Raw genomic sequence first — 57,671 nt, forward strand, 5'->3', positions numbered from 1 at the left:
AGTGCGAGGTCCCCGGCACGGCGAAGGCGGTCCGCGTGCACAGCCCCGAGTACTACGAGGCGATGGCCCGCTCCCGCTACATCGTCGGCAACACGCACTTCCCGCGCTGGCTGGAGCGCCGCGAGGGCCAGCAGATCGTCCAGACCTGGCACGGCACCCCGCTGAAGCGGATCGGCTTCGACTTCGACAACGACCACTTCGCCAGCACGCAGTACCTGATGGACCTGGACCGCGAGCGCCACCAGTGGTCGATGCTGCTCTCCCCGAACCGGTTCAGCACGCCGATCATGCGCAGCGCCTTCCGGTTCGGCGGCGACGTGGACGGCGAACTCCTGGAGGCGGGCTACCCCCGCAACGACGTGCTGCTCGCCCCCGACCGCGCCGAGCGTGCCGCGAAGGTGCGCCGCGCCCTCGGCCTTCCCGAGGGCAAGAAGGTCGTCCTGTACGCGCCGACCTGGCGCGAGGACAAGCAGCGCCACCGCGGCGGTTTCCTGCTCGACCTGCGCGTCGACCTGGAGAAGGCGCGGCACGAACTGGGCGACGACCACGTCCTGCTGGTCCGCCCGCACGCGCACATCGTGGAGCCGGTGCCGGGCGCGGGCGACGGCTTCGTGTGGGACGTCGCGAGCTACCCCGACATCATGGACCTGCTCCTGATCGCCGACGTGCTGGTCACCGACTACTCCTCGGTGATGTTCGACTTCGCCGTGACGGGCCGTCCGATGCTGTTCTTCACGTACGACCTGGAGCACTACCGCGACCGGCTGCGCGGCTTCTACTTCGACTTCGAGAAGCGCGCGCCGGGACCGCTGGTGCCGACCTCCGACGAGCTGATCGCCGCGCTGCGCGACCTGGAGTCGGCGACCGGGCCGTACGCGAAGGCGTACGACGAGTTCCGCGCCGAGTTCTGCGACCTGGACGACGGGCGGGCCGCGAGCCGCGTGGTGGACCGGATGCTCGCCCACCGAGGGACGGCGACCGCATGAACACACAGGAGGGGAGCACCGCCGTGCCCGAGAAACAGAGCGAGGAACTGGGCGGGAAACAGAGCGAGGAAGTGAGCGACGCGACCGGCCCCGCGCTGAGCGTCATCGTCCACGGCCGCGACGTCCAGGGCCGCCTCGGCGCCGGCCTGGACGCCCTCGCCGCGCAGGCCTCCCCCGGCGTCGAGGTGGTCGTCGCCGCGGTGGGCGCCTCCGCGCGGGCCGCGGCCGAGGACCGGCCCGGCGTCACCGTCGTACCGCTGCCCGAGGGCACGAGCGACGCGGCGGCGCGGGCGGCGGGCGCAGAGCGGGCGGGCGGCCGGTGGCTGCACTTCGTGCACAGCAAGGACACCGTGCCGACGGGCGCGCCGCGCACGGTGGCGGACCGCGTGGCGGACCTCCCCGACGGCGTGGACGTCCTGCTGGTCGACCACGTCCGCTCGACGTGGCGGCACCAGGGGATGCCGAGCCCCGACGGCACATTCCTCGCCAAGCAGGGCCGCAAGGACCTGCCGCTCACGGACTGCCCCGACCTGCTGCGGGTCACGCCGCTGCTCGGCAACCGCGTGCTGCGGGCGGACTTCTGGCGGGCGCACGCCGGTCAACTGGCCGTGGCGGACGAGACGTTCGCCGCGTACGCCGCCCTGCTGCTCGCGGGCCGTATCGCCGCACTCGACCAAGTCGCCCTGAACGTCAACGAGTTGCGGGTGGAGAGCCTGCCCCCGGCCACCCCCGCAGACCGATTCGGGGTCATCGAGCGCTACGAGTCGCTGCTCGCCCTGGCCGCGGACCTGGGCCTCCCGGCGGCGCCCCGCACCGCGCTCTACGACGTGATGGTCGGCGACTGCCTGCGGGTCGTCGCCCGCGAGAAGCTGCCCGACCCCGTCCGCAGGGAGTTCTTCCACCGCGCCTCCAAGGCGGCCGTCGCATGGCGGCCCGAGGGATATCAGCGGCCGGGCGGCCTGGAGGGCGTACGGCGCCGCATCCTCGAAGAGGACGCGTACACGAAGTACCGCGCGTTCCAGACCGCCAACCAGCAGCGCCGCAAGCTCAGGTCGGCGGTCGTCTCGCGCAAGCACAAGGTGGGCGTGAAGGTCCGCGACCTGCGCTACCGCAGGGAACTGGAACGCCCCGTCGACCCCCACCTCGCGGTCTTCACGGCCTATTGGGACCGGGGCGTCGCCTGCAACCCGGCGGCCATCGCGGCGAAGCTCGCCGAACTCGCGCCGCACATCCACCCGGTGTGGGTCGTCTCGGCGGCGAACGCGCCGCTGCTGCCGCCCGGCACCGAGCACGTCGTGCCCGGCACGCGCCGCTACTGGGAGGTGATGGCCCGCGCCAAGTACCTGGTGAACAACGTCAACTTCCCCAACGCGGTCGTCAAGCGCCCCGACGCGATCCACCTCCAGACCCACCACGGCACCCCGCTCAAGCGCATGGGCCTGGACCAGCTCGACTACCCGGCGGCGGCCAAGGGCCTGAACTTCCACAGCCTGCTGGCGCGCGTCGACAAGTGGACCTACAGCGTCTCCGCGAACAGCCACTCCACGCAGATGTGGGAACGCGCGTATCCGTCACGCTACGAGTCCCTCGACTACGGCTATCCGCGCAACGACGTCTTCTACAGCGCGACGGCCGCCGACATCCGCGCGATCCGCGAGCGGCTCGGCATCGCGCCCGGCAGGCGGGCGATCCTCTACGCCCCGACCCACCGCGACTACGAGGCGGCCTGGACCCCGCGCCTGGACCTGGCGACGCTCGCCGACCGGCTCGGCGAGGACACGGTCCTGCTCGTGCGCGGCCACTACTTCTACGGCGGTACGGCCTCGCCGCTCGCGGGCCTGCGCAGGAGCGGCCGGATCATCGACGTCTCCTCCTACGACCCCGTGGAGGACCTCTCCCTCGCGGCGGACGCCCTGATCACGGACTACTCGTCGATCATGTTCGACTACGCCAACCTGGACCGCCCGATCGTCATCTACGCCGACGACTGGGAGACGTACGCCACGACGCGCGGCGTGTACTTCGACCTGATGACCGAGGCCCCGGGGCCCGTGGCACGCACGCAGGAGGAACTGACGGAGGTCCTCACCTCCGAGGCGTGGCGCGACAGCGCGTCGGCCAAGGCGCGCAAGGCGTTCCGCGAGCGCTTCTGCGAGTACGACGACGGGCGGGCCGCCGAGCGGGTCGTACGCCGCGTCTTCCTCGGCGAGAGCGAGGAGTCCCTGCCGCCGGTGACCCCGGTCGACGAGCGCACGCCGGCCCCGACGCCCGAGGAGGCGACGACCCGATGACGCGGATACCTGACGTGACGGTCACGGTGATCGTCTACAACGACGCGGAGCGGCTGCCGCGCGCGGTGGCGTCCCTGCGCCGCCAGACGCACGAGAACATCGAGATCGTCATCAGCGACGACCACTCCACGGACAACACCCCGGCGGTCGCACGCCAGTTGGCGGCGGAGGACGACCGCATCACGTACCTGCGCCTCCCGGAGAACAGCGGCGGATGCAGCGCGCCGCGCAACCGGGCGCTGGACATCGCGCGCGCCCCGTACCTGATGTTCCTGGACAGCGACGACGAACTCCCGGAGCGGGCGGTCGAGTTGCTGCTGGCGGCGCACCGCGAACGGGAAGTGGACTTCACGATGGGCGCGGTGGAGCGGATCCGCGTCGACACGGGCCGCACCTCGACGTGGATGCCGCACCTGGTGGCGGAGCGCCGCACGGTGGAGGGCATCGAGGCGGAACCGTCACTGTTCTTCGAACACCTCTCGACGAGCAAGATGTACCGCCGCGAGTTCCTGGACCGCAACGCCCTCCGCTTCCCGGAGGGCATCCACTACGAGGACCAGCTGTTCTCGGCGCAGGCGTACTGCCTGGCGAAGTCCTTCACGGTGATCCCGGACCCGGTCTACCGCTGGTACATAGCCCCCTACGAGGCGGCGGAGTCGGCGTCGATCTCGAACCAGCGCCACAAGCTGTCGAACGTACGGGACCGGATCCACGTCCAGCGTCTGATCGACGACTTCCTCGTCACCAGCGGTCACGCGGCCGTCCGGGAGGCCAAGGACTACAAGTTCCTGAAACACGACTTCCGGATGTACGCGGGTGATCTGCCCTTCCGTGACGAGGAGTGGCTGACGGGCTTCGCGGACATCGTGAACCCGTATCTGGCGGAACTGTCCCCCGGCGCGTACGCCCGCCTCCCCCGAGCCGAACGGGTGGTCCTCCAACTGGTCCGGGACAACCGCCTGCCGGAGGCACAGCTGGCGGCGCGGGGCCTGGGCCACGGGGTGGCGCCGCGCGAGACGTCGATGGACGCGGAGGGCCGTGTCTACTGGGGCGGGCGCCTCCCGGAAACGGAACGGTCCCGCGCCGAACTGGACCTCACCGACCAGGGCCTGGACTCCCGCCCGTTCCCGAGCGCGCAGTTCCGCCACGAGATCACCCGCGTCGAACGCGGCCCTGGCGCCACGGTCGACCTCACGATCCGCACGTACGACCCGGGCCTGCGCCTCCCTGTGGGCCCTCAGGTGGCCACCCTCCTCCTGGCCCCGGGCCACCGCCGCATGAAGACCCCGTTCCGCCTGGACCCGGTCCGCCCCGGCGTCTTCGAGGGCAGGGCCCACCTGGACCTGACCCTGGCCCCCCTCCCCCTCAACGGCTTCGAGGGCACCCGCCACCCGGTCCTCCAACTGACGTCGGGCCCCCTGCGCAACACGTCCCTGCTCCTGGCCCCGCTCGCCTTCCCGACCTTGAGGGCCCGGATCGACTACCGGGGCGGCGCACTCCCCCACGAGGTGACGGTAGAACCGGAGGGCCGCGCCTCGGGCCGCCTCCAGCTCCGCTGGACCCCGGTGGGCGTGACGTCAAAGGTCATACGCCCGCTGGCGCGCAGGGCGGGGGCGAAGGCGGGGGCGCGGGTGCGGAGGGCGGCGGGGTTGGTGGCGAGTGTGGTGCGGTGAGGACGGGGGCCCGCTCCCCCGACGGGCGCCACACGCATGGCGCCGCCTCTTCCCCACCCACCACCCCCCGCCCGCCCTGCCCAGCCGTCACACCCCCAGTCGCCGCCCACCCCGGTCAGCCAGGAGCAGTGCGAGCGGCCCGGCAGGGAGGAGGAACCGCCCTTCGGTGGCGGCGTCAAGCGCGTCGGTCATGGTCCACCAGGACAGCTTGAAGTCCCGCTCCGACGGCGTCAGTTCCTGCGGCCCCAAGGACAACCCCCGGGCCTCGAAGAGGTGCACGCGGGCAGTTGACCCCAGGGTGATGGCGTACGTGCCCAGAGGGCACAACTGGGCGGCGATGACCCCGGCCTCCTCACGCAGTTCCCGCCGCGCGCAATCCTCCGGGCTCTCCCTTTCCTCCCGCCTGCCGCCGGGCAGGAACAGGTACTGGCCGCCGTGACGAGGAAAGTCGGCGCTCAGCAGTGCAACCAGCCCTTCGTCGTCACGGGCCACCACCACCGCTGCGTCGCGGGCCGGCCCGCGTCCGGGAACGTCGTCGCTCATGGCGCGCGAGCATAGCGGCGGGCTTCACCGGACCCAGGCGGCGAAGGGCACGTTCATCACGACGGGATGCACGATCCCCCGTCCGTGATAGCCCTCTTCTCCATACGCGTCACCGTGATCGGCGCACAGGATGATCAGCCACCGGCGCTGGTCGGTCAGGCTGGTGATCAGGCGCGCAAGGTGTTCGTCGACGTACGCGAGCGCGGCCTTTTGGGAAGCCACGGTATCGGTGCTCTCGCCCAGGTAGTGGCCGTGGGGCACGTGGGTGGCGGACACGTTGAGGAACAGGAACAGGGGCCCGGTTCGCGTGGCCTCGATACTCAACGCCCGTTCAACTTGGTGACGGGTGGAGTCCGGCTCGGCCGAGCTGAACTCAGGCCGCCAGTGGTCCTCGTCAAACATGTCCGGCAGCACACCGCCGAGCGGGGTTTCGCGGGAGAAGTAGGTGACGCCGCCGACGCACGCAGTCCGGTAGCCGTACTGAGCAAGGCCGGTGAGGAGGTTTGGGGCATCGAACACGAAGGTCCGTGGCGGGACCACCTTGAACGCGGGCGGGCGGCATTCCCACAGGCGGGAAGGCTGTTCTGGTTGCGGAAGCTTGGGCAGAAAACCGGAGAAGAACGCCATGTGGGCCGGAAGAGTAAAGGTGCCGGGGGTCTGCCTGCGTTCCCAGCCGTCCCGGGGCAGGAGGGTGGCAAGGCGGGGTGTGAGGCTTTCGTCGTAGGCGGCACGAGCGACGTCGTAGCGCAGGGAGTCGAGAGTGATGAAAAGGATTCCGGTGCCCGAGCCGATGAGTTCCGCTGCGTCGATCACCGCTCGCCGCCCTCTGGCCTGTGGGACTCCACACGCCCCCTGGCCTTCTCGTTCACGGGGATAGGTACGCGGTCCTCGGCGATCATCCTGCGAATCTTCCCCAGTCCGGCTTCCTCCTCCAGCACTCGTCCCCACTGGTCGTACAGGAAGATACGGATGCTCACCACTCCGCCACGGCTGGTAGTGGTGACGAGGGCACCGGGCACCTGACCCAACTCCTTCATCGTGTGCAACAGCTCCCTCTCCTCGGCCGCATCGAGATCGACGACACGGCAGGCGTAATGCTGTGCGTTCACCGCGCCACGGCGCAGGCGGTGGTGGAAGGCCTCGCTGATGGCGTGTCCGTCGTGGGCGATCGCGATGCACTCCGCCTCGGTGGCGACCACCAGGCAGGCGCCGGTCCACCAGGCGACGCCCTGATGAATCTCACCCGGGAACCGGCCGCCGACGCCACCGTCCCGGATCCCGACAGCGGCATCGAAGGGGCTAGTCACGTGTGTGCTCCGTGTGGTCGAGGATCCAGTCGGCGAGTTCACCCGGTGTTTTGCCGTCGGTGTCCAGGACGACAGCGGTGGGGTCAGCGGCGGCCACCGAATCGAAGTTGTCCAGGAGGCGAGCGAGGCGGCCGGGCACGCTGAACAACTCGGCATCATCCGGCGTGAGCAGACTGCCGGTGGCCTTCGCCGTCATCCGGTCCCGCAGGGCCTGTTCGGAACAGCGGAGGTAGAAGGTGTGGTCCGGGGGCTCCAGGTAGGGGTGGAACGGCTCCAGAAGCCTTGCCACATCGGCTAACGGGACGCCGTGCACTGCGCTGTGGCAGCTGATCACTGAGGACACGTAGCGATCAGCTACGACGGGCCCGGCCGTCCGGAACCCGCGTACAGCGTCGGCGGCGTGCAGAACCCCGGACAGATAGAACGCGAACTGAGGCAGTGCGTTCAGGCGCTCGTTGACCTGCGAACTCCATGCCGAATGCGGATCGGAGAGAGTGTGCAGACTGGTGGCGCCCAGCCGCGCGGTCAGTACTTCGGCGAGTGTCGACTTGCCGATACCGGAAACTCCTTCGAGGACTACGAACATCTCCCGGATGCCGTCATAGGGGATCGGCTCGTAGGCGGACGGCAGGATCACAGCGTTCCTTCCGTGAAGGCGGTGGTGTGCCTGCCGATCGCCGCTGCCAGCCGGTCAGGGGCGGCCAGGAGCGGATTGAGGTCCAGGCGTAGGTCATCGCGGAGCAGGCAGGGCTGGAGTCCGCCTCCGTGGTCGATGCGCAGGGCCCAGAATCCCTCGACGCACTTGGCCCGCACGGGGCAGGTACCGCACTGGCCGACGTGGTGGCGGCCCAGGTTGCCGTGGATAACGTCGATCTCCACGCCCTCGACGCGGAAGACCCGCCGCCCCTGCCCGACACCCACGACCTCGGTGTGCTCGTCGCTGGTGAGCGTGCGCAGGTATGCGACGGTCTCGTCGGCCGGGACGGCGGAGGTGGCCCGCCCCTCATTGAAGGTGGTTCCGACCAGCTCGATGAACTGCACCGGCAAGCGCCGTTCCAGGGCGAAGTCGAGGACCGAGCGGACCTCATGTTCGTTCTCTTTGAGGAGCAGGCAGTTCAGTTCGACCCGCTCGAAAATTCCCCGGGCCGCTTCGATGCCGTCCAGCACGGCCGCGATGCCGAGGCGAGTACCGGCGATGGCATAGAGGGACTCGTCGGAGAAGTAGTGCAACGACACCTTGACCTTGTCCAGCGGAACGCGGCGGAGCCAGTCCCGGTTGGCGCGCACGCGCGTGCCGTTGGTGATCAGAGCGTACGAACCGTCGGGGCCGGCAGGCGGGAGCTGTTCCAGTACCTGCCGGGTCATGGGGGAGATCAGGGGTTCCCCGCCCGTGAACAGGACCCGTTTGAGACCGGCTTCCATCAGCGCGGTGACGATCGAGACGTAGTGGGCGGCGTTCAGGGCGCGTCCACGCGGTCGCTGTGTTCGGTCCGCCCTCGTGACGGGCGGCGGCACATCCCCTTCGTTGTGGCAGAACCAGCAAGCGACGTTGCACTGTGGTCCGAAGGAGACCCGTAACTGGCCACGGAGAGCGGCGTAGTTACGAAAAGCGGTCCAGTCGACCCCTTCGGGGGCCGCCGGGGTGCGGGCAAGTGAAGCGTTCACGTCTTCCCTTTCCGAAGAGGGCGGCGGCCCGTCCGCCGAGGTGATGGGGCGAGCAGGCCTGATCGGGGAAGTGCTCACCGGTAGTCGTCGATCGTCCGGCGGTCCTTCCGAAGCCTGGTGATCCGGAGGCCGTCGGGGTCGGCGGCGGGCCATTCCAGGCCGCCGGGGCCGCGCAGGATCAGTACGCCTCGGCGCACGTCGGTCACGATGGCCCGGCAGTCCGGCGCGTACTCCACCTCGTCCCCCACCGCCGGCCTCCGCCCAGCACTCACCGTGCTTCCTCGATCGCGTCCGGGGAGGTGGTCCACTCCAGCCCTCCGTTCTCTGGAGCAAGCCACACGACAGGCGGCGTCTCCGGAATGCTGATGACCGGGCGGAGAGCGCCCCTGTCCACGTCGGGGGCGAATGCGCGGAAGACGCCGACACGGTCGCCGTGCGCGTGGTCGATGACCTTCTGGCCGAGCAGCGGATGCGACCAGTGGCCCATACCGAGGGGCCGAGTGCGGGACTGGGTCATGGCGGATGGAACTCCCTGCTGTGTCAAGGGTGTTCGCACTGCTACGTTCAGTGACGATGCGGAAGAGCGTGCCGCCCGGCCGGACGCATCTCTACCGCCATCGCACCGTCACGTTTCCCGGCACCGGTGACGGGAGCCGTCATCGGACCGTCATCGGACCGTCGACTTCGGCCTGAACGGCAGAAATGACAAGTCGGCGGGCAGGCACAGGCCTACCGTCTGCTCAGGCGCACCTCGACGGGTTGGAGGTCACCATGCGCACCCTGCTCCAACTGCTCACCGCTCAACGGGACTGGCAGTCGTACCCCACGTTCAAGGCACAGTTCGAACGGTCGGCGCGGGAGCTGGCCGAGGTGGAGGGGACTCCGCACCTCGCCAACCTCGCCCCGTCGGAACGGACCTACGAGCGCTGGTACTTGGGCGAGTCGAAGCCGGTCCCTGACGCCCGCCGCGTCCTGGCCCACATGTTCGGCCACCCCATCAGCGAACTCCTGGCGCCCCCGGTCGCGGGAATTCACCACCCGGTGGCGGCATCTCAGGTGCGCGGGCCGGTAGTTACGGATCACTTCACGCCGAACGCGAATGTCCAGGAAATGGGAAGGCAGGCAGCAATGGCGGCGAGCAGGGCACTGCGGTACGCGGTAATGGCAGAGACCAACTCGATCGGCCCGGAGACCTTTGGTCATATTCGGGACGAGGTAACGCGGATCGGCGCGGCGTATCCTCGCGTGGCTCTGCACGAAATCCTCGCCGACCTCACCGAGGTTCATGACCTGATTTTCCGGCTCCTGGAGTCCGGTCGGGCCACTCCGGCGCAAGGAGTCGACCTCCAACTGTTGGCTTCCATGGCCTGTGGCATGCTCGCCAAGGCCTCCCACGACCTCGCCGACTCCAAGTCGGCCATGATGCAGGCCCGCGCCGCCTACGTGTGTGCCGACCAAGCCGGGCACAACGGCATGCGTGCCTGGGTCCGAGGACTCCAATCCCTCATCGCCTATTGGGCTGGGCGCCCTGCCGACGCCGCCGCATACGCGGCCCGTGGCACCTCCGCCCTTGCCGCTCCCACCGGCACTGTCGGGGTGTGGCTCGCCGCTCTGGAAGCCCGGGCCCATGCACTTCTCGGCGACTCCGAGGGCGTCCGGGCAGCCGTCGTCCGAAGCAGCGACGCCCGAGAGACTGCGATCCGCGACGACCTTGACGGCATCGGTGGAATCCTCACCTTTCCTCAGCCTCGCCAGGCGTACTACGTCGCCGAAGCCCATGTTCTCCTCGGCGGCAGTGGCGCGGAGGCGGAGCGGTCGGCAGAAGAAGCAGTGCGGGCCTACGCCTCCGCTCCCGTCGATGAGTGGGGGTTCGGTGACATGGCAGGCGCCCACACCAACCTCGCCCTCGCCCGCATCATCCGCAGCGACCTCGAAGGTGCCGCCGAAGCCGTCCGCCCCGTCCTCGACCTGCCCCCGGCACAGCACAACCACGGAATCGTCGTATCCGCCCGCCGCGTCCACGACGCCCTCACTGCGAGTCCCCTGCGCGCGGAAAGTGAGGCCCGGGATCTCCGTGCCCAACTGGAGCTGTTCACCTCGACTCCGACCCCCGCGCTGCCCAGGTAAGGTCCCGCCCATGTATCCGGTCGAGCACAGCAGCGCCCGCCTAGTCCTACGGGAGATCGGCATCGATGACGTGGACGCGGTGCACGCCATCTACGGCGACCCGGAGGCGACCGCACATCTGTCGTTCGAACCCCGCACCCGCGACCAAGTAGGCCAGATCATCGCCCGCTCCATGGTCTCCGCCACCACCGAGCCCCGGGACGAATACTGCCTCGCCATCACCGAGCGCGAGAGCAGTCGGCTGATCGGCTACGCCCGCCTCGCCCTCGACCCGCACCAGCCGAAAGCGGCCACGATGGGCGGCGCCCTCCACCCCTCCGTCTGGAGGCTCGGCTACGGTACGGAAACCGTGGGTATCCTCCTGGGCCTCGCCTTCGACGACCTGGGCCTGCACCGCGTATGGGCAGCCCGCGCCCCCTTGAACACCGCCTCGCACAAGACGCTGCTCCGCGCCGGATTGCAGGAGGAGGGACGGATCAGGCAGCACGTCCTCGTGCACGGCGCGTGGCGGGACTCCATCACCTACTCGATCCTTGAGGATGAATGGAAGGGCGCCGCAGACGGGGGGCGCTGAAGGCACCCGCCGCCCCGGCAAGTGCGGCAGAACGCCGGTTCAGCTCAGTTCCAGCACACCCACCGTTTGGTCTCCGCTGGTCTCTCCGGTCGGGCGGAAGCCGAGTGTCAGATAGAAGCCCTCCGGGCCATCCGCTCCGGGATGCCACGTGGTCGTCAGCCGCGTGCCTCCTCGGCGCCGGATCTCGTTGGCAACGGACTGCACTGCGAAGCGTCCGCAGCCTCGGCCCTGCTTTCCATCGGCGATGTTGAGACGCCAGAGCCCGGAGCGGAAGTCGGTGCCCTTGCCGGTCCAGTCGATGTCGAAGAAGGCCATGAGGAACCCGACGACCTCGTCGTCGTCGCAGATGAGCCGGGGCCATGCGATGCCGGGATGGACGTATGCCTCGGCGAGTGACTTCACCACGGGAGCCACCAGGTGTTCCTGGTCGGGGCGGACTCTCAGGTCGACAGCGCTCTCGAAGTTGTCAGGAGTGATCTCTTGCAGGTGCAGCGAAGTTGGCATGTCCGCACTCTAAGTAGGTGCTGCAAGTGATTTCCGGAGCGTGCCGGCCATGATCAGCCGACAGACCGGTACTTCTTGGCCCAGTCGTCGGTGCGTGGGCGTACCGCCCCCGGGGGCCGGGCCCGGCGCGCAGGCCGGGATCAGCCCACCACCTCGTACAACACCTGCCCCCTCGGCCCCTCCCCCGCCACCCGCAGCGCGGGATCCCCGAGACGCAGGCCCCCGTCCCCCGGGTACGCGACGACCCACCGCACCCCGTACCGGTGCAGGATGCCGAGGCGTTCCGTGCGCGGGGTCGCGGGGGCGAAATAGGCGCGTACCGCCTCCACCCGCGCCTCCTGGTCCGGCAGGAAGAAGTCCGGGTAGCCGGGAGCCACCGTGTAGGGCCCGTACGCCGGAATCTGGCGGGACGGGAAGGTCTTCGCCATGACGACATCGCCGTGGCGGACCCGCGGGGCCAGCCAGTCGTAGCCCGTCCAGGGCGCCCTGTACTTGGCGGCCAGCGGTGCGGGCAGAGCGGAACGCGGCACCACGTACCCGAGCGTTCCCGCCTGTGTCCACGCGCCCAGCAGCAGAGCCACGCCCAGCAGTCCGCCGAAGGCCCGGCGTGCGGCGCCCGGCTCGAAGGCCTCCAGCGCCGCCGCCACCTGGGCGGGGATGAGGGCCGCGGGCAGCACCCTGCCCCACGAGTAGTGGCCGCTCACGCCGCCCACCACGAACATCGCCGCGCCGAGCGCGAAGAAGAGGGCCAACGGATCCCGGCGGTCCCTGCGCAGACGGGCCGCCAACGCCGCCACGCCCAGCAGCGCCAGCGCGAAGTGCGGCAGCAGGCCCCGGTACAGCGAGCGGTGTATCTCCTCCAGGCCGCCGACGCCGAGGAGGCCGAAGAAGGAGTAGTACGGCCATGCCGCCAGCACCCCCAGTCCGAACGCCAGGCCCCCGGCCAGGCGCAGCAGCACCACCCGCGCCGGCCACGGCCGCGCCCCCAAGACCATCGCGAGGGCGCCGAAGGACGCGACGACTCCCGTGAACTGGTGGGACAGGAGGATCACGGACCACAGCGCCCCCAGGCCGAGGAAGACGAGCCACCCTCCGCCCCCCAGGGACTTCCGCACCAGCGCCCAGAAGTGGAAGGAGAGGCCGAGCGCGAACGTACTCGGATACGAGATCGTCAGCGCGAGCGAGTTGAGGCCGAGGAACCCGCTCCAGTTGAAAAGGCCCGGGCCCCAGAGCAGCAGCAGGCAGAGCAGGGCCAGCGGCGTCACCCCGCGACGCGTACTGAACGTACGTACGAAGTGTCGTACGCCCGTCACCAGCAGGCCGAGCCCGATTAGCGCGGCCACCCGCAGCACCACGAACGCGCCGAGTCCGGTCACCTTGGCCAGGCAGGCAAGGAGCAGCATCCACGGGGAGTAATAGGGGCTCGGGGTATCGGCGTCGACCAGCGGATTGCCGGGGTTCAGGAGGTCACCGCGCAGGCGTTCGATCGTCGCCGCGTGGATGCCGAGGTCGCCCGCCCAGGGCAGGCGGACGATCACCAGGAGGAGCAGGAGGAGCAGCAGGAGGAGCAGGCCGAGCAGGGGCAGTACGACGGCGTACGGGGCGAGAACTCGCGGTGCCCGTATGACGCCCTTAGAGGCGGCGCGCATCGTGCTGGAAGACCCACGTCCGGTAGACCAGGAAACGGAACGCCGAGGCCAGGACGATCGACAGCGCCTTGGCGATGTTCGAGCCGAGCGGCCCGCTCATGTCCGCGCCGTGGTACGCCGCGTAGAACAGGATGCTCTCCATCGCCACGCCGATGCCGCTGAAGACGAAGAAGAGGGCGATCTGCCGCTTGGTGCGCGAGGCGCGGTCCCGGTAGGCGAAGAAGCGGAAGCCGAGGTAGTTGGTGCCCATGGCCACACAGCTGGCCAGGACCGTCGCCGTCATGGGGCGCGAACCGAGGCCGTGCAGGAGGAGGTTGAAGACGACGAGGTTGACGGCGACACCACTGCCGCCGACCAGGCCGAACTTCACGAGTTCCAGGGACAGCCTGCGCAGGCGGGCGAAAGGCGGCGCGGGCGCGGCCACCAGTGCGGGTTCCGGTGCCGGTGCGGGTACGGCCGCGGACACGGGTACGGACGCGGACTCGCCGGCCGGCGCCTCCCGCAGCGCGGGCCCCGTCATCCGCGCACCCCCGCGCCCGGCCGCGAGGCTCTCGCCCCGAGCCGCAGCTTCCACGGCATGACGATCGACTCCAGCTGCACCATCAGGTTCATCTTCGACTCGCCGACCGTGCGGTCCTCGAAGTGGATCGGCACCTCCATGACGCCGAAGCCGCGCCGCAGCGCCCGGTACTTCATCTCGACCTGGAAGCTGTAGCCCGCGCTGTCCACGGAGGCCAGGTCGATGGCGCGCAGGGCGTCCGCGCGCCAGATGTTGAAGCCGCCGGTGATGTCACGGACGCGCGTGCCGAGGATGGTGCCCGCGTACGCGTTGGCCCAGCGGGAGAGCAGCTTGCGGTGGGCGCCCCAGGCGTCGGAGAGCGTGCCGCCCTGCACGTACCGGCTGCCGATGACGACGCCCGCGTCGGTGGCGAGAGCGACGCCCAGCAGCTCGGCGGCCTTCGCCACGGGGTGGCTGCCGTCGGCGTCCATCTGGAGGACGTACTCCGCGCCCTCGGCGACGGCCCGCGTCATCCCTGCCGCGTAGGCCCGGCCGAGGCCGTCCTTCTCGGTGCGGTGCAGGACGCTCATCCGGGCACTGCCGTACCGTTCCGCGAAACGCTCGGCGATCTCGCCGGTGCCGTCGGGGCTGGAGTCGTCGACGACGAGGAGCCGCAGGCCGGACAGCGGGAGCGCCATCAGGGCCTCGGCCATGCCGGGCAGGTTCCCCGCTTCGTTGTACGTCGGCATCACGACGGTCAGCGGAGTGGCGGCCCAGGTTTCGGGCAGTCTCGCGGCGAGGCCGTCGGAGAGGTTCTCGGGGGTGTTCACAGTCACGGCTGGGGCCCTTCGGTGGTCCGCGGTCGATGGGTGGTCCGGTTCCCTGGGCTGTGGATCTCGTACCTCCGTCAGACAATCTCACCCACCTTAGACCAAATGCCCGAATTGGTGGGATATGGCGAATCTCATCACCCATTCCGCGCCACGCAGACAACCAATCAGGCCAAGGAGACCTCCGCCCGCGGTGGCCGTACCTCCGCGGCCGCCGAGCGGCAACACGAGATCCACCACCGAAGACGCCACGAGCCTCCCCCACGTTGCCCGGCGCCGCGATCAGCCCGCACAGCACGCCCGGCGCCGCGAGCGAGCGGCGGGCGGCCCCTCACAGCACGTGGCGCAGCACCAGCCCGGGAGCCCGGTGGACCAGCCAGGCACTGGCCATGCCGATCACGGCACCGACGGCCACGTCGCTGGGGTAGTGCGCGCCGGAGTGCACCCGCTCGACCGCGACCGCCGCCGCGGGGACCGCGCAGGCGGCGCCCCATCCGAGGGACGATCCGGCCACGGCGGCGGTGAAGCCGACGGCGGCGGCGGTGTGCCCGGAGGGAAACGAGGAGCTGTCGGGGCGATCGTGGACGCCGTCGTGCGGAATCAGCTCCTTCGGCGGCCTGCGCCGTTCGTAGAGCTGCTTGCACACCGCGTTGGAGGCCAGCTCCGCGACCCCCATGGCGGCCAGACCGGCCACCGCGGCCCTCCGCTCCCGATGGCCGCCGGTGGCGGACATGAGCACCGCCGCGGCCCACCACAGCTTGGTGTGCTCGGCCGCCGCCTCGACGGCCGGCAGCACGCGGCGCGTCAGCGGCGAGGTCCAGTGGGCCATGCGACGGGTGAGCCGTTCATCGCCTTCTTTGATGTCCGCCAAGCCGATCATGTGGCCCAGTTTCCCGCTTCCGTTCCCGCCATGCACAAAAGCGGGACGCATACGGTCCGGTTTCCCGGGCACCTGGAGTTGCAGATTCCAAGAAGTTTTTGGCAACAACAGATGGAGGAGCTGACGTGTCATTCCTGTGGGCCATCATCGCGGGTCTCATCATCGGCGTGATCGCCAAACTCGTCCTGCCGGGACGTCAGCCCATTCCCCTTTGGCTGACGGTCATCCTCGGTATCCTCGGCGCCGTCATCGGCAACGCGCTCGCCAGCGCCTTCGGCGTACGTGACACCGGTGGCATCGACTGGATCAGGCACATCTTCCAGATCGGTGTCGCCGCCGCCCTGATCGCGCTGGTCACCCCGCTGTGGGCCCGACGCGGAGCGCGACGACACGCCTGACCCGCCGCGCCTGCCCCCATAAGGGAGAGAAAAAAGGGGGGCGCCCCGAGCCACAAGGCTCGGGGCGCCCCCCTTTTTCTCACGTACCGGATACCGGATATCGGATACCGCCGGCAACGCCTACGAATGCGTACGCAGCAACGTCCGCATCGTCCGCATCGCCACCGACAGATTCGCCAGATCGAACGCGTCGGAGCTCTGGATCTCCTCCAGCGTCGTCCGCGCCCGGCTCAGGATCGGCGCGTTCTTCTCCTCCCACGCCTTGAAGCGCTGCTCGGGCGTCGACTCGCCGTTGCCCACGGCCAGCACGTCGGCCGTCAGCGCGGCGTGCGCCGCGTACAGGTCCTCGCGGATGGAGGCACGCGCCATGGACTGCCAGCGGTCGGCCCGCGGCAGCTCGATGATGCGGTCCATGAGCTGGGTGATCCGCAGTCGGTCGGCGAGGTCGTAGTAGACCTCGGCGACGGCCATCGCGTCGCTGCCCATCCGGTCGGCCACCGCGACGATGTCGAGCGCCGGGAAGGCGGACGAGAACCCGGCGACGCGCGTGGCCAGCTCGTCGGGCACGCCCGCGCCCGTCAGCTCGTCGCGGATGCCCTGGTACCACTCCAGGTCCGAGCCGCGCAGCAGGGTCGGCAACGCGTCCCAGACCTGTGCGACGCCCTCACTGAAGAAGTCGATGGTCTCGGCGAGCTGGAGCGGCTGCGGCCGGTTGTTGAGCAGCCAGCGCGAGCCGCGCTCGACCAGGCGGCGCGAGTGGAGCCGTACGCGGGTCTGCACGTCGGCGGCGACGACATTGTCGAGCGCCTCGACGGCGTCCCAGACCTCGCTGAGCCCGAAGATCTCCCGCGCGGCCAGCTGGGCCCGCACGATCTCCTCCAGGGAGGCCCCGGTCTCCTCCCGCAGCCGGTGCAGGAAGGTCGAACCGCCCGTGTTGACGGTGTCGTTGACCAGGATCGTCGTGATGATCTCGCGGCGCAGCGCGTGCCCGTCGACCTGCTCGGGGAACCTCTCCCGCAGCGCCTGCGGGAAGTACGCGTGCAGCAGCCGCCGCAGGTACGGATCGTCGGGCAGCGTCGTCTGGATCAGCTCCTCCGCCGCCGTGATCTTCGTGTAGGCGAGGAGGACGGCCAGCTCGGGCTGGGTCAGACCGCGCGTGGAGTTGAGCAGTTCACGGATCTGCCGGTCGTTGGGCAGGAACTCCAGGCTCCGGTCGAGGTGGCCCTGCTTGCCGAGCCGGCGCATGAAGCGCTGGTGGGCGTGGAGCAGGGACGGCGACTGGGCGACGGCGTTGCCCAGCGCGGTGTTCTGCGCGTAGTTGTTGCGCAGCACCAGATGGCCGACCTCGTCGGTCATCTCGGCGAGCAGGACGTTGCGCTGCTTGACCGTCATGTCGCCGTCCGTGACGACCGCGTTGAGCAGGATCTTGATGTTCACCTCGTGGTCGGAGGTGTCCACGCCCGCGCTGTTGTCGATCGCGTCGGTGTTGATGCGGCCGCCCTCGCGCGCGAACTCGATACGGCCCAGCTGGGTCAGACCGAGGTTGCCGCCCTCGCCGACGACCTTGACGCGCAGGTCGGAGCCGTTCACGCGGATCGCGTCGTTCGCCTTGTCGCCGACGTCGGCGTTCGACTCCGCCGACGACTTCACGTACGTACCGATGCCGCCGTTCCACAGCAGGTCGACGGGCGCCTGGAGGATGGCCTTCATCAGGTCGGCCGGGGTCATCTTGGCGACGCCGGTCTCGATGCCGAGGGCCTCGCGGATGTGGGCGTTGAGCTGGATCGCCTTGGCGGAGCGGGGGAAGATCCCGCCGCCCGTGGAGAGCAGCTCCTTGTCGTAGTCGGCCCAGGAGGAGCGCGGCAGTTCGAACAGGCGGCGGCGCTCGGCGTAGGAGGTCGCGGCGTCCGGCTTCGGGTCGATGAAGATGTGCCGGTGGTCGAAGGCGGCGATCAGGCGGATGTGCTCGGAGAGCAGCATGCCGTTGCCGAACACGTCACCGGACATGTCGCCGACGCCGACGACCGTGAAGTCCTCGGACTGGGTGTCGCAGCCCAGCTCCCGGAAGTGCCGCTTCACGGACTCCCAGGCGCCGCGGGCGGTGATGCCCATGCCCTTGTGGTCGTAACCGGCGGAACCTCCGGAGGCGAACGCGTCGCCGAGCCAGAAGTCGTAGTCCTCGGCGACCTTGTTGGCGATGTCCGAGAACGTCGCCGTGCCCTTGTCGGCCGCGACCACCAGATACGTGTCGTCCTCGTCGTGGCGTACGACGTCCGAGGGCGGCACGACCGCGCCGGCGACGAGGTTGTCGGTGATGTCGAGCAGCGCCGAGATGAACGTCTTGTAGCAGGCGACGCCCTCCGCCAGCCAGGCGTCGCGGTCCACCGACGGATCAGGCAGCTGCTTGGCGACGAAGCCGCCCTTGGCGCCGACGGGCACGATGACGGTGTTCTTGACCATCTGCGCCTTGACCAGACCGAGGATCTCCGTACGGAAGTCCTCCTTCCGGTCGGACCAGCGCAGACCACCGCGTGCGACCTTGCCGAAGCGCAGGTGCACGCCCTCGACGCGCGGCGAGTACACCCAGATCTCGTACGCGGGACGGGGCGCGGGCAGGTCGGGGATGGCCTGCGGGTCGAACTTCATGGAGACGTACGAGTGCGGCTCGCCGCTCTCCGTGCGCTGGAAGAAGTTGGTCCGCAGGGTCGCCTTGATGACGGTGAGGAAGGACCGCAGGATCCGGTCCTCGTCGAGCGAGGCGACCTGGTCGAGCGCCCCGTCCAGCTCCTCCAGGAGCCCGTCGGTCAGCTCGGTCCCGGCGCGCTGGTGGTCCGGCGACATGCGCGCCTCGAAGAGCGAGACGAGCAGCCGGGTGGTGTGGACGTTGTTGCGGAGGGTGTCCTCCATGTAGTCCTGGCTGAACGTCGAGCCCGCCTGGCGCAGGTACTTGGCGTAGGCCCGCAGGACCATCGCCTGACGCCAGTTGAGGCCCGCGCGAAGGACCAGCGAGTTGAAGCCGTCGACCTCGGCCGCACCGGTCCAGGCGGCGGCGAAGGCCTCCTGGAAGCGCTCGCGGCCGTCGTCGCCGAGGTAGTCGCCGTGGCCGTTCGCAGACTTGGGCATGCGCAGCCCGAAGTCGTAGATCCACGCGTGTGTGCGGTCGGAGCAGCGCAGCTCGTACGGGCGCTCGTCGGTGACCTCGACGCCGAGGCGCTGGAGGACGGGCAGCACCGCGGAGAGGGAGACCTGCTCACCGGAGCGGTAGATCTTGAAGCGGCGCTCGTCGGGGGCCGCGCCCACCGGCTCGTACAGGGAGAGCGCGAAGTCCTTGCCGCCCTGGACGAGCTGCTCCAGGTGCTGGAGGTCGGCGACGGCGGCGCGCGGGGTGTGGTCGGCCTTGTAGCCCTCGGGGAAGGCGCTCCCGTACCGGCGCAGGAGTTCGGCGGCGCGCTCCTCGCCGCACTCGGCGGTCAGCGCCTCGGCGAAGCCGTCGGCCCACGAGCGGGCGGCGTCGACGAGCCGTCCCTCGATGCGCTCGACGTCGGCCTCGGAGAGGTCGGGGACCTCGGCGCCCTTCGGCACCCTGACGACGAAGTGGATGCGGGAGAGGATCGACTCCGTGTTCCAAGCGGTGAAGTCGACGCTCGCGCCGTTCAGCTCCTCCTTGAGGATGTCGATGATCCGCAGCCGGACGCCGGTGGTGTAGCGGTCGCGCGGCAGGTAGACGAGGGCGGAGTAGTAGCGCCCGTACTCGTCCTTGCGCAGGTACAGCCGCAGCCGGCGCCGCTCCTGGAGGTAGAGGACGCTCGTCACGATGGAGCGCAGCTCGTCGGCCGGGGTCTGGAACAGCTCGTCGCGCGGGTACGTCTCCAGGATCTGGAGGAGGTCACGCCCGTCGTGGCTGTTGGCGGAGAAGCCCGCGCCCTTGAGGACCTCGGCGACCTTGCGGCGGATGACGGGCACGCGGCGCACGGACTCGGTGTACGCGGCGGACGAGAAGAGGCCGAGGAAGCGCCGCTCGCCGATGACGTTGCCCTCGGCGTCGAACTTCTTCACGCCGACGTAGTCGAGGTAGCTGGGGCGGTGCACGGTCGCGCGGCTGTTGGCCTTGGTCAGGACGAGCAGCTTGTGCTCGCGGGCCTTGGCGCGCGCGTCGGCGGGCAGCCGGTTGAAGGACGGGCTGACCGGGTGGTGGTCGTCGCCGTGCTGCGGGTCGGCGCGCAGGATGCCGAGGCCGGTGCCGGGGACGGCGGCCAGCGAGTCGTCGTCCGTGAGGTTGTACTCACGGAAGCCCAGGAAGGTGAAGTGGTTGTCGGCGAGCCAGCGCAGCAGCTCGCGGGCCTCGTCGACCTCCTGGTCGCGCAGGTCGTCCGCGGTGGGCTCGGAGGGCAGCTCGTCGGCGATGCGCAGGGCGGCATCGCGCATCTTCTCCCAGTCCTCGACGGTCTCGCGCACGTCGGACAGGATCCGCAGCAGATCGGCGGTGATCTGCTTCAGGTCGGCGCGGTCGGTCTCGCGGTCCATCTCGACGTGGATCCACGACTCGACGAGCGCGTCGTGCGGCCGCTCGCTGACCGGCTCGGTGGCCAGGACCTCCAGGAGCTTGCCGGTCAGATCACGGCGTACGACGACCTGGGGGTGGATCACGACGTGGATGCCGCGGCCCTGGCGGGAGAGTTCGTTGGTGACGGAGTCGACGAGGAAGGGCATGTCGTCGGTGACGACTTCCACCACGGAGTGACTGCACGTCCAGCCGTTCTCCTCGACCGTCGGGGTGTGCACCCGTACGTTGGCCGTCCCCTGGGGGCGGTTCTCGGCGAGCCGGTAGTGGGAGAAAGCGGCACCGAAGACGTCGACCGGGTCGCGGTCGGCCAGGTCCTCGGGGGCCGTGTGCAGGTAGTAGCGCCGGAGGAACGCGAGAGCCGTGTCCTGGTCCGGCGCGGCCTCGCTCGTCTCCCCGGTCGGTGCACCGCTCGGCAGGCGCCCCCCGACCGGGCTGTTCTCAGCTACCCGGGCGGCCCGCGCGAGCAGCTCGGTCTTGGCTTCGTCCAGCTTGGTCTGCATTGTCCTCTTGGCTCCTGTCGCGCGCCATTGCGCGACGTAGAAGGAAGTGAAGTGACGTAACGTCCTCGGACGGGGTCTCCGGCCTGTTCGACGTTATGCCGCGATGCGGGAAGAGCAGTCGGCTTTCCGCCATTTTCGGCGGTTCCGCTGGCGGATGGCCCGCCCGGCCCGGTCGGCCGCACCGCGAAGAAGCGTCAGCGAGGTCCCGGGCACGGATGTCCTCCGTGTTCCCCGGGCGCAGGGCGGAGGCACCGATGCCTCCGCGGGATATCGCGCTGATCACGGGTCAAGGCTATCGCTCCGCAGCGGGTAAGAGTCACGAGCCTTTTGTATACAAAACCAGGGGCAGAACCTGGACAGTCTGCACAGTGCGGCCGAGCGTTCTGCTGGTGCGCCCCTGGTGCCGGCCCTCTTGGCAAACCGGACGCGGGCGTGCACGTTGAGCGGGACGGACAAAGGGACATGCGCGACGGACTCGGGAAGCGGGCACCGATGGCAGCCAAGATCCTTATTGTGACCGGCGACGCGGCCGAGTCGATGGAGGTCCTCTACCCCTACCAGCGGCTGCGCGAGGAGAGGTACGACGTCCACATCGCCGCCCCCGCGCGCAAGACGCTGCGGTTCGTGGTGCACGACTTCGAACCGGGCTTCGATACGTACACGGAGAAGCCGGGTTACACCTGGCCCGCGGACCTCGCGTTCTCCGAGGTGGATCCCGGCCAGTACGCCGCCCTGGTGATCCCCGGCGGCCGCGCCCCGGAGTACCTGCGCAACGACCCGGAGCTACGCAAGATCCTCAAGTCCTTCTTCGACGCGGACAAGCCGGTGGCCCAGATCTGCCACGGCCCGCTCCTGACGGCGGCGGTCGGCGCCCTGAGCGGCCGCAGGGTCACGGCGTACCCGGCACTGGAACTGGACATGCAGACGGCGGGCGCGACCTTCCAGGACGCGGAGGTGGTAGTCGACTGCACCCTGGTCTCGGCCCGCGCGTGGCCGGATCACTCCGGGTGGATGAGGGAGTTCCTGACGGTGCTCAGGGCCAAGGCTCCGGTGACGTGAGGCGCGGCACGGCTGAGGGACGCGGGGCACGGCGCGGGTGACGTGGACGCCGGGTGACATCCGTACGGGCAGCCGGTGGAGCCTGCGCATCCGCTAGGTATACGGAGTTCCGCGACCCCCGCGCCACATCGGTATGCCGATCCTCGGGCATACCGATGCCGGGATGCGGCCGCGGAGGGCAGGCTCTGTTCTGCGCCGCCTCGCCCGAGCCACGGGAACGGGCGGCGGGGTGCCGACAGCGCCTGGTCCATTCCCCCACGGCTGTCATGGCGAGGCACCCCGCACCCGCCTCACGGCTCCCGGCGACGCGGCCGAAGCGGCGCCTGCCCTCGTCGGCGAGGGCAGGCCCGCGCCCACCCACCCCGGCCGACCGCCGGGCCCCGAGCGCACACTCCCCTCGCCCGCCTACCACGGAGGGCAGGCCCGCGCACCCATCCGCCCCCGGCCACCCGCCGGGCCCCGCGCACGCTCCCTCGCCCGCCTACCCCGCGGCCCCGCAGCCCCGCCCCTCCACCGCCGCCCCCGCGATCTCCGCGATCTCCGCGGCGACCTCCGACGCGCCGGCGATCTCCGTGCGCGAGCCCACGCCCAGCTTCGCGAGGATGTGCTCGACATGCGCGTCCGCGGTCCGCTTCGAGATGACCAGGCGCTCCGCGATCTCCCGGTTGGACAGGCCCTGGGCGACCAGGACGGCCACCTCCCGCTCCCGCCGGGTCAGCACGTCACCGGCCGCCCGCCGACCCGACCCCCGCTGGGCCGCCGGCCCGCCCGGCGTGTCCGCGTCGGCCCGCACCGCTTCCAGGACCTGCCGCCCGGAGAGCCGCGCCCCCACCGCGTGCCACCGGTCGAACTGCTTGTCGCCCAACGCCTCCCGCGCCGACTTCCGCGCCGCCTCCTGCTGCTCCATGAGCGAGGGGAGCATGGCGACGGGGTCACCGCTGAGCCGCCGCGCGTTCTCCGCGTACCCGAGGAGCCACGCGGCCCGCGTATGCCGCCCGGCCCGCGCCGAGGCCCACGCGAGGCCGTGGCAGCACATCGCGGCCACCAGGATCTCGTCTACCTCGCTCGCCGCCTCAAGACCGCGGCACAGCGACGCGACGCCCGCCTCGCGCTCCCCCACGAGCCACAGCACCAGGCCCTGCGTCGTGAGCGTGGACCCGTAGATCTGCCGCTCGCCCGTGCCCTCCAGCAGCTCAAGACCCTCCGCGCACAGTTCCAGCGCTCCCTCGGTGTCCCCGAGCACGGCCCGCAGCAGAGCCGCTTCGGAGCCCATCACCACCAGGCCGAGGAGGCTGTCGCGCTCGGCCATCCGCCGCCGCACGTCCGCGAGCCGGTCGAGCCCCGTCTCGTCCCCGCACAGCCCGGCGAGCCCGCTGGCGTACGCCTCGGCGAACTGCTCGACGTCCTCGTCGCCCGCCCGCGCCGCGCACTCCCGCGCCAGGTCCATCTGCTCGACGGCCGTCGTCAGATCCGCGGTCCACACCGCGAAGGCGCCGCGTACGAGCAGCCCCCACGCCCGCGCCGAACAGTCGTCGGGGACGAGCCCGAGCCCCTTCTCGACCCAGTACCCGCCCTCGGAGAGCGCCCCGAAGGCCCGCCAGTGGGGCCACAGCCGGGCGGCGAGGTGCAGCCCCTCCGGGGCCCGCCCCTCGGTCTCGTACCCGTACTCCAGAGCGGCCCGCAGATCGGCGCTCTCCGCCCGGACCGTGCGGTGCAGCTCCGGCTGCCCGGCGCCGAAGAACCCCTCCTCGAAGCGCCGCCCGAGATCCCGGTAGTACGCGAAGTGCCGCGCCCGCAGCGCCGCGCCCCCGTCCGCCTCGACCACGCCGAGCATCTCGGCCCCGTACTCCCTGAGGGTGTCGAGCAGCCGGTAGCGGTTCCCCGACTCCCCGAGCCGCTGCACCACGGACTTGTCGACGAGCCCGATCAGCTGCCCGAGCACCTCACCGACGGGCAACTCCCCGCCCCCGCAGACCTGTTCGGCGGCACCCAGCTCGAAGGAGCCCGCGAAGACCGACAGCCGGGCCCACAGCAACCGCTCCGCCGGAGTGCACAGCTCGTGCGACCAGTCGATGGCCGTACGCAGCGTCTGGTGCCGTGACAGAGCGGTGCGCCGCCCTCCGGTGAGCACCTGGAACCGATCGTCGAGCCGCGCCACCAGCTCCTCCATCGACACCGCCCGCAACCGCACCGCGGCCAGCTCCAGGGCCAGCGGAATGCAGTCGAGGCGATGGGCCAGCGCCAGCAACTGCCCGCGATTGCCCTCATGCGCCGTGAACCCGGGCACGACACCGGCGGCCCGCTGCGCGAACAGTTCCACGGCGTCGTCCGGCGCGAGCGGCGCGACGGGACAGCAGTGCTCCCCCGGTACGTCCAACGGCTGCCGACTGGTCGCGAGCACGCACACATCGGCGGCCTCGCGCAGCAGGATGTCGGAGAGCATCGCGCACGCGTCGACCAGATGCTCACAGGTGTCGAGCACGATGAGCAGCCGCCGCCCCTGCAAATGCGCCACGACCGCGTCGAGCGGCGCCATCCCCGGCTGCTCGGGCAGTTCGAGGACCGCGGCGAGCGTGGCGGGGACCAACTCGGGGTCGCGCAGCACCGAAAGCTCCGCAAGCCAGACCCCGTCGGGGAACCTCTCCCCGAGCCCCGCGGCGGCCCGTAACGCGGTCCGGCTCTTCCCGACACCTCCCGGCCCGACCAGGGTGACCAGACGCGCGTACGCGAACGCGGCCCGCACCTGCGCCAGTTCGTCCGCCCGACCGACGAACGAGGTCAGTTCGGCGGGCAGTTGCCCACCCCGCCGCTGCCCGAAGCCGAAACCCATCGCGCTACCGCCCCCGTCACGTCGTCCGGTACAGAGGATCCCACCTCAGCGTACGCAGAACAGCGCGGAGCGTGAACGGAATCCCCCAACCACCCCCACCGGCCCCCTCGGGCGACGCTCAGGCACCCTCAGGCCGCAAGCCGCTCCGCCACGACCACGGCCTCCTCCAGCGTGTCCACGACGGGCACCCCGGCCAGCTCCAGACTCCCCCGGCTGTGCGAGCCCCCGGTGTAGAGCACGGCCCGCGCCCCCACGTGCGCGGCGGCCACCGCGTCGTCCACCGCGTCCCCGATCACGACGACCCGCTCGACGGCGGCGACGACACCCTCCAGCGCGGCGAGGTGCCGCACCATGCGCTCGGCCTTGCCGGCGTGCGAATCGTCGGTGCGCCCGTCGATCCGCACGAAGTGCTCGTGGATCCCGTGCCGCCGCACGATCGGCACCAGATGCTCGTGCGGAGCGAGAGACAGCAACGACTGCGTACGCCCGTCGGCCCGCCGCCCGGCGAGCAGCTGAGCGGCCCCTTCGGTGAGCCCGCAGGCCTCGGCCCGAGCCCAGTAGTGCCGATGGAAGACGGCGTCCATGACCCGCCACTCGCTCTCACTCGGCAGCCGCCCCATCAGCCGCTCGTAGAAGAGCGGGATCGGCACGCAGTACAGCTCCCGGTACCGCTCCAGCGTGATCGGTTCGATCCCGATCTCCGCGAAGGAGGCGTTGGTCGCCTCGATCACCGCATGAATGTCATGCAGGAGCGTCCCGTTCCAATCCCAAACGATATGCGCCCCGCGCCGCGTCCCCATCCCTGAAATCTACCCTCCCCGAGGGGCCGGGCACCTGCCCCTACGCCACGGCACCCACGCGCCGATCCGCCCACCCACGACCGCACCACCACGGCGAGACGACGACCCACCCCACACCACGGTGTCATCACGGCGAGACGGCCCCCGCCCCCACACCGACACACCACCACGGCGAGCCGACCAACCGCTCCTACCTCGCCATGTCATCGCAGCGAGACGGGCGGGTGGGTGGGAAAGATCCGCCGCGAAGCGGGCGGCCTGGAACCCCTCACAACCCGCGCCGCCCCGCGGCAACCCCAGTCCCCCAGCCCCCAGCCCCCTCAAGGCGCCCCCGCCAGCCCAATCAGCCCAGGAATCTCCTGCGTGGCGAACCAGAGCAGGTCATGATCCTCCGCCCCGTCCACCACGAACCGCGCGTCGTCGTCGCCCTGATCCGCCGCGCCCAGCGCCGCCGCGGCCGCCGCGACATCCGCCTCCGCGTCCCCCGCGTCCACGTGCACGGCCGCCACCTTCCCCAGGGGAAGCCCGTCGGCGAGCCGCACCTCGCCGAGCGCCCCCTGGTCGAGACCCCGGCCGGGGTCCGCCACAGCCGCCCCGTCCGGCACGTCGGCCGCGAGAACGACCCGGCGCCGCGGCGCCCCGGGATCCACCGCCACCAGCCGCAGCGACGCCGCCGCCGCCCGGTTCAGCGCCGCGTACTCGAGCTCCTCGATGTCATCGGAGACGTACCACTCCCGCAGGGCGGGGGTGACGGCGTAAGCGACAAGCGGCCCCGGCCCCAACTCCTTCGCCTTGTACGCCTCAGCGAGCCGGGGCAGGGTCAGAGGAACGTAGACGCGCATGACTGACCGCTTTCGTTCGTGTACGGAGAAGGCCGTGTCCGTAGAGGGCCGTGTACGTGGAAGGCCTCCAGGATACGTCCGCGAGTCCCCGATCGAGGTGCCCCCACCGCCCCCGGAGCCGTCCACACGCCTCCGCGGATTCACCCGGCACAACCCGGCAACCACCGCGATCCCGGACCCTCCGTCCCCCCGGATAGGTGAACCTCGCAGCCCTCCCCCGAGGCACCGCCAGGCCCTTGCACCCTCCCTCGCCGCCCCCGTACAAGATCCCCGGGACAGAAAAGTTACCCACCGGTAAAGGCGACGAAGGAGGCACCCCGTGCGCAAGGTGATGACAAGGCCCCGCCCCCGCCCGTCAGCGGCCCGCCCCCCGGCAGGCCGCCCACCCACCCGCAAAGACTCCCGCCGCCCCGCGGACCGCACTCCCAGGCCCGTCCCGGCCAAACCACCCCCGCACCCCACAGAGGTCTTCACCGAACGCCTCCTGCTGGTCCTCAGCGGCCAACGCCCCCTGTACTGGGTGGCCCGCCACATCGCCAACACCGCCTTCGACGACCTGGCGCGCCTGGCCGAGCGCACCCCCCTCCGCGCGAACGGCCACCGCCCCACGGTCCACCGCATCGGCCACTACCAGCCGCACCCCGAGGCCTACGAGGTCTTCGCCCGCATCGCGACAGGCCCGAGACTGCGCGCACTGGCTTTCCGCCTGGCTCTCGGCCCGGACCGGAAATGGCGCTGCACAGCGGTGGAAATGGAAAGGACCTGAACCGAAAAAAACCTGAGCCGAAGGGGCCGGGGAATCCCGGCCCCTCCCACTCAGGTCACGGACGAGGCAGCTCGGCCCAAGCCGAGGCCCGCCCCATCAGAGCGACAGCGACAACGTCACTTCTTGCGCCGCCGCCCCCCGCCCTTCTGGGCCTTGCGCCGCTCCGCGCGGGTCATGCCGTCCGCCTCGGACCGCACTCCGGAGCCGTCCGTGGTGAAGTCGCCCTCATCCACGCCGCCCTCGGCGTTGGGCGCCTGGAAGTGCAGCCGGTCGGGCCGCTGCGGAGCCTCAAGGCCCTTGGCGCGGATCTCGGGCCGCGCCTGGGCCCCGCCGCCCGCACCGGCCGGGACCGCGTCCTGCACGCCGTCCTTGGTGAGCGAGGCGGCACGCGCCCCGTCCTCGACCGGGACCTCCTCGACCTGCTGCTCGACCTGGACCTCCAGGTTGAACAGGTAGCCGACGGACTCCTCCTTGATGCCGTCCATCATGGCGTTGAACATGTCGAAGCCCTCGCGCTGGTACTCGACCAGCGGGTCCTTCTGCGCCATGGCGCGGAGGCCGATGCCCTCCTGGAGGTAGTCCATCTCGTAGAGGTGCTCACGCCACTTGCGGTCGAGCACCGACAGGACGACCCGGCGCTCCAGCTCACGCATGATCTCGGAGCCGAGCTGCTCCTCGCGCGCCGCGTACTGCTCGTGGATGTCGTCCTTGATGGACTCGGAGATGAACTCGGCGGTGAGGCCCGCGCGGTCACCCGCCGTGTCCTCCAGCTCCTCGATGGTGACCTTGACGGGGTAGAGCTGCTTGAAGGCGCTCCACAGCCGGTCCAGGTCCCACTCCTCGGCGAAGCCCTCGGCGGTCTCGGCGGCGATGTACGCGTCGATGGTGTCGTCCATGAAGTGCGCGATCTGCTCGTGCAGGTCCTCACCCTCCAGGACGCGGCGACGCTCTCCGTAGATGACCTCGCGCTGGCGGTTGAGGACCTCGTCGTACTTCAGGACGTTCTTACGGGTCTCGAAGTTCTGCTGCTCGACCTGCGACTGGGCGGAGGCGATCGCGCGCGTGACCATCTTGTTCTCGATCGGCACGTCGTCCGGGACGTTGGCCATCGACATCACGCGCTCGACCATCTGCGCCTTGAACAGACGCATCAGGTCGTCGCCCAGCGACAGGTAGAACCGCGACTCGCCCGGGTCGCCCTGACGGCCGGAACGACCACGCAGCTGGTTGTCGATACGACGCGACTCGTGCCGCTCCGTGCCGAGGACGTAGAGCCCGCCCAGGGCCTTGACCTCCTCGAACTCCTGCTTGACGGCCCGCTCGGCCTTCTCCAGGGCGGCGGGCAGCGCCGCGGCCCACTCCTCGACGTGCTCGACGGGGTCGAGGCCGCGCTGGCGCAGCTCCGCCTCGGCGAGGTCGTCGGGGTTGCCGCCGAGCTTGATGTCGGTGCCTCGTCCGGCCATGTTCGTGGCGACGGTGACGGCGCCCTTGCGGCCGGCCTGGGCGACGATGGTCGCCTCACGGTCGTGCTGCTTGGCGTTGAGCACCTCGTGCTGGATGCCCCGCTTGGACAGCTGCTGCGAGAGGTACTCCGACTTCTCCACGGAAGTGGTGCCGACGAGGATCGGCTGCCCCTTCTCGTGCTTCTCCGCGATGTCGTCGACGACGGCGGCGAACTTCGCGACCTCGGTGCGGTAGATCAGGTCGGACTGGTCGGCGCGGACCATCGGCCGGTTCGTCGGGATCGGCACGACGCCCAGCTTGTAGATCTGGTGGAACTCGGCGGCCTCGGTCATGGCCGTACCGGTCATGCCGGACAGGCCGCTGTCGTAGCCGTCGCGCTTGTAGAGGCGGAAGAAGTTCTGGAGGGTGATCGTCGCGAGCGTCTGGTTCTCGTCCTTGATGTCCACCCCTTCCTTCGCCTCGATCGCCTGGTGCATGCCCTCGTTGTAGCGGCGGCCGGCGAGGATGCGGCCGGTGTGCTCGTCGACGATCATGACTTCGCCGTCGATGACGACGTAGTCCTTGTCCTTCTTGAAGAGTTCCTTGGCCTTGATGGCGTTGTTGAGGTAGCCCACCAGGGGCGTGTTCACCGACTCGTAGAGGTTGTCGATGCCGAGCCAGTCCTCGACCTTGCTCACGCCGGACTCATGGATGCCCACGGTCCGCTTCTTCTCGTCGACCTCGTAGTCCCCGGTCTCCTCGAGGCCTTTGAGGGGGTTGCCGGGCTCACCCTTGGTGAGGCGGGTGACGAGCTTGGCGAAGTCGCCGTACCACTTGGTGGCCTGGTCGGCGGGGCCGGAGATGATCAGCGGCGTACGGGCCTCGTCAACCAGGATCGAGTCGACCTCGTCGACGATCGCGAAGTTGTGGCCGCGCTGCACCAGCTCGTCCTGCGACCACGCCATGTTGTCGCGGAGGTAGTCGAAGCCGAATTCGTTGTTCGTGCCGTACGTGATGTCGCAGTTGTACTGCTCACGGCGCTGGGCCGGCGTCATGTTGGCCAGGATGCAGCCGACGCTCAGGCCCAGGAACTTGTGGACGCGGCCCATCATCTCGGAGTCGCGCTCGGCCAGGTAGTCGTTGACCGTGATCAGGTGGACGCCCTTGCCGGACAGGGCGTTCAGATAAGCGGGCAGGGTGCCGACGAGGGTCTTGCCCTCACCGGTCTTCATCTCGGCCACATAACCCATGTGCAGCGCGGCGCCGCCCATCATCTGGACGTCGTAGTGGCGCTGGCCCAGGACGCGCTTGGCGGCCTCACGGACCGTCGCGAAGGCCTCGGGCAGGAGGTCGTCGAGCGTCTCGCCGTCGGCGTAACGCTCCTTGTACTCCTGGGTCAGCGCGCGCAGCTCGGCGTCGGAGAGGCTGACGAAGTCCTCTTCGATGGAGTTGACCTGGTCCGCGATGCGGTGCAGCTTGCGCAGGATCTTGCCTTCGCCTGCACGCATGATCTTCGAGAGGACGGACACGGGGGTTGGTCTCCTTGCCGGTCGGGCCTGGCATGGTCGGTTTTACTCGTAGGGCAACGGTCATCGTATGCGAGGACCCGGCTGCGCCGGGAGGTCTGCCATGAGGTCAACGGGCGAGGGGCGCCGAAGGTGCCGGGTTGTGCCCCTGAGTGCTCCGTGAGCAGTGATCAGGAAGGGCCGGTAAAAACCCTGGCCCCCAGGACGGCACCCCCGCATCATCGCTTGATGGAGCCCGTCACACTCACCACCGAACGCCTGAACCTGCGCGCCTTCACACCCGAGGACGTCGACGAGGTCTACGAGGCCTGCCAGGACCCCGAGATCCAGCGCTGGACCACGATCCCCTCGCCGTACGCGCGCGTGGACGCCGAGAACTTCGTCGGCCGCATGGTCCCGGACGGCTGGCGCAACGACCGGGAGTACACCTTCGCCGTACGCCCCCGGGGCGGCGGCCCCCTGATCGCGGCCACCAGCCTGCACCACCCGCGCTCGGGCACCTGGGAGGTCGGCTACTGGACGGCCAAGGAGCACCGGGGCCGCGGCTATATGACGGAGGCCGTGCTCGGCCTCGCCCGCTGGGCCTTCACGGACCTGCGCTGCCCCCGGCTCGAATGGCGCGCGGAGATCGGCAACACCGGGTCGCGGGCGGTCGTGGAGAAGGCCGGTTTCACCGTCGAGGGCGTGCTCCGCTCGAGCCTGCTGAACAAGGGCACGCTCCGGGACGGCTGGGTGGGCGCCCTGCTCCCCTCGGACATCGCCATGCCGTCCCCGCAGCCGTACCTGCCCGCGAAAACCTGAGGCTCAGCACGCCGCCGAAACCCTCCCTGGCCGGGTGGGATATCCCACCCGACTGTCAGTGCCTCCCCCTATCGTTTCGACCATGACGAGCCTGCCGCGCCCCGCCACCGAACTCTCCGCCGACGACGCCCGGCGCATCGCGCTGCGCGCCCAGGGCTTCCTCGGTGCCCCGGACCGCAAGTCCGGCGTGCGGGGCGTCCTGCGGCACCTCGGCGCGGTCCAGCTCGACACGATCTCGGTCCTGGCCCGCTCGCACGAACTCATTCCGTACGCGCGTCTGGGCCCCGTGGGCCGCGACACGGTCGAGGCGGCGTACTGGACCCGGACCCACGCGTTCGAGTACTGGTCGCACGCCGCGTGCATCCTGCCCGTCGAGGAGTGGCCCCACTTCGCCTTCCGCCGCCGCGCCTACCGCTCCCGCCCGCACTGGCACCACGACCTGCCCGACGGCGCGTACGACCAGGTCATCAAGCAGCTGCGCGCCGAAGGCCCGCTGACCGCCACGGAGTTGGGCGGCGCGAAGAACAAGGGCGAGTGGTGGGACTGGTCCGAGTCGAAGATCGCCGTCGAGCGCGCGCTGATGTACGGCGAGGTGGTGTGCACGGAGCGCCGTTCCTGGAAGCGGGTGTACGACCTGGCGGAGCGCGCGATCCCGGAAGCGCTGCTGCACGACGACCTGAGCGACGCGGAGTGCCTGCGCCGCCTGGTGCGCCTGGCCGGTGAGGCGCTGGGCGTCGGCACCCGCGCGGACATCGCCGACTACCACCGTCTCAAGGGCGAGCAGTTCGACGCGGTGGTCGCGGACTCGGGCCTGGTGCCGGTGACCGTCCAGGGCTGGTCCAAGCCCGCCTGGGCGGACCCGAAGGCCCTGGAGTCGGCGCCCCGCGGCCGGCATCGCACGACACTGCTCTCGCCGTTCGACTCCCTCATCTGGGAGCGGGCGCGCACGGAGCGGATCTTCGGCTTCACCCACCGCCTGGAGGCGTACGTGCCCAAGCCGAAGCGGATACACGGCTATTTCGCGATGCCCCTGCTCGCGGGCGGCAGGCTCCTCGGCCGGGTCGACCCCGCGCGCGAGGGCTCCACCCTGGTGGCCAAGCAGGTCTCCCTCGACACCCCGAAGGCGGTCGAGCCGATGGCTCAGGCGCTGGTGGAGGCGGCGTCCTGGGTCGGCAGCGATTCCGTACGGGTGGAGCGGGTCGACCGCCCGGAGCTGACCGCACCGCTGATCGCCGCGGTCCGCCAACGGATCTGAACGGATCCGGAGGAGACCGGCTAGCGGATCTCGAGGATCTTCTCCCGCATCGCGTAGACCACGGCCTCCATCCTGGAATGCAGCTGCAGCTTCTCCAGGATGTTGCGCACGTGGTTCTTCACGGTGTTCTCGGAGATGAACAACTCCTTGGCGATATCGCGGTTGTTCATCCCGGTGGCGACCAGTTTCAGCACTTCGAGCTCGCGATCCGTCAGCCGGGGCGCGGGCACGAGTCTGCGCTCGTCGGTGCGCTGGATCATCGATTTGAACTCCGTGAGGAGCTTCGATGCCATGGAGGGGCTGATCTGGGACTGCCCGTCTGCGACCGCGCGAATCGCGGTGGCCACCTCGTCCGTGGAGATCTCCTTGAGGAGATAACCGGTGGCACCCGCCTTGATCGCGTCGTAGAGGTCGGCCTCCTCATCGCTTATGGTCAACATGATGATCTTGGCGCTGGGTGCCACCTCCTTGATGGAGGTGCACGCCTCGATGCCGCCGCGTTTCGGCATGCGTACGTCCATGAGCACGATGTCGGGCAGCAGATCGGCGGCCTTGTCCACCGCCTCGGCGCCGTCGCCCGCCTCGCCGACGACCTGGATGTCCTCCTCGGCGGCGAGGACGATCTCCAGGCCGCGGCGGAAGAGGGCGTGGTCATCCACCACAAGGACCCTGATGGGCTCCTTGCGCGGGGCGCTCGCGTCCGTGCCGATGCCGATGCCGTCCCCGGCACCTTCGTGACGCATCGGTCCGAAGCTGTCCGCCATCGTTCCTCCCCCATGAAGGCCGTGGCCTGTTGTGCCTCTGCTGCGCCAACCCGAGGCGGCAGCACGCCGGTTGGCCGGCCCGCCCATGATTTCATGCCCGGCGCCCGCGCGGTGCGCGCACTGGTCGCACGAGGGTGCCCCTGGGGGCGCACAGAGCGCTCCAGGGGCACCACCACGGCGGTCGGGTGCGGTGTCAGCCGCCGAGAGCCCCGCCTCCGCCGCCCGTCTCGACCTGGGCGACCATCGGGTCGGTGTTGAGGCGGATGACGCCGTAGTCGTATGCGTGCCGTCGGTAGACGACGCTCGGTTCCTTGGTTTCGGAGTCGACGAACAAGTAGAAGTCGTGTCCGACCAGTTCCATCTCGTAGAGCGCCTGGTCGAGCGACATGGGTGCCGCGACGTGCGTCTTCTCGCGGACCACGAGGGGGCCTTCGCCCTGGATCTCCAGCGAGCCGATCCTCTTGACCGGCACGCCCTCGGGCTCTTCGTCGCGTACGACGGTGCCGTCTCCGTTGAGCGTCGCGGCGTCCGGGACCCGCTCGGCGACCTCGGCGGCGGAAAGCCTGCCGGTGCCGCGCCGGTTGTGGCGCTTTTCGTGCTGCTTGCGCAGCCGGGCGTCCAGCTTGGCCGTGGCCAGGTCGAGCGCCGCGTACGGATCGGCTGCCGAGGCTTCCGCTCGGATCACGGGTCCGCGTCCGCGGAGGGTGATCTCCACACGGTCGGAACGGTCGGCCTGCCGCGGGTTGGTTTCCTTGGACACCTCGACGTCGAGGCTGATCACCTTGCCGTCGAGCCTCTGGATCTTGTCCAGCTTCAGCTTCTCGGCCACGTGCTTGCGGAACCGCTCGGGCACCTCGGTCTTGCGGCCCTTGACGACGATGTCCACGCAGAACTCCGTTCCCGGATTGCTCCGCTTCGGTGGCGGAGCATCTCCCTTTTGCACCAGACCCCGGTGACTCCCGGGGCCTCGGACTCGGTGACTTCCACCTCCTCCTCCCCCGTGGGCGAGATCTCCACCCCACCGGCCCGGGTGATTGCGGAAACTCACGAATCCGCACCCACCGGCGGCGACCGGCATTCCGATATGCGAGGTGCGGCGTTCGCCATTCCTCACAACCGAACATATCTCGCCCGGGCGGATGTCGTCACCCTCTACTGCGGCATACCTCCATTCGGGTGTATCCGACCTCTCATCACCTGCAACGATGCAAGTTCTCCATCAGTTCCGGTTTATTTCGAAAGAATCCGGCGACGCCGCGACAACGGCAGCACAGATCGCGTTCTCACGGCCCAATACCGCCCTTCGCGCGACGCCCGTTCCCGGATCCCGCACGGCATCCGCTCGCGCACTACTTTCCATGTGTATGTCACGTACCGCACGCGCGGCCTCCGCCAAAGAGGCGCCCGTGGTCATCAGGTCATCCACGACCACGATCCGGCCGCCGTCCGCGAGCAGTCGGCGGCCCCCGGCGCTCACCTCGAGGGCACCCGCCAGATTGGCCTGCCGCTGCCGGGAGTCGAGCCCCGACTGGTCGGCCACCACGCGCCGTTGACGCAGCACCGCGAGCACGCGCGCCGGGATCCCCCTTTGCCGCAGCTCACCCGCCGCGGCGAGCGCGATCCGCCGCGCCGGGTCATGACCACGCGCCCGCACAGAGGCGCGCGCCGACGGCACGGGGACGAGCGACAACGGCACCGCACGCCCCTGTGAGCCGCCGTGTGTGCCGACTACCCACGATCGCGCACCCCTATCACCCCGCCCGCCACTTTCGCCCCGCAGACCGGCGCGCACGGCTTCGGCAAGCGCCACCCCCAGGGGACCGGCAAGCCCCAGGGCGCCACGCTCCTTGTGCGCGAGCAGCACGGCCCGCACGGCATCCTCGTACGCCGCCGCGGCGTGCACGACCGGCAGCCCCCACGGCTCAGGCACCGGCCGCACCCGGCGCGGCGCGGCGCCGCACAGGGCCGCGCGGCACTCGGCGCAGAGCACCGCGCGAGGCCTCCCGCAGCCTCCGCACTCAGCCGGCAGCACCAGGTCGGTCAGGTCCCGCCACCACCCCCGCATGCCCCCACTGTGCCAAGACGGGACCCGCGCGACCACCCCTGTGGATAACCCTCTGTGGACGGTGGGCCGCTGGACGAGGGGCCACCGGACGGCGACGCCGCTGCACAGCGGGGCCGCCCGGCAGCGGGGCCACCGGACGGCGCGAAAGGGAGACGGGCTCACCCCGGATAGACCGGAGCCGACCCCTCCTTCACCACGGTCTGCCACTGCGACCCCGCCGGCAGCCGCACGATCCCGTCGTCCGAATGCGCCACCAGCGGCTGCTGCTCGCTCTCGGACGCCGCGATCTCCTTGACGCCCGTAAGACCCGGCAGCGCCGCGCGCGAGAGCACCGACCCGTCGCACTGGACGTACCGCATCTGCTGCACCCCGCCGGACTCGCGCCCGACCACCACGAGGCGGCTGCCACCCGCCCACGACATGGCCGTGACCTCCTCCATCCGCGGCGCCGCCTGCGTGGGATCGAGTACCGAGATCGTGGGCCGCTCGCCCTCACCGCGCTCCACCCGGCCGATCCACAGCGACGTCTTGCCGTCCTTGCCCTCCACCAGCAGCGCGATGCGTACGCCGTCGGCCGACACCCGCACCGCCTCGATACGACCGTCGAGACCGGGCACCTCGACCTGGACCGGTTCGCCCTCGCCCTTGCCGAGCCAGAGCAGCCGCGGCCGCTTCGGATCCCGGTCGGCCACCCACAGGTCGCCCCTGCCGTCCCAACTGGGCGTGGAGAGACGGTCCTCCTCCGCCGTGGCCCTGCTGCGCACCTGCGCCTTGCCGAGCGTGTCCTCCAGGACCAGCGACCCCGTGTACAGCGCCTTGCCGTCCCGCGACACCCCGGCCGCGCGCTTCTCGTCCCGCGAGACCGCCGCCGAGCGCAGCGGCTGGTCACCCGTGCCGAGGATGCCGTTAACCGGCGCCGGATTCGCGTTGCTCCCGGCGTTGGCCGGCATCCGGACCAGCCGGTGCTTCTCGTCGATGAAGTACTGGTAGTCGGGCCTGTCCGCGCTGCGATGCGCCGCGACGCTCTCGGCGTGACTCTGGCTCAGGACACAGAGCATCGAACCGTTGGAACGCTGCAACGTCACCTGCTCGACCCCCGAAGGCGTCAAGTCCTGCAATGTGAAGAGCAGTTGCGCCGCCATCTCCCGGCACCGCGTCTGGCTGGCGTCATCGGCCTGGCTGTTCAGCTGCACGGTCAGCCGGTTCTGGTCGTCCGGCGCCAGCGACTTGCCGGGATCCTTGAGCCGCGTGCCACTGCGGAACCTCGAATCCACCACCTGGTCCAGCCAGTTGGTCGGCCCCTCCAGCAGCGCCTTCACCGTCTCCGTCAGCGGTTCGATGCGCTGACGTATGTAGATGGGGTCGGCGACGAGCCCCCTCGGGCCGTTCGCACCCGTGCCCGACGGCCCGGCGAAGTAGTACTTGTTGACGGAACGGTAGATGCGCTGGAAGTCCGACTGGCCGAGCACCACGCCCGGCGGCGGCTTGTCGATCCGCCACTCCTTCCGGCCCGGCCCTCCCACCTGGCTCAGATGCACGAACTGGCTGTAGGACGCCGCCGCGGGCCGGTACGCGTGCTGTTTGTCCACCGTCGCGACCTGCTGGCCGGTCAGGGAGAAGCGGCGGCTGCCGTCGGCGTCGTTACCCGCGTTGCCCGCGTCCGTGTTCGGGCCGTCCGCGAGCACCGTCGTGGACCCCTCCGGATCCCAGTCCTTCGACGCCTCCTTGGTCAGATACTTGCGCGCCATCGCGAACTGCGGATCATCGCTGGTCAGCGCCTCAAGGAAGCCCTGCACGATCTCCACGGGCAGCGCGCCCTCGCGGGGCGGCATCGCGTAGACCCGGACCTGCGACTGCGAGTCGGGCCGCTGCGAGGCGTCGACCGACTCCAGGTTCCCGCTGTCGGGCATCGAGGCACAGCCGGCCAGGAGCGCCCCGCAACCGCCCAGCAGCAGCCCCTTGCGCAGCGGGCGCCCACGGCGCACACGACGGCCTCGCCTCTCCCGGTCAGCGCCCACGAGTACTCTCCCCTTCCCTCGCCGAACCCGCACCGGCCTCACCCGCACCGGCCTCACCCGCAGGATCCGGACGCGACTCCAGCGGCTGTGACTCCTGAGGCTGCTCCTCGTCCGGCGACCGGCGCGACACGACCCGCGCCCCGTTTCCGGGCAACGCCGTCAGGTCCACGGCCCCGGCCTGCGCGAGCCGGGGCGCTATCGGCCCCTTCGCCGGTACGGGCGGCGGCACCCTTCCGAACGCCCCGGCCGCCCCGGAGATCCCGGACGCCCCGGACCCCCCGGACGGCTGCGCCGGCACGGTCGCCAGCTTGTTCGAGCCGCCGAGCGGAAGCCCCGCGTCGTTCAGCCCGCGGTGGCGCCGCGAGTCATCGGGCTCCAGCGGTATCGGCGAACCCCGCAGCGGCTCGTCCGCCGTCCTCGGCAACGTAAGCCTGAACTGCGAGCCGCCCCCCGGCTCACCCCACGCCTGAAGCCACCCGCCGTGCAACCGCGCATCCTCCAGAGCGATGGAGAGCCCGAGCCCCGTACCACCGGTGGTACGCGCGCGTGCCGGATCCGCCCGCCAGAAGCGGCTGAACACCCGGGTCGCCTCGCCCGGCTTGAGTCCCACACCGTAGTCACGCACCGCGACCGCCACCGCGCCGCCCGCGGCGGCGAGCCGCACCACGACGTCCTTGCCCTCACCGTGCTCCACGGCGTTGACCACGAGGTTGCGCAGCACCCGCTCCACCCGCCGGGCATCAGCCTCGGCGACCACGGGCTGCTGGTCCCCCACGACCCGTATGTGCGTTCCCTTGCGCTCGGCGAGCATCTCCGCGCCCCCGACCACCCTGCGCACGACCTCACGGAGGTCTATCGGCTCCGCCTCCAGCGCGGCCGCCCCCGCGTCGAACCTACTGATCTCCAGCAGATCCGCGAGCAGCGACTCGAAGCGGTCCAGCTGATCGGCGAGCAACTCCGCCGACCGCGCGGTCACCGGATCGAAGTCCACCCGCGCCTCATGAATCACATCGGCAGCCATCCGCACAGTCGTCAACGGCGTACGCAGCTCATGCGACACGTCCGACACGAACCGCCGCTGCATCCGCGACAGCTCCTCCAGCTGCTGGATCTTCAACTGGAGATTCTGCGCCATCTTGTTGAAGGCCTCACCGAGCCGCGCGATGTCGTCCTCCCCGGTCACCTTCATACGTTCCTGAAGGCGTCCGGCGGACAACCGCTCGGCGATGCCCGCTGCCATACGCACGGGCGTGACCACCTGGCGCACCACCAGCCAGGCGATGGCCCCGAGGAGCACCACCACGAAGAGCCCGGCGGTCGCGAGAGTGGTCCTGACCAGGTTGAGGGACTCCTCCTCCTGCGTCAGCGGAAAGAGGTAATAGAGCTGGTACGGCTCACCGTTGAGGTCGTTGAGCCGCTTGCCGATCACCAGGCCCGGCTGCGCCTCACGCCCGTCGTCGTAAACGATGCGCGTATTGGCCTGGAGGACCTCCGTGCCCTTGTCGACCCGCCCGCGCAGCTCCTCCGGCACGCTCAGGATCGGCTCCACCCCGCCCGAGGCCCGCGAACCGCGCACGCTTCCCGCGTCACTCGTGGAGGTCAGCGTCACCACCGCGAACGCGTTCTGCCCGCCGCTGGACAACTGCTCGACGAGATCGGACATCCACACGGCGGCATTCCGCCCGTCGACCGTGCTGCCGTCAGGCCCCTGGCCCTGCCCCTGTCCCTGCTCGGTGCTCTGCCGCGCCGCGTTCACACTGTCCTGAGCGGCCCGGAAACCCCCGTCGGCCTGGCTCTGCGACGCCTTCACCTTGGCCTTGAGCAGGCCGTTGTTGACCGAACTCAGCACGGCGAAGCCCAGCATCAGGACCACGCCGAGCGACATCAACAGGGTCGTGACGACGACCTTCAGCTGGATGTTGCGCCGCCACAGCCTTACGGCGGGCAGCAGCGGACGGCGCACCCAGCGCACGAAGAGCCGCAGCACCGGGCTGCCCTGCACGCCGCCCTGCAACAGCAGCCCGCCGTCGGCGAGCCGCCCGAACCGCGACGCGCGCCGCGCCGGTCCAGTCCGCCCCGAACGAGCCCCCGGACCGCCGGGCGCCGAGGAGGAACTGTCCCGGGACACGTCAGCTCGGTCCGGCCTTGTAACCGACACCCCGGACGGTCACCACGATCTCCGGCCGCTCCGGGTCCCGCTCGACCTTGGAACGCAGCCGCTGGACGTGCACGTTCACCAGTCGGGTGTCCGCCGCGTGCCGATAGCCCCAGACCTGCTCGAGCAGCACCTCACGCGTGAACACCTGCCACGGCTTGCGCGCCAGCGCCACCAGCAGATCGAACTCCAGCGGCGTCAGCGCGATCGACTGCCCGTCCCGCTTCACGGAATGCCCCGCCACATCGATGACCAGGTCACCTATGGCGAGCTGCTCCGGCGCGGGCTCCTCCGACCTCCGCAGCCGCGCCCTGATCCGGGCCACCAGCTCCTTCGGCTTGAACGGCTTGACGATGTAGTCGTCCGCCCCCGACTCCAGACCGACCACCACATCCACGGTGTCGCTCTTGGCGGTGAGCATGACGATCGGCACCCCGGACTCCGCCCTGATCAGGCGGCACACCTCGATGCCATCCCGCCCCGGCAGCATCAAGTCGAGCAGCACAAGATCCGGCTTGGCCTCCCGGAAAGCGGCCAGCGCCTTGTCGCCATCAGCTACGAACGACGGCTCAAAACCTTCACCACGCAGCACAATCCCGAGCATCTCGGCCAGTGCGGTGTCGTCGTCGACGACAAGGACTCGTCCCTTCATGCCTGACATCATCCCATTCTCGTAACAGTGACAGGGGCGCTGGTGAGTGAGGTCACTGGCCTGTGACGATAGTCGTATCAGGCCATCACTCTGCGCCGATCGGCCGCTGCGGACCTCACATGAAGGTCATCCGACCAGCCCGGTAACGGACGCTGCGCGGGATCACCCATGACACTTCGGCCGCGCGGGACCACCCGTCACACATCAGTCCGAGACGCCCACCGACATCCCCCGCGGCCCGAAAACCCCGGTCGCCACGCCGACCACGCCAAGCACGGCGACCACAAAGCAAGCCTGCTTACGCCTGCGCCATCAACCGATGGGTACGCCCTCAACCGATGGTGACCTGCCGCGACCTGGCACACAGCTCGGCCAGCCCCTCCGCCGTCACCGGCGACAGCACCCCCTCCTCCGTCACGATCGCCGTCACCAGCTCCGGAGGCGTCACATCGAACGCGGGGTTGTACGCCTGCGTCCCCAGCGGCGCCACCGGAATACCGCCTCCCGCCTCCATCCCGATCACCGGCACATGCGGCGCGGTGACCTCCGTCACCTCGTGCCCGGCCCGCTGCTCCACCTCGATGGACGCACCGTCCGGCGTCTCCGGGTCCACGGTCGTCACCGGCGCCACCACGATGAACGGCACATGGTGATACCGCGCGAGCACCGCGAGCGGATAGCTCCCCACCTTGTTCGCCACCGACCCGTCGGCCGCGATGCGGTCGGCACCGATCAGCACGGCATCCACCTCCCCCGCCGCGAACAACGAACCCGCCGCGTTGTCCGTGAGCAGCGTGTACGCCATACCGTTCCGCGCCGCCTCGTACGCGGTGAGCCTGGCCCCCTGCAACAGCGGCCGCGTCTCGTCCACCCACAGCCTGCGCAGGCTCCCCGCCCGATGCGCCCTGAGAGCCACCGCGAACGCCGTGCCCTCCCCGCCCGAGACCAGCGCCCCGGTATTGCAGTGCGTCAGGATCCGGTGCCCACCCCCCGGCAGCATTTCGTCGAGCAGTGCCAGACCGTGCGCCGCCATCCGGGCGCTCGCCTTGGCGTCCTCGGCATGCAGAGCCCGCGCCGCCTCCAGCGCGGCGCCCGCCGCCCGCTCGGGACCGGCCCCGCCCGCCATCGCGGTGCGGTACGCCGCCTGGGCCCGCCGCGCGCCGTACGCGAGATTGACCGCGGTGGGCCGCGCCCCCGCCAACGCGTCCGCCGCCTCGTCCACATCGAACCCACGGGCAGCGGCGAGCGCGACGCCGTACGCCCCCGCGATGCCCAGAAGCGGTGCCCCGCGCACCGCGAGCGTGCGGATCGCCTCCACCAGAGCCGGTGCGTCGGTGCACACCAGCTCGATCTCCTCGCCCGGCAGCCTGGTCTGGTCGAGGAGGACCAGCACGGGGCCTTCAGGTGGGTCGTCCCAGCGGATCGCGGGGATCGCCGGGATCCCGGTCGGCCGTATGTCCTCGCTCGATTGCGCGTACTGATCAGCCATCCGCCCAGTCTGCCCCGTACCCGGCGGACAATTGAAGGTGTCCCACCTCTACGGCACCCGGTCACCCGACCGGTACCCCGTGGCACGATGGCTGGCAACCTGCCGCCGCACCCGCGGACGGGCACCGTGAAGGAGCGACGATGAACGACACTCCGGGCTGGGCTTCGCCCGGATCCGCCCCCTCCGACGGACAGGACTCCGGCAAGCCGGACGCCGCCGAGCCCGCGGACGACGGCCGGCAGAGCGGCCCGTCCAAGTGGTCCAAGGAGCAGCCGCCGCCCGCCCAGTGGTCCCCGCCCAGCGACCCGGGCCCGGGCCGGACCCCGCCTCCGCCACCCCCGCCGCCCGGCCAGGGCGGCGGCTGGGGCTGGGGCAACCAACCCCCGGGCGGCCCCGGCGGCCCAGCGGGCCCCGGCCCCGGCGGCGGCTACCCCGGCTGGGGCGCCTGGCAGGGCCCCCCGCCCGCCGCCAAACCCGGCGTCATCCCGCTCCGCCCGCTCGGCGTAGGCGAGATCCTCGACGGCGCCGTGTCCACGATGCGCGCCCACTGGCGCACGGTCCTCGGCATCTCCCTGACCGTGGCCGTGCTCACGGAGATCGTCGTCGTCCTCCTCCAGGGCCTCGTCCTGAGCGAATCCGCCGACACCGACGCACTCGACGACCCGAGCGCGACCGTCGGCGAGCTGACCCGCGCCATGGGCGACGCCATGCTGAACTCCGGAGTGGTCCTCGTGATCACCCTGCTCGGCACGATCGTCGCCACGGCCCTGCTCACGATGGTCACCAGCCGCGCGGTGCTCGGTAAGTCGGTTACCACCGCCGAAGCCTGGCGGGACTCCCGTCCCCAGCTCGCGAAACTGTTCGGCCTGACCCTGCTCATCCCGGTCATCGCCATCGCGATCGTCGCCGTCGGCATCCTGCCCGGCGTGCTGATCGCGCTGTCCGGCCCCTCCGACGCCGGGGCGAGCCTCGCCGCACTCGGCGGCCTCGCCGCGGGCGTCGCCGCCATCTGGGTCGTGGTCCGCCTCTCCCTCGCCTCCCCCGCGCTCATGCTGGAGAAGCAGGGCGTCAAGAAGTCCCTGACCCGCTCCGCCAAGCTGGTCCGCGGCTCCTGGTGGCGGGTCTTCGGCATCCAGCTGCTCGCCACCGTCATCGCCAACGTCGTGGCGTCGATCATCGTCATCCCGTTCACCTTCATCGCCGGCGCTCTCAGCGGCGAAGGCGTCAGCGGCTTCCTCAACGGCACCGGCGAGCTGGGCTGGACGTTCCTGATCGTCAGCGGCGTCGGCTCCGTCATCGGCTCCACTCTGACGTTCCCGATCACGGCCGGAGTCACCGTGCTCCTCTACATCGACCAGCGGATCCGGCGCGAGGCCCTCGACCTCGAACTCACCCGCGCCGCCGGCACCCCCGGCCAGGGCACCACCCCGCCCGGTACCCCGGGGAGCTGATGCGGTGACCGCGGCGGGGGCAGTGCTCATGGGGCTCGGAGCGGCACCGCTCCTGCCGCGCACCGGGGACGACCCACCGGTGACGATCCCGCGCGTCCCCGGCCGCGAAGCGGCCGAGCGCGAACTGTCCAAGCCGATGTACCACGAGAACGACCCGAGCCTCCTCCACCGCGCCCTGAACGCCTTCTGGAACTGGGTCGACGACCTGTTCTCCGCCGCCGCGGGGGCCACCCCGGGCGGCGGATTCGGCCTCCTCGTCATCGTCCTCGCGGTCGTGGCCCTGGGCGCCGCCCTCTGGTGGCGCCTGGGCACCCCGCACCGCACCCCCGCCTCCGCACCGCTCCTCTTCGACGACCGCCCCCGCAACGCCGCCGAACACCGCGCCGCCGCCGAGGCCCACGCCGCCCAGGGCCACTGGACCCAAGCCGTCCAGGAACGCATGCGCGCCATCGTCCGCGCCCTGGAGGAACGCGCACTCCTGGACCCCCGCCCCGGCCGCACCGCCGACGAAGCCGCAGCGGAAGCAGGCCGCACCCTCCCCGCGCACACCCGCCGACTCCGCTCCGCCGCCCACGAGTTCGACGACGTCACATACGGCGGCCGCACCGCCGACCAACCCGCGTACCGCCGCCTGACCGAGCTGGACCGGGATCTCGAACGCGCCAAGCCGAACCTGACCAGCACCCCCCACACCACCGCGAGCAGCAGCTCCCAGGGAGCCGCCGAATGACCGGCTCCACCCGCCCGGCCGAGCCACCCCAGCCGGCCGCACCCACCACCCCGCGGCAGCCGGACAACACCGCCCCCCTCTCTACGTCGGTCTCCCCGACGCCCCGCCAACTCTGGACCCGCTCCCGGGGCATCGCCCTCGCCCTGGTCACCCTGCTGGCAGCGGCCGTCGCCATCGCCGCAATCCGCTCCGGCGCCCAGCACGGCCGCCTCGACCCCCGCTCCACCGACCCCTACGGCAGCCGAGCCGTCGCCGAACTCCTCGCCGACCACGGCATATCCACACGCGTGGTCACCACCACCGAAGAGGCCCGAACCGCGGCCGGCCCCGACACGACCCTCCTGGTGACCAACCCCGACCTGCTCACCGACGGCCAGCACACTCGCCTCCACACCGCCACCAAGAACTCCGGGGGCCGCACCGTCCTCGTCACCCCCGGCGCCCCGTCGATCGATGCCCTCGCCCCCGGGCTCACCGCGAGCGACACCCCCAGCGCACAATCCACCCTCTCTCCCGGCTGCTCCCTCCCAGCCGCCCGCCGAGCGGGCACCGCCGACATGGGCGGCATCCGCTACGACACCCTCGCCCCCAACGCCGAGGCCTGCTACCTCAGCGACGGCCTCCCCAGCCTCCTGCATCTCCCCGCCCCCCGCGGAAAGGGCGACACCGTCGTCCTCGGTGCCCCCGACATCCTCTACAACGACCGCCTGGACAAGCACGGCAACGCCTCACTCGCCCTCCAACTCCTCGGCACCCGACCCCACGTGGTCTGGTACCTCCCCTCCCTCTCCGACGACCGGGCGGCCGACTCCGAACCCCGCGGCTTCTTCGACCTGGTCCCCTCCGGCTGGCGTTGGGGCACCCTGCAACTCGCCATCGCCGCCGTGCTCGCCGCACTGTGGCGCGCCCGCCGCCTGGGCCCCCTCGTCACCGAACGCCTCCCCGTGGCCATCCGCGCCTCAGAAACCGTCGAAGGCCGTGCCCGCCTCTATCGCAGAGCGAACGCCCGCGACCGCGCGGCCACCGCCCTGCGCACCGCCACCCGCACCCGCCTCGCCCCCCTCGTCGGCGTCTCCCCCGCCCAGGCGCACGCACCCGAGACCCTGATCCCCGCACTGTCCACGCGACTTCGCACCCCCGGCCAAGACCCGCTCCCCCTCCTCTTCGGGCCGCCCCCGGGCAGCGACGCAGCGCTCATCGCCCTAGCCGACCAACTCGACGCCCTCGAAAGTGAGGTACGCCACTCATGATGGACCCGACCACTGACAACGGGCCCACCGGAGATCCCCGCGGCCCCCGCGCTTCCCTCGAAGCCCTGCGCGCGGAGATCTCCAAGGCCGTGGTCGGCCAGGACCCCGCCGTCACCGGCCTCGTCGTCGCCCTCCTCTGCCGCGGCCACGTCCTCCTCGAAGGAGTCCCCGGGGTAGCCAAGACGCTGCTTGTCCGCGCCCTCGCCGCGAGCCTCGAACTCGACACCAAGCGGGTCCAGTTCACCCCGGACCTCATGCCGAGCGACGTCACGGGCTCTCTCGTGTACGACGCGCGCACCACGGAGTTCTCCTTCCAGCCCGGCCCGGTCTTCACGAACCTCCTCCTCGCCGACGAGATCAACCGCACCCCGCCCAAGACCCAGTCCTCGCTCCTCGAAGCGATGGAGGAACGCCAGGTCACGGTCGACGGCACACCCCGCCCGCTCCCCGAGCCCTTCCTCGTCGCGGCCACCCAGAACCCCGTCGAGTACGAGGGCACGTATCCCCTCCCCGAAGCCCAACTCGACCGCTTCCTCCTCAAACTGACGGTCCCTCTCCCCTCCCGCCAGGACGAGATCGACGTCCTCACCCGCCACGCCGACGGCTTCAACCCACGCGACCTGCACGCCGCCGGCGTACGCCCCGTAGCGGGCCCCGCCGACCTGGAGGCCGCCCGCGCGGCGGTCGCCAAGACCTCCATCTCTCCCGAGATCACCGCCTACGTGGTCGACGTGTGCCGCGCCACCCGCGAATCGCCCTCCCTCACCCTGGGCGTCTCCCCGCGAGGCGCCACGGCCCTGCTCTCGACGGCCCGCGCCTGGGCCTGGCTCACCGGCCGCGACTACGTCACCCCCGACGACGTCAAGGCCCTGGCGCTCCCCACCCTCCGCCACCGCGTGCAACTCCGCCCGGAGGCCGAGATGGAAGGCGTCACCGCGGACTCCGTCATCACCGCGATCCTCGCCCACGTCCCGGTACCCCGCTGATGGCCCTCACCGGTCGCGCCGCCCTCCTGGCGGCACTGGGCACCCTCCCCGTAGGCCTCTGGGACCCCAGCTGGACAGGCGTCCTCGCCGTCAACGCTCCCCTGGCCCTGGCCTGCGCCTGCGACTTCGCGCTGGCCGCCCCGGTACGCCGCCTCGCCCTGACCCGCTCCGGCGACACTTCCGTGCGCCTCGGGGAAACCGCCGATGTCGAGCTGACCGTCACCAACCCCTCGGGGCGCCCCCTGCGCGCCGACCTCCGCGACGCCTGGCCACCCAGCAGCTGGCAGCCCGGCACCGAAGTGGCCGCGTCCCGCCAGAGTCTCGCGATCCCGGCCGGCGAACGCCGCCGCCTCACCACTCACCTGCGCCCCACCCGGCGCGGCGACCACCGGTCGGATCGCGTGACGATCCGCTCGTACGGCCCTCTACGCCTCTTCGCCCGCCAGGGCACCCACAGAGCCCCCTGGACCGTACGTGTCCTGCCGCCCTTCACCAGCCGGAAGCACCTCCCCTCCAAACTGGCCCGCCTACGCGAACTCGACGGCCGTACAAGCGTGCTCACGCGCGGCCAGGGCACCGAGTTCGACAGCCTCCGCGACTATGTCCCCGGTGACGACACCCGCTCCATCGACTGGCGCGCCACGGCCCGCCAGTCCACCGTCGCGATCCGCACCTGGCGCCCGGAGCGCGACCGGCACATCCTCCTGGTCCTCGACACGGGCCGCACGTCGGCCGGCCGAGTGGGCGACACCCCCCGCCTCGACGCCTCCATGGACGCCGCGCTGCTCCTCGCCGCCCTCGCCTCCCGCGCCGGCGACCGCGTGGACCTTCTTGCCTACGATCGTCGAGTACGGGCCCTCGTCCAGGGCCGCTCAGCCGGCGACGTCCTTCCCTCCCTGGTCAACGCTTTGGCCATGCTGGAGCCCGAACTCATCGAGACGGACGCCCGGGGCCTGACCTCCGCGGCCCTGCGGACAGCACCTCGCGGTTCCCTGATCGTGCTGCTGACGAGCCTCGACCCGGCCCCCATCGAAGAGGGCTTGCTTCCCGTACTTTCGCGGCTCACGAAGAGCCACAAAGTCCTGCTCGCATCGGTCGCCGACCCCCAACTCGAAGAAATGGCGAATGCCCGCGGCACAGCAGAAGCGGTCTACGACGCGGCAGCAGCCACCCAAGCCCAATCCGAACGACACCGCATAGCGGAGCACCTCACCCGGCGCGGCGTCACGGTAGTGGACGCAACTCCGAACAACCTGGCACCTGCTCTGGCCGACGCCTACCTCTCCCTGAAGGCAGCCGGCCGCCTTTAAGGAAAAGGAGACAAAGGGGGCCTGGGGCCAAAACGCAAAAAAGCCTCAGGCCCTGGACAATGTCCAGGGCCTGAGGCTTTATCAAATTTAGTTCGGCGGCGTCCTACTCTCCCACAGGGTCCCCCCTGCAGTACCATCGGCGCTATGAGGCTTAGCTTCCGGGTTCGGAATGTAACCGGGCGTTTCCCTCATGCTATGACCACCGAAACACTATGAAACTGTCAACCGCACCGCACGTGACCATGTACGGGGTTGTTCGTGGTTTCAGAACCAACACAGTGGACGCGAGCAACTGAGGACAAGCCCTCGGCCTATTAGTACCAGTCACCTCCACCCGTTACCGGGCTTCCAGATCTGGCCTATCAACCCAGTCGTCTACTGGGAGCCTTAACCCCTCAAAGGGGGTGGGAATACTCATCTCGAAGCAGGCTTCCCGCTTAGATGCTTTCAGCGGTTATCCTTTCCGAACGTAGCCAACCAGCCATGCCCTTGGCAGGACAACTGGCACACCAGAGGTTCGTCCGTCCCGGTCCTCTCGTACTAGGGACAGCCCTTCTCAATATTCCTACGCGCACAGAGGATAGGGACCGAACTGTCTCACGACGTTCTAAACCCAGCTCGCGTACCGCTTTAATGGGCGAACAGCCCAACCCTTGGGACCGACTCCAGCCCCAGGATGCGACGAGCCGACATCGAGGTGCCAAACCATCCCGTCGATATGGACTCTTGGGGAAGATCAGCCTGTTATCCCCGGGGTACCTTTTATCCGTTGAGCGACGGCGCTTCCACAAGCCACCGCCGGATCACTAGTCCCGACTTTCGTCCCTGCTCGACCCGTCGGTCTCACAGTCAAGCTCCCTTGTGCACTTACACTCAACACCTGATTACCAACCAGGCTGAGGGAACCTTTGGGCGCCTCCGTTACTCTTTGGGAGGCAACCGCCCCAGTTAAACTACCCATCAGACACTGTCCCTGATCCGGATCACGGACCGAGGTTAGACATCCAGCACGACCAGAGTGGTATTTCAACGGCGACTCCACGAACACTGGCGTGCCCGCTTCAAAGTCTCCCACCTATCCTACACAAGCCGAACCGAACACCAATATCAAACTGTAGTAAAGGTCCCGGGGTCTTTCCGTCCTTCTGCGCGAAACGAGCATCTTTACTCGTAGTGCAATTTCACCGGGCCTATGGTTGAGACAGTCGAGAAGTCGTTACGCCATTCGTGCAGGTCGGAACTTACCCGACAAGGAATTTCGCTACCTTAGGATGGTTATAGTTACCACCGCCGTTTACTGGCGCTTAAGTTCTCAGCTTCGCACACCCGAAAGTGCACTAACCGGTCCCCTTAACGTTCCAGCACCGGGCAGGCGTCAGTCCGTATACATCGCCTTACGGCTTCGCACGGACCTGTGTTTTTAGTAAACAGTCGCTTCTCGCTGGTCTCTGCGGCCACCCCCAGCTCACGGAGTAAATCCGATCACCAGTGATGGCCCCCCTTCTCCCGAAGTTACGGGGGCATTTTGCCGAGTTCCTTAACCATAGTTCACCCGAACGCCTCGGTATTCTCTACCTGACCACCTGAGTCGGTTTAGGGTACGGGCCGCCATGAAACTCGCTAGAGGCTTTTCTCGACAGCATAGGATCATCCACTTCACCACAATCGGCTCGGCATCAGGTCTCAGCCTTAATGTGCGACGGATTTACCTATCACACGGCCTACACCCTTACCCCGGGACAACCACCGCCCGGGCTGGACTACCTTCCTGCGTCACCCCATCACTCACCTACTACCACCTTGGGTCAGCGGCTCCACCACTTCCCTCAACTCCGAAGAGATCAGGACGGCTTCACGGCCTTAGCATTAATGGGCTCGATGTTTGACGCTTCACAGCGGGTACCGGAATATCAACCGGTTATCCATCGACTACGCCTGTCGGCCTCGCCTTAGGTCCCGACTTACCCTGGGCAGATCAGCTTGACCCAGGAACCCTTAGTCAATCGGCGCACACGTTTCTCACGTATGTATCGCTACTCATGCCTGCATTCTCACTCGTGAACCGTCCACCACTGCCTTCCGGCGCAGCTTCACCCGGCACACGACGCTCCCCTACCCATCCCAGCAGGCGTTGGCCCTATATGCTGGAATGACACGACTTCGGCGGTACGCTTGAGCCCCGCTACATTGTCGGCGCGGAATCACTAGACCAGTGAGCTATTACGCACTCTTTCAAGGGTGGCTGCTTCTAAGCCAACCTCCTGGTTGTCTCTGCGACTCCACATCCTTTCCCACTTAGCGTACGCTTAGGGGCCTTAGTCGATGCTCTGGGCTGTTTCCCTCTCGACCATGGAGCTTATCCCCCACAGTCTCACTGCCGTGCTCTCACTTACCGGCATTCGGAGTTTGGCTAAGGTCAGTAACCCGGTAGGGCCCATCGCCTATCCAGTGCTCTACCTCCGGCAAGAAACACACGACGCTGCACCTAAATGCATTTCGGGGAGAACCAGCTATCACGGAGTTTGATTGGCCTTTCACCCCTAACCACAGGTCATCCCCCAGGTTTTCAACCCTGGTGGGTTCGGTCCTCCACGACCTCTTACAGCCGCTTCAACCTGCCCATGGCTAGATCACTCCGCTTCGGGTCTTGAGCGCGCTACTAAACCGCCCTATTCGGACTCGCTTTCGCTACGGCTTCCCCACACGGGTTAACCTCGCAACACACCGCAAACTCGCAGGCTCATTCTTCAAAAGGCACGCAGTCACGAGACACCAAGCAAGCTTGATGTCCGACGCTCCCACGGCTTGTAGGCACACGGTTTCAGGTACTATTTCACTCCGCTCCCGCGGTACTTTTCACCATTCCCTCACGGTACTATCCGCTATCGGTCACCAGGGAATATTTAGGCTTAACGGGTGGTCCCGCCAGATTCACACGGGATTTCTCGGGCCCCGTGCTACTTGGGTGTCTCTCAAACGAGCCGCTGATGTTTCGACTACGGGGGTCTTACCCTCTACGCCGGACCTTTCGCATGTCCTTCGCCTACATCAACGGTTTCTGACTCGTCTCACAGCCGGCAGACTGTGAAAGAGAGATCCCACAACCCCGCATACGCAACCCCTGCCGGGTCTCACACGTATACGGTTTGGCCTCATCCGGTTTCGCTCGCCACTACTCCCGGAATCACGGTTGTTTTCTCTTCCTGCGGGTACTGAGATGTTTCACTTCCCCGCGTTCCCTCCACACTGCCTATGTGTTCAGCAGCGGGTGACAGCCCATGACGACTGCCGGGTTTCCCCATTCGGAAACCCCCGGATCAAAGCCTGGTTGACGACTCCCCGGGGACTATCGTGGCCTCCCACGTCCTTCATCGGTTCCTGGTGCCAAGGCATCCACCGTGCGCCCTTAAAAACTTGGCCACAGATGCTCGCGTCCACTGTGCAGTTCTCAAACAACGACCAACCACCCATCACCCCACCAGCAAAACCAGTGAGTGTACTGGGGTCGGCATCCCGAAGGACAGGCTTGACAGCCCGTACCTTCAGATACCCAACAGCGTGCCCGACCGAGTCCCGTCCGAAGATCATGCTTTCCACGCCCCGAAGAGCAGTACTTGCAGCCTCCGACCCGTGAACCAGGCCGAGTAGTCAACGTTCCACCCATGAGCAACCACCGTCGATCGTTTGCCGACGTAGTGGCCTCTGAACCAAGCAAGCTTGGCTTAGAAGTGCTCCTTAGAAAGGAGGTGATCCAGCCGCACCTTCCGGTACGGCTACCTTGTTACGACTTCGTCCCAATCGCCAGTCCCACCTTCGACAGCTCCCTCCCACAAGGGGTTGGGCCACCGGCTTCGGGTGTTACCGACTTTCGTGACGTGACGGGCGGTGTGTACAAGGCCCGGGAACGTATTCACCGCAGCAATGCTGATCTGCGATTACTAGCAACTCCGACTTCATGGGGTCGAGTTGCAGACCCCAATCCGAACTGAGACAGGCTTTTTGAGATTCGCTCCACCTCACGGTATCGCAGCTCATTGTACCTGCCATTGTAGCACGTGTGCAGCCCAAGACATAAGGGGCATGATGACTTGACGTCGTCCCCACCTTCCTCCGAGTTGACCCCGGCGGTCTTCTGTGAGTCCCCATCACCCCGAAGGGCATGCTGGCAACACAGAACAAGGGTTGCGCTCGTTGCGGGACTTAACCCAACATCTCACGACACGAGCTGACGACAGCCATGCACCACCTGTACACCGACCACAAGGGGGGCACCATCTCTGATGCTTTCCGGTGTATGTCAAGCCTTGGTAAGGTTCTTCGCGTTGCGTCGAATTAAGCCACATGCTCCGCTGCTTGTGCGGGCCCCCGTCAATTCCTTTGAGTTTTAGCCTTGCGGCCGTACTCCCCAGGCGGGGAACTTAATGCGTTAGCTGCGGCACCGACGACGTGGAATGTCGCCAACACCTAGTTCCCACCGTTTACGGCGTGGACTACCAGGGTATCTAATCCTGTTCGCTCCCCACGCTTTCGCTCCTCAGCGTCAGTAATGGCCCAGAGATCCGCCTTCGCCACCGGTGTTCCTCCTGATATCTGCGCATTTCACCGCTACACCAGGAATTCCGATCTCCCCTACCACACTCTAGCTAGCCCGTATCGAATGCAGACCCGGGGTTAAGCCCCGGGCTTTCACACCCGACGTGACAAGCCGCCTACGAGCTCTTTACGCCCAATAATTCCGGACAACGCTTGCGCCCTACGTATTACCGCGGCTGCTGGCACGTAGTTAGCCGGCGCTTCTTCTGCAGGTACCGTCACTTTCGCTTCTTCCCTGCTGAAAGAGGTTTACAACCCGAAGGCCGTCATCCCTCACGCGGCGTCGCTGCATCAGGCTTTCGCCCATTGTGCAATATTCCCCACTGCTGCCTCCCGTAGGAGTCTGGGCCGTGTCTCAGTCCCAGTGTGGCCGGTCGCCCTCTCAGGCCGGCTACCCGTCGTCGCCTTGGTGAGCCATTACCTCACCAACAAGCTGATAGGCCGCGGGCTCATCCTTCACCGCCGGAGCTTTTAACCTCCACCCAGGAGAGTGGAGGTGTTATCCGGTATTAGACCCCGTTTCCAGGGCTTGTCCCAGAGTGAAGGGCAGATTGCCCACGTGTTACTCACCCGTTCGCCACTAATCCACCCCGAAGGGCTTCATCGTTCGACTTGCATGTGTTAAGCACGCCGCCAGCGTTCGTCCTGAGCCAGGATCAAACTCTCCGTGAATGTTCTCCCGTAATCGGGATGACACCACGAGAGCGGAACGGTCGGGAGGAATAATCCCGTCCGTTCACAGCGTCCTCGCTGTGTTTCTTCAAAGGAACCGCGTCCCAGCTGATGCTGGAGACGGGGTTATCAACATATCTGGCGTTGACTTTTGGCACGCTGTTGAGTTCTCAAGGAACGGACGCTTCCTTTGTACTCACCCGCAGAACATTCTCTGGGGCTTCCCTCCGGGCGCTTCCCTTCGGTATTTCGTGTTTCCAACCTTACCAGATCCGTTTTCCGTTCCGTTTCCGGTTCGGATTTCATTTCCGGTGGCCGTTGGAGGGCCTTTGCCTTTCGGCTGATCCGACTTTATCAGAAGCTTTCGGCCGGACTTACCGGCTTCAGTTTCGATTAATCGGGGGGCGGCTTCTCTATTTGATGTGATTCGAGAAGCAAGCAGACTTTAACCGCCGCCGCTGGACTTGTCCAGTTCTAGGCAACTGTTCGAATCTACCTCCCCAGTCCTTCCGTGTCAACGGTTTTTCCGGGGCGAAGAGGAGACTAGCAGCTCTGGAGGGCCCTACGCACATCACGCTGCGGTGGGGGCGGAGGCGCTGCGGTCGGTCAGGTCCAGGTCGCCCGTTTCACCCGCACGGGCCGCCCTGCCGCCCAGGACGTAGACGTACGCGAGGAACGCCAGCTCGGCGGCGATTCCGATGGCGATGCGGGCCCAGGTCGGCAGGCCCGACGGGGTCACGAAGCCTTCGATGGCGCCCGACACGAACAGGACCAGGGCCAGGCCTATCGCCATGCCGAGGGCCGCGCGGCCCTCCTCCGCCAGGGCCGTGCGGCGGGTGCGTGGGCCCGGGTCGATGACGGTCCAGCCGAGGCGCAGGCCTGTGCCGGCGGCTACGAAGACTGCCGTCAGTTCCAGAAGGCCGTGCGGGAGGACCAGGCCGAGGAAGGTGTCGAGACGGCCCGCCGAGGACATCAGGCCGATGCCCACCCCGAGGTTGAGCATGTTCTGGAAGAGGATCCAGATGACCGGGAAGCAGAGGAAGGCTCCCAGGACGAGGCACATCGCGGCGGCTTGGGCGTTGTTCGTCCACACCTGGGCCGCGAAGGACGCCGCGGGGTGGCTGGAGTAGTACGACTCGTACTGACCGCCCGGCCGGGTGAGCTCGCGCAGTTCGCTGGGGGCTGCGATCGAGGACTGCACTTCGGGGTGGGTGGCGATCCACCAGCCGATGACTGCCGCGAGGGCCGTCGAGAGCAGTGCCGTGGGGACCCACCAGCGGCGGGAGCGGTAGACCGCTGCCGGGAAGCCGTGGGCGAGGAAACGCGTCACGTCTCTCCAGGAGGCGCGGCGTGTGCCTGTCACGGCGCTACGCGCGCGTGCCACGAGGTGCGTCAGGCGTCCGGTGAGCTGGGGGTCCGGTGCGCTGGACTGGATCAGGGAGAGGTGGGTGGCGGTGCGTTGGTAGAGGGTGACGAGTTCGTCGGCCTCGGCGCCGGTGAGGCGGCGTTGGCGGCGCAGCAGGGCTTCCAGTCGGTCCCACTCGGCTCGGTGGGCGGACACGAAGACGTCGAGGTCCATCGGGGAGCTGCTCCTCGTACTGCGGCGCGTGGCTGCTCAGCTTGGCAGACTGGCGAGTCCTACGGCAGGGCAGGGAAGGGCGGCGGGCGTGAGTGAGCTAGTGACGGGTGAGGCGGTGGCGCTGGAGTTGCGTCCCGCGAAGCTGCCGAGCCGGGCGCTGGCCCTGCTGATCGACATGGCCGTGGCGTGGGCGGTCTATATCGCGGTGACGGTCGGGATCGTCGCTTCGACCTCGTCGTTGGACGACGCCGCGGCCGCCGCGGTCGCGGTCGCCGGCTTCGTACTCATCCTGGTCGGTGGTCCGATCGCGGTGGAGACGCTCAGTCATGGGCGGTCGTTGGGGAAACTGGCGTGCGGGCTGCGGGTGGTGCGGGACGACGGGGGGCCTATTCGCTTCCGGCACGCGCTGGTGCGGGGGGCCGTCGGGGTCGTCGAGATTCTGATGACGTTCGGGGTGGTGGCGTGCGTCGCGTCGCTGGTGTCGGCGCGTGGGCGGCGGCTCGGGGATGTGTTCGCGGGCACGTTGGTCGTACGCGAGCGGGTGCCCACGGGGCGGACGGCGTTCGTGCCTCCGCCGCCGCCCTGGTTGATGGGGCGGTTCGCCGGGCTGGATCTGTCCGGTGTCCCTGAGGGGCTGTGGCTGGCGATTCGCCAGTACCTGACGCGGATGGGGCAGTTGGATCCGCAGGTGGGCTGGGCGATGGCGGAGCGGCTTGCCGGTGATCTGGCGGAGCGGACGGGGGCTCCTGCGCCGCAGGGTGTTCCGCCGGCCGCGTATCTGGCCGCTGTCGTGCATGAGCGGCAGGCGCGGGATGCGCGGAAGGCATTCGGCGGGGAGGCGGGCTCTGCCGTGCCTGGGTCGGGGTCCAGCGATCCCGCTGCCAGTGCCGGTGCCGTGCCGCGGCCCGTGCCGCCGTCGGGCGGGCGCGGAGGTGATGAGGCCGCGCCTCCTGGCACGGGGTTCGTGCCGCCTGCCTGAGCGGGCGCGGGCGTCAGGCGAAGGCCGACGGTGGGGTTTCGAGGTGCTCCAGCTCCATGCCGGGGGCCGCGAGGACGACGTCGCCGGTGATGTGGACCGCGTGCTGTTCGCCGGTGTCCAGGGCTGTGACCTGGTATTCGTCCACGGTCAGCGGGCCGTTGTCAGTGGCGTGTGCTTCTCTTTTCAGCAGGGCCCAGGACTGGTCGAGAGTGCGGGGGGCGAGGACCGGGTCCGTGAAGGCGACCAGGCGGATTCGGGTCGCGGGGGCAGCGGGGGTCAGGCGCAGCAGCCGGGCCGTCGCGATGAGGAAGGCGGGGGATGCGCCGGTGAAGGCGTGGGCGGGCGCGTTGTCTTCGGTGGCATGGGCTCCGGTGGGGTCGGTGCGGACCCAGGTCACGCCGTTGAGGGCGGCGGCGCGGACCTGCCAGTCCCCCGCGTGCAGTTCGAGGCGGATGGGGCGGCCGTGGTCGTCGACCGCGAGGTCGACGGAGCCTGCGGGGGTGCCGGAGGGGGAGGCGCGTTGGGAGACGTAGCGCCAGCCGGAGGGGCCGGGTGCGCAGTGGAAGTGTTCTTCGCCGAGGGGGGTGCGATCGTGCGGATCATGGAGCGAATATCGGCCGCGGGGCATGGGCTTGGGTCCTCGGGTCAGTACCTGCGGTGAGCGGTGGGGTCGGTCCGGACCGGCCCCACCGCTCCCAAAGGGGCAGGCCCCCGCCGCGGGGGCGAGGGCCTGCTGAGGTGGGGCTGACCGGTGGCCGGCCGGCTGTCAGTAGCGGTAGTGGTCGGGCTTGAACGGGCCCTCTACCTCGACACCGATGTACGCGGCCTGCTCGGGGCGGAGCGTCGTGAGCTTCACGCCGAGCGCGTCGAGGTGGAGACGGGCGACCTTCTCGTCCAGGTGCTTGGGGAGCACGTAGACGTCGGTCGGGTACTCGTCCTGCTTGGTGAACAGCTCGATCTGGGCCAGGGTCTGGTCCGCGAACGAGTTGGACATCACGAAGGACGGGTGGCCGGTGGCGTTGCCCAGGTTGAGCAGGCGGCCCTCGGACAGCACGATCAGGACCTTGCCGTCGGGGAACGTCCAGGTGTGGACCTGCGGCTTGACCTCGTCCTTGACGATGCCGGGGATGGCGGCCAGACCGGCCATGTCGATCTCGTTGTCGAAGTGGCCGATGTTGCCCACGATCGCCTGGTGCTTCATCTTGGCCATGTCCGAGGCCATGATGATGTCCTTGTTGCCCGTGGTCGTGACGAAGATGTCGGCCTTGTCGATGACCTCGTCGAGCGTCGTGACCTGGTAGCCGTCCATGGCCGCCTGGAGCGCGCAGATCGGGTCGATCTCGGTGACGATGACGCGGGCGCCCTGGCCGCGCAGGGACTCCGCGCAGCCCTTGCCCACGTCGCCGTAGCCGCAGACGACGGCGGTCTTGCCGCCGATGAGGACGTCCGTGGCGCGGTTGATGCCGTCGATCAGCGAGTGGCGGCAGCCGTACTTGTTGTCGAACTTCGACTTGGTCACGGCGTCGTTCACGTTGATCGCCGGGAAGAGCAGCGTGCCGTCACGGTGCATCTCGTACAGGCGGTGGACGCCGGTCGTGGTCTCCTCGGTCACGCCGCGGATCTCCGAGGCCAGCTGGGTCCACTTCTGCGAGCCCTCGGTGATGGTGCGGTTGAGGAGCTCGAGGATGACGCGGTGCTCGTCGTTCTCGGCGGTGTCGACGGCCGGGACCTTGCCGTCCTTCTCGTACTCGACGCCCTTGTGCACCAAAAGCGTGGCGTCGCCGCCGTCGTCCAGGATCATGTTCGGGCCGCCGGTGGGGGTGTTCGGCCAGGTCAGCGCCTGCTCCGTGCACCACCAGTACTCCTCCAGGGTCTCGCCCTTCCAGGCGAAGACCGGGACGCCCTGGGGGTTGTCCGGGGTGCCGTTCGGGCCGACGGCGATGGCCGCGGCGGCGTGGTCCTGGGTGGAGAAGATGTTGCAGGAGGCCCAGCGGACCTCGGCGCCGAGGGCGACCAGGGTCTCGATGAGCACGGCGGTCTGCACGGTCATGTGCAGGGAGCCGGTGACGCGGGCGCCGGCGAGCGGCTGGGCCGCGGCGTACTCCTTGCGGATCGCCATCAGGCCGGGCATCTCGTGCTCGGCGAGGGTGATCTCCTTGCGGCCGAAGGCGGCGAGGGAGAGGTCGGCGACCTTGAAGTCCTGGCCGTTGGTGGCAGTCGTCATGAGTGAGCTGCTCCTCGTGGGGTTGGTCGAGGGTGGGCATGGCTGACCTGCGGCGTCGGGTACAAGGGTGCACCCACGCGCGCAGCGCAGTCCGTCGGAGGCCCTCTCTCCCTCGGCCGGTCCACGCCTCTGTCCGCGCGCGGGCCGCCCGACCGCCATCAGCAGCGACGTCTGGCTCAGTCATCCAAGCTACACCGGTCGGCCCAGCGAACCCCAGCCCGCCTCCGGCCACCGGCAGGCCACGGGGAGGCGATGGGGAGGCGATGGGGGAGGTGACGGGGATGCGATGGAGTCCGGCGGACAGGGCAGCAGACCCGGACGACAGGGGACCTTCGCTCTTTTGATCCTGTGCCGACTGCTCTTTTGATCCTGTGCCGACGTGTTGCAGGATGCCTTGGGATCGGGAACATTTGCGCGATCTCGGTTGGCAAAGGCGTGAGGA

The 57,671-nt window shown here is 69.2% G+C and carries 43 protein-coding genes and 3 rRNA genes (1 of these 46 cut by a window edge); 16 read left to right on the forward strand and 30 right to left on the reverse strand.

Features of this window, described 5'->3' with window-relative positions:
* The 3 genes in view from CP975_RS13490 to CP975_RS13500 are tightly spaced (each overlapping or abutting the next) and all read left to right on the forward strand, a layout consistent with a single transcriptional unit that may run on beyond the window.
* Positions 1–986 carry the 3' portion of a bifunctional glycosyltransferase/CDP-glycerol:glycerophosphate glycerophosphotransferase gene (locus tag CP975_RS13490; protein ID WP_150476909.1) on the forward strand. 2,602 nt of this gene lie to the left of the window's left edge, so only the last 986 of its 3,588 coding nucleotides appear in the window; its start codon lies off the left edge, out of view; it ends in the stop codon at positions 984–986.
* The gene (locus tag CP975_RS13495) at positions 983–3,277 is read left to right on the forward strand and encodes a CDP-glycerol glycerophosphotransferase family protein (RefSeq protein ID WP_150476910.1); all 2,295 of its coding nucleotides are present in this window, start codon (positions 983–985) and stop codon (positions 3,275–3,277) included. The genes CP975_RS13490 and CP975_RS13495 overlap by 4 nt, the downstream gene beginning before the upstream one ends.
* A complete protein-coding gene (locus CP975_RS13500; protein ID WP_150476911.1) occupies positions 3,274–4,950 on the forward strand; it encodes a glycosyltransferase family 2 protein in 1,677 nt (558 codons plus the stop codon). Before CP975_RS13495 ends, CP975_RS13500 begins: the two co-directional genes overlap by 4 nt.
* 87 nt (positions 4,951–5,037) lie before the next feature.
* Here the strand turns inward: CP975_RS13500 and CP975_RS13505 are convergent, their stop codons facing one another.
* From CP975_RS13505 to CP975_RS13535, 7 genes are all read right to left on the reverse strand, one after another.
* On the reverse strand, positions 5,038–5,493 hold the full coding sequence (locus tag CP975_RS13505; protein ID WP_150476912.1) for an NUDIX hydrolase: 456 nt from the start codon (positions 5,491–5,493) through the stop codon (positions 5,038–5,040).
* A gap of 24 nt (positions 5,494–5,517) precedes the next feature.
* The gene (locus tag CP975_RS13510; RefSeq protein WP_055528141.1) at positions 5,518–6,306 is read right to left on the reverse strand and encodes an STM4013/SEN3800 family hydrolase; all 789 of its coding nucleotides are present in this window, start codon (positions 6,304–6,306) and stop codon (positions 5,518–5,520) included.
* Positions 6,303–6,800, reverse strand: a complete 498-nt coding sequence (locus CP975_RS13515; RefSeq protein WP_055528142.1) for a hypothetical protein — start codon at positions 6,798–6,800, stop codon at positions 6,303–6,305. The genes CP975_RS13510 and CP975_RS13515 overlap by 4 nt, the downstream gene beginning before the upstream one ends.
* On the reverse strand, positions 6,793–7,437 hold the full coding sequence (locus tag CP975_RS13520; RefSeq protein WP_246201496.1) for a thymidylate kinase: 645 nt from the start codon (positions 7,435–7,437) through the stop codon (positions 6,793–6,795). The genes CP975_RS13515 and CP975_RS13520 overlap by 8 nt, the downstream gene beginning before the upstream one ends.
* A complete protein-coding gene (locus CP975_RS13525) occupies positions 7,434–8,465 on the reverse strand; it encodes a radical SAM protein (RefSeq protein ID WP_055528143.1) in 1,032 nt (343 codons plus the stop codon). Before CP975_RS13525 ends, CP975_RS13520 begins: the two co-directional genes overlap by 4 nt.
* 74 nt (positions 8,466–8,539) lie before the next feature.
* Entirely contained in the window at positions 8,540–8,713 is a 174-nt protein-coding gene (locus CP975_RS13530) for a hypothetical protein (protein WP_246201497.1), read from the reverse strand.
* Between the two features lie 20 nt (positions 8,714–8,733).
* Complete coding sequence (locus CP975_RS13535) at positions 8,734–8,982, reverse strand: hypothetical protein (protein WP_055528146.1); 249 nt, start codon at positions 8,980–8,982, stop codon at positions 8,734–8,736.
* A 254-nt stretch (positions 8,983–9,236) separates the two neighbouring features.
* Here CP975_RS13535 and CP975_RS13540 point away from each other — a divergent pair, with 254 nt between their 5' ends.
* Both CP975_RS13540 and CP975_RS13545 read left to right on the forward strand, forming a co-directional pair.
* Positions 9,237–10,592 (forward strand): NsdA family TPR-like regulatory protein, encoded by a 1,356-nt coding sequence (locus tag CP975_RS13540; protein ID WP_199782897.1) that lies wholly within the window; start codon positions 9,237–9,239, stop codon positions 10,590–10,592.
* 10 nt (positions 10,593–10,602) lie between these two features.
* The gene (locus tag CP975_RS13545) at positions 10,603–11,166 is read left to right on the forward strand and encodes a GNAT family N-acetyltransferase (protein WP_055528147.1); all 564 of its coding nucleotides are present in this window, start codon (positions 10,603–10,605) and stop codon (positions 11,164–11,166) included.
* A 39-nt stretch (positions 11,167–11,205) separates the two neighbouring features.
* On the opposite strand, the gene CP975_RS13550 is transcribed toward CP975_RS13545, so the two are convergent.
* From CP975_RS13550 to CP975_RS13570, 5 genes are all read right to left on the reverse strand, one after another.
* Entirely contained in the window at positions 11,206–11,670 is a 465-nt protein-coding gene (locus tag CP975_RS13550; protein ID WP_055528149.1) for a GNAT family N-acetyltransferase, read from the reverse strand.
* Positions 11,671–11,810: 140 nt separating this feature from the next.
* Positions 11,811–13,319 (reverse strand): hypothetical protein, encoded by a 1,509-nt coding sequence (locus CP975_RS13555; protein WP_246201498.1) that lies wholly within the window; start codon positions 13,317–13,319, stop codon positions 11,811–11,813.
* A complete protein-coding gene (locus tag CP975_RS13560; protein ID WP_150477880.1) occupies positions 13,303–13,839 on the reverse strand; it encodes a GtrA family protein in 537 nt (178 codons plus the stop codon). Before CP975_RS13560 ends, CP975_RS13555 begins: the two co-directional genes overlap by 17 nt.
* A complete protein-coding gene (locus CP975_RS13565) occupies positions 13,836–14,567 on the reverse strand; it encodes a polyprenol monophosphomannose synthase (RefSeq protein WP_055528157.1) in 732 nt (243 codons plus the stop codon). The genes CP975_RS13560 and CP975_RS13565 overlap by 4 nt, the downstream gene beginning before the upstream one ends.
* A gap of 412 nt (positions 14,568–14,979) precedes the next feature.
* Entirely contained in the window at positions 14,980–15,528 is a 549-nt protein-coding gene (locus CP975_RS13570; RefSeq protein ID WP_055528150.1) for a phosphatase PAP2 family protein, read from the reverse strand.
* 125 nt (positions 15,529–15,653) lie between these two features.
* Here CP975_RS13570 and CP975_RS13575 point away from each other — a divergent pair, with 125 nt between their 5' ends.
* A complete protein-coding gene (locus tag CP975_RS13575; RefSeq protein ID WP_030788013.1) occupies positions 15,654–15,926 on the forward strand; it encodes a GlsB/YeaQ/YmgE family stress response membrane protein in 273 nt (90 codons plus the stop codon).
* Positions 15,927–16,046: 120 nt separating this feature from the next.
* Here the strand turns inward: CP975_RS13575 and CP975_RS13580 are convergent, their stop codons facing one another.
* On the reverse strand, positions 16,047–20,990 hold the full coding sequence (locus tag CP975_RS13580; RefSeq protein ID WP_055528151.1) for an NAD-glutamate dehydrogenase: 4,944 nt from the start codon (positions 20,988–20,990) through the stop codon (positions 16,047–16,049).
* Between the two features lie 492 nt (positions 20,991–21,482).
* On the opposite strand from CP975_RS13580, the gene CP975_RS13585 reads away from it, so the two are divergent.
* Positions 21,483–22,049 carry a DJ-1/PfpI family protein gene (locus CP975_RS13585; RefSeq protein WP_055528158.1) on the forward strand — a complete coding sequence of 189 codons (567 nt, stop codon included), beginning with the start codon at positions 21,483–21,485 and terminating at the stop codon, positions 22,047–22,049.
* A gap of 481 nt (positions 22,050–22,530) precedes the next feature.
* Here the strand turns inward: CP975_RS13585 and CP975_RS13590 are convergent, their stop codons facing one another.
* From CP975_RS13590 to CP975_RS13600, 3 genes are all read right to left on the reverse strand, one after another.
* Positions 22,531–24,879, reverse strand: a complete 2,349-nt coding sequence (locus CP975_RS13590) for an ATP-binding protein (RefSeq protein ID WP_150476915.1) — start codon at positions 24,877–24,879, stop codon at positions 22,531–22,533.
* A gap of 128 nt (positions 24,880–25,007) precedes the next feature.
* On the reverse strand, positions 25,008–25,679 hold the full coding sequence (locus CP975_RS13595; protein WP_150476916.1) for an HAD family hydrolase: 672 nt from the start codon (positions 25,677–25,679) through the stop codon (positions 25,008–25,010).
* 320 nt (positions 25,680–25,999) lie between these two features.
* Entirely contained in the window at positions 26,000–26,521 is a 522-nt protein-coding gene (locus CP975_RS13600) for a DUF6912 family protein (RefSeq protein WP_150476917.1), read from the reverse strand.
* A 319-nt stretch (positions 26,522–26,840) separates the two neighbouring features.
* Between CP975_RS13600 and CP975_RS13605 the strand changes: the two genes are divergently transcribed.
* A complete protein-coding gene (locus CP975_RS13605; protein WP_150476918.1) occupies positions 26,841–27,287 on the forward strand; it encodes an Rv3235 family protein in 447 nt (148 codons plus the stop codon).
* A gap of 116 nt (positions 27,288–27,403) precedes the next feature.
* On the opposite strand, the gene secA is transcribed toward CP975_RS13605, so the two are convergent.
* Positions 27,404–30,259, reverse strand: a complete 2,856-nt coding sequence (gene secA / locus CP975_RS13610; RefSeq protein WP_055532324.1) for a preprotein translocase subunit SecA — start codon at positions 30,257–30,259, stop codon at positions 27,404–27,406.
* Positions 30,260–30,484: 225 nt separating this feature from the next.
* Here secA and CP975_RS13615 point away from each other — a divergent pair, with 225 nt between their 5' ends.
* Together CP975_RS13615 and CP975_RS13620 are read left to right on the forward strand one after the other, a co-directional pair.
* Positions 30,485–31,057 carry a GNAT family N-acetyltransferase gene (locus CP975_RS13615; RefSeq protein WP_055532321.1) on the forward strand — a complete coding sequence of 191 codons (573 nt, stop codon included), beginning with the start codon at positions 30,485–30,487 and terminating at the stop codon, positions 31,055–31,057.
* Positions 31,058–31,139: 82 nt separating this feature from the next.
* Complete coding sequence (locus tag CP975_RS13620; protein ID WP_055532319.1) at positions 31,140–32,312, forward strand: winged helix-turn-helix domain-containing protein; 1,173 nt, start codon at positions 31,140–31,142, stop codon at positions 32,310–32,312.
* Between the two features lie 20 nt (positions 32,313–32,332).
* Here the strand turns inward: CP975_RS13620 and CP975_RS13625 are convergent, their stop codons facing one another.
* From CP975_RS13625 to mtnA, 7 genes are all read right to left on the reverse strand, one after another.
* Positions 32,333–33,076 (reverse strand): response regulator, encoded by a 744-nt coding sequence (locus tag CP975_RS13625; RefSeq protein WP_055532317.1) that lies wholly within the window; start codon positions 33,074–33,076, stop codon positions 32,333–32,335.
* 193 nt (positions 33,077–33,269) lie between these two features.
* Positions 33,270–33,962 carry a ribosome hibernation-promoting factor, HPF/YfiA family gene (gene hpf / locus CP975_RS13630; RefSeq protein WP_055532315.1) on the reverse strand — a complete coding sequence of 231 codons (693 nt, stop codon included), beginning with the start codon at positions 33,960–33,962 and terminating at the stop codon, positions 33,270–33,272.
* A 333-nt stretch (positions 33,963–34,295) separates the two neighbouring features.
* Complete coding sequence (locus CP975_RS13635; protein ID WP_055532313.1) at positions 34,296–35,141, reverse strand: ComF family protein; 846 nt, start codon at positions 35,139–35,141, stop codon at positions 34,296–34,298.
* Between the two features lie 158 nt (positions 35,142–35,299).
* Positions 35,300–37,159, reverse strand: coding sequence for an LpqB family beta-propeller domain-containing protein (locus CP975_RS13640; RefSeq protein ID WP_478492200.1), 1,860 nt, complete (start codon positions 37,157–37,159; stop codon positions 35,300–35,302).
* Entirely contained in the window at positions 37,149–39,287 is a 2,139-nt protein-coding gene (gene mtrB / locus CP975_RS13645) for an MtrAB system histidine kinase MtrB (protein WP_150476920.1), read from the reverse strand. Before mtrB ends, CP975_RS13640 begins: the two co-directional genes overlap by 11 nt.
* Position 39,288: 1 nt before the next feature.
* On the reverse strand, positions 39,289–39,978 hold the full coding sequence (gene mtrA, locus CP975_RS13650; protein WP_189176211.1) for a two-component system response regulator MtrA: 690 nt from the start codon (positions 39,976–39,978) through the stop codon (positions 39,289–39,291).
* Between the two features lie 319 nt (positions 39,979–40,297).
* Positions 40,298–41,455: an S-methyl-5-thioribose-1-phosphate isomerase gene (mtnA, locus tag CP975_RS13655; RefSeq protein WP_055532311.1), complete on the reverse strand. Its 1,158-nt coding sequence runs from the start codon at positions 41,453–41,455 to the stop codon at positions 40,298–40,300.
* Between the two features lie 140 nt (positions 41,456–41,595).
* On the opposite strand from mtnA, the gene CP975_RS13660 reads away from it, so the two are divergent.
* Genes CP975_RS13660 through CP975_RS13680 form a run of 5 tightly spaced genes read left to right on the forward strand, consistent with a single transcriptional unit; the run spans position 41,596 to position 47,182 of the window.
* Positions 41,596–42,906 carry a DUF7847 domain-containing protein gene (locus tag CP975_RS13660; RefSeq protein WP_150476921.1) on the forward strand — a complete coding sequence of 437 codons (1,311 nt, stop codon included), beginning with the start codon at positions 41,596–41,598 and terminating at the stop codon, positions 42,904–42,906.
* Between the two features lie 28 nt (positions 42,907–42,934).
* A complete protein-coding gene (locus CP975_RS13665; protein WP_055536508.1) occupies positions 42,935–43,636 on the forward strand; it encodes a DUF4129 domain-containing protein in 702 nt (233 codons plus the stop codon).
* Positions 43,633–44,886 (forward strand): DUF4350 domain-containing protein, encoded by a 1,254-nt coding sequence (locus tag CP975_RS13670; protein WP_150476922.1) that lies wholly within the window; start codon positions 43,633–43,635, stop codon positions 44,884–44,886. The genes CP975_RS13665 and CP975_RS13670 overlap by 4 nt, the downstream gene beginning before the upstream one ends.
* The gene (locus tag CP975_RS13675; RefSeq protein WP_150476923.1) at positions 44,886–45,872 is read left to right on the forward strand and encodes an AAA family ATPase; all 987 of its coding nucleotides are present in this window, start codon (positions 44,886–44,888) and stop codon (positions 45,870–45,872) included. Before CP975_RS13670 ends, CP975_RS13675 begins: the two co-directional genes overlap by 1 nt.
* Positions 45,872–47,182 (forward strand): DUF58 domain-containing protein, encoded by a 1,311-nt coding sequence (locus CP975_RS13680; RefSeq protein WP_055536316.1) that lies wholly within the window; start codon positions 45,872–45,874, stop codon positions 47,180–47,182. Before CP975_RS13675 ends, CP975_RS13680 begins: the two co-directional genes overlap by 1 nt.
* A 90-nt stretch (positions 47,183–47,272) precedes the next feature.
* On the opposite strand, the gene rrf is transcribed toward CP975_RS13680, so the two are convergent.
* The 4 genes from rrf to CP975_RS13705 all read right to left on the reverse strand — a co-directional run bounded on the left by rrf (position 47,273) and on the right by CP975_RS13705 (position 54,026).
* Positions 47,273–47,389: ribosomal RNA gene (gene rrf / locus CP975_RS13685) — 5S ribosomal RNA — on the reverse strand.
* A gap of 87 nt (positions 47,390–47,476) precedes the next feature.
* Positions 47,477–50,602 (reverse strand): 23S ribosomal RNA (locus CP975_RS13690).
* 319 nt (positions 50,603–50,921) lie between these two features.
* Positions 50,922–52,447: ribosomal RNA gene (locus tag CP975_RS13695) — 16S ribosomal RNA — on the reverse strand.
* The 16S, 23S and 5S rRNA genes sit together here, the layout of an rRNA operon.
* A gap of 571 nt (positions 52,448–53,018) precedes the next feature.
* A complete protein-coding gene (locus CP975_RS13705) occupies positions 53,019–54,026 on the reverse strand; it encodes a stage II sporulation protein M (protein WP_150476924.1) in 1,008 nt (335 codons plus the stop codon).
* Positions 54,027–54,114: 88 nt separating this feature from the next.
* Here CP975_RS13705 and CP975_RS13710 point away from each other — a divergent pair, with 88 nt between their 5' ends.
* A complete protein-coding gene (locus tag CP975_RS13710; protein ID WP_150476925.1) occupies positions 54,115–55,005 on the forward strand; it encodes an RDD family protein in 891 nt (296 codons plus the stop codon).
* A gap of 13 nt (positions 55,006–55,018) precedes the next feature.
* On the opposite strand, the gene CP975_RS13715 is transcribed toward CP975_RS13710, so the two are convergent.
* On the reverse strand, positions 55,019–55,633 hold the full coding sequence (locus CP975_RS13715) for a hypothetical protein (protein WP_055532023.1): 615 nt from the start codon (positions 55,631–55,633) through the stop codon (positions 55,019–55,021).
* Between the two features lie 138 nt (positions 55,634–55,771).
* On the reverse strand, positions 55,772–57,229 hold the full coding sequence (ahcY, locus tag CP975_RS13720; RefSeq protein ID WP_055532025.1) for an adenosylhomocysteinase: 1,458 nt from the start codon (positions 57,227–57,229) through the stop codon (positions 55,772–55,774).
* Positions 57,230–57,671: the final 442 nt, after the last annotated feature.

The organism is Streptomyces alboniger (genome assembly GCF_008704395.1).
In the GTDB taxonomy this organism is placed as follows: Bacteria; Actinomycetota; Actinomycetes; order Streptomycetales; family Streptomycetaceae; genus Streptomyces; species Streptomyces alboniger.

Coding starts and splice junctions, on each gene's coding strand:
- CP975_RS13540 (WP_199782897.1), top strand. CDS start 9,237: ATGCGCACCCTGCTCCAACTGCTCACCGCTCAACGGGACTGGCAGTCG.
- CP975_RS13580 (WP_055528151.1), bottom strand. CDS start 20,990: ATGCAGACCAAGCTGGACGAAGCCAAGACCGAGCTGCTCGCGCGGGCC.
- CP975_RS13620 (WP_055532319.1), top strand. CDS start 31,140: ATGACGAGCCTGCCGCGCCCCGCCACCGAACTCTCCGCCGACGACGCC.
- CP975_RS13670 (WP_150476922.1), top strand. CDS start 43,633: ATGACCGGCTCCACCCGCCCGGCCGAGCCACCCCAGCCGGCCGCACCC.
- CP975_RS13615 (WP_055532321.1), top strand. CDS start 30,485: ATGGAGCCCGTCACACTCACCACCGAACGCCTGAACCTGCGCGCCTTC.
- ahcY (WP_055532025.1), bottom strand. CDS start 57,229: ATGACGACTGCCACCAACGGCCAGGACTTCAAGGTCGCCGACCTCTCC.
- CP975_RS13705 (WP_150476924.1), bottom strand. CDS start 54,026: ATGGACCTCGACGTCTTCGTGTCCGCCCACCGAGCCGAGTGGGACCGA.
- CP975_RS13675 (WP_150476923.1), top strand. CDS start 44,886: ATGGACCCGACCACTGACAACGGGCCCACCGGAGATCCCCGCGGCCCC.
- CP975_RS13570 (WP_055528150.1), bottom strand. CDS start 15,528: ATGATCGGCTTGGCGGACATCAAAGAAGGCGATGAACGGCTCACCCGT.
- mtnA (WP_055532311.1), bottom strand. CDS start 41,455: ATGGCTGATCAGTACGCGCAATCGAGCGAGGACATACGGCCGACCGGG.
- CP975_RS13560 (WP_150477880.1), bottom strand. CDS start 13,839: ATGACGGGGCCCGCGCTGCGGGAGGCGCCGGCCGGCGAGTCCGCGTCC.
- CP975_RS13545 (WP_055528147.1), top strand. CDS start 10,603: ATGTATCCGGTCGAGCACAGCAGCGCCCGCCTAGTCCTACGGGAGATC.
- CP975_RS13665 (WP_055536508.1), top strand. CDS start 42,935: ATGGGGCTCGGAGCGGCACCGCTCCTGCCGCGCACCGGGGACGACCCA.
- CP975_RS13600 (WP_150476917.1), bottom strand. CDS start 26,521: ATGCGCGTCTACGTTCCTCTGACCCTGCCCCGGCTCGCTGAGGCGTAC.
- CP975_RS13565 (WP_055528157.1), bottom strand. CDS start 14,567: ATGCCGACGTACAACGAAGCGGGGAACCTGCCCGGCATGGCCGAGGCC.
- CP975_RS13625 (WP_055532317.1), bottom strand. CDS start 33,076: ATGGCGGACAGCTTCGGACCGATGCGTCACGAAGGTGCCGGGGACGGC.
- CP975_RS13635 (WP_055532313.1), bottom strand. CDS start 35,141: ATGCGGGGGTGGTGGCGGGACCTGACCGACCTGGTGCTGCCGGCTGAG.
- CP975_RS13535 (WP_055528146.1), bottom strand. CDS start 8,982: ATGACCCAGTCCCGCACTCGGCCCCTCGGTATGGGCCACTGGTCGCAT.
- CP975_RS13660 (WP_150476921.1), top strand. CDS start 41,596: ATGAACGACACTCCGGGCTGGGCTTCGCCCGGATCCGCCCCCTCCGAC.
- CP975_RS13590 (WP_150476915.1), bottom strand. CDS start 24,879: ATGGGTTTCGGCTTCGGGCAGCGGCGGGGTGGGCAACTGCCCGCCGAA.
- CP975_RS13550 (WP_055528149.1), bottom strand. CDS start 11,670: ATGCCAACTTCGCTGCACCTGCAAGAGATCACTCCTGACAACTTCGAG.
- CP975_RS13680 (WP_055536316.1), top strand. CDS start 45,872: ATGGCCCTCACCGGTCGCGCCGCCCTCCTGGCGGCACTGGGCACCCTC.
- CP975_RS13500 (WP_150476911.1), top strand. CDS start 3,274: ATGACGCGGATACCTGACGTGACGGTCACGGTGATCGTCTACAACGAC.
- CP975_RS13495 (WP_150476910.1), top strand. CDS start 983: ATGAACACACAGGAGGGGAGCACCGCCGTGCCCGAGAAACAGAGCGAG.
- CP975_RS13595 (WP_150476916.1), bottom strand. CDS start 25,679: ATGGGGACGCGGCGCGGGGCGCATATCGTTTGGGATTGGAACGGGACG.
- CP975_RS13715 (WP_055532023.1), bottom strand. CDS start 55,633: ATGCCCCGCGGCCGATATTCGCTCCATGATCCGCACGATCGCACCCCC.
- CP975_RS13585 (WP_055528158.1), top strand. CDS start 21,483: ATGGCAGCCAAGATCCTTATTGTGACCGGCGACGCGGCCGAGTCGATG.
- CP975_RS13555 (WP_246201498.1), bottom strand. CDS start 13,319: ATGCGCGCCGCCTCTAAGGGCGTCATACGGGCACCGCGAGTTCTCGCC.
- mtrA (WP_189176211.1), bottom strand. CDS start 39,978: ATGATGTCAGGCATGAAGGGACGAGTCCTTGTCGTCGACGACGACACC.
- CP975_RS13505 (WP_150476912.1), bottom strand. CDS start 5,493: ATGAGCGACGACGTTCCCGGACGCGGGCCGGCCCGCGACGCAGCGGTG.